At 70.4% G+C, this 57,671-nt stretch carries 43 protein-coding genes (1 of these 43 only partly in view); 20 read left to right on the top strand and 23 right to left on the bottom strand.

Annotated elements, in window-relative coordinates; translation table 11 throughout:
* The 8 genes from G5T42_RS09730 to G5T42_RS09695 form a co-directional block, all read right to left on the bottom strand.
* On the bottom strand, window positions 1–15,697 hold the 5' portion of the coding sequence (locus G5T42_RS09730) for a Calx-beta domain-containing protein (RefSeq protein WP_165128080.1). 13,070 nt of this gene lie to the left of the window's left edge; only the first 15,697 of its 28,767 coding nucleotides appear in the window; the start codon lies at window positions 15,695–15,697; its stop codon lies beyond the left edge, outside the window.
* A gap of 275 nt (window positions 15,698–15,972) precedes the next feature.
* Window positions 15,973–17,055: a c-type cytochrome biogenesis protein CcsB gene (gene ccsB, locus G5T42_RS09725; RefSeq protein WP_206535614.1), complete on the bottom strand. Its 1,083-nt coding sequence runs from the start codon at window positions 17,053–17,055 to the stop codon at window positions 15,973–15,975.
* Window positions 17,056–17,101: 46 nt separating this feature from the next.
* On the bottom strand, window positions 17,102–18,823 hold the full coding sequence (locus G5T42_RS09720) for a cytochrome c biogenesis protein ResB (protein ID WP_165128078.1): 1,722 nt from the start codon (window positions 18,821–18,823) through the stop codon (window positions 17,102–17,104).
* Window positions 18,804–19,658, bottom strand: a complete 855-nt coding sequence (locus G5T42_RS09715; RefSeq protein WP_277601746.1) for a cytochrome c biogenesis protein CcdA — start codon at window positions 19,656–19,658, stop codon at window positions 18,804–18,806. Before G5T42_RS09715 ends, G5T42_RS09720 begins: the two co-directional genes overlap by 20 nt.
* On the bottom strand, window positions 19,655–20,269 hold the full coding sequence (locus tag G5T42_RS09710; RefSeq protein WP_165128076.1) for a TlpA disulfide reductase family protein: 615 nt from the start codon (window positions 20,267–20,269) through the stop codon (window positions 19,655–19,657). Before G5T42_RS09710 ends, G5T42_RS09715 begins: the two co-directional genes overlap by 4 nt.
* The gene (locus G5T42_RS09705; RefSeq protein ID WP_165128074.1) at window positions 20,269–20,898 is read right to left on the bottom strand and encodes a histidine phosphatase family protein; all 630 of its coding nucleotides are present in this window, start codon (window positions 20,896–20,898) and stop codon (window positions 20,269–20,271) included. The genes G5T42_RS09710 and G5T42_RS09705 overlap by 1 nt, the downstream gene beginning before the upstream one ends.
* Window positions 20,899–20,947: 49 nt before the next feature.
* Entirely contained in the window at window positions 20,948–21,448 is a 501-nt protein-coding gene (locus G5T42_RS09700; RefSeq protein WP_165123771.1) for a DUF6264 family protein, read from the bottom strand.
* Between the two features lie 33 nt (window positions 21,449–21,481).
* Window positions 21,482–22,165, bottom strand: coding sequence for a DedA family protein (locus G5T42_RS09695; protein ID WP_165128072.1), 684 nt, complete (start codon window positions 22,163–22,165; stop codon window positions 21,482–21,484).
* 98 nt (window positions 22,166–22,263) lie between these two features.
* Here G5T42_RS09695 and aspS point away from each other — a divergent pair, with 98 nt between their 5' ends.
* A complete protein-coding gene (gene aspS / locus G5T42_RS09690; RefSeq protein ID WP_165128070.1) occupies window positions 22,264–23,622 on the top strand; it encodes an aspartate--tRNA(Asn) ligase in 1,359 nt (452 codons plus the stop codon).
* Between the two features lie 74 nt (window positions 23,623–23,696).
* Window positions 23,697–24,488: a tyrosine-protein phosphatase gene (locus G5T42_RS09685; RefSeq protein WP_165128068.1), complete on the top strand. Its 792-nt coding sequence runs from the start codon at window positions 23,697–23,699 to the stop codon at window positions 24,486–24,488.
* A 35-nt stretch (window positions 24,489–24,523) separates the two neighbouring features.
* Here G5T42_RS09685 and G5T42_RS09680 read toward each other — a convergent pair whose 3' ends face one another.
* From G5T42_RS09680 to G5T42_RS09665, 4 genes are all read right to left on the bottom strand, one after another.
* A complete protein-coding gene (locus G5T42_RS09680) occupies window positions 24,524–24,778 on the bottom strand; it encodes a glutaredoxin family protein (RefSeq protein ID WP_165128066.1) in 255 nt (84 codons plus the stop codon).
* A 34-nt stretch (window positions 24,779–24,812) separates the two neighbouring features.
* A complete protein-coding gene (locus G5T42_RS09675) occupies window positions 24,813–25,106 on the bottom strand; it encodes a rhodanese-like domain-containing protein (RefSeq protein ID WP_165128064.1) in 294 nt (97 codons plus the stop codon).
* Between the two features lie 80 nt (window positions 25,107–25,186).
* On the bottom strand, window positions 25,187–25,285 hold the full coding sequence (locus G5T42_RS09670) for an AURKAIP1/COX24 domain-containing protein (RefSeq protein ID WP_003792170.1): 99 nt from the start codon (window positions 25,283–25,285) through the stop codon (window positions 25,187–25,189).
* A gap of 82 nt (window positions 25,286–25,367) precedes the next feature.
* Window positions 25,368–25,559 (bottom strand): helix-turn-helix domain-containing protein, encoded by a 192-nt coding sequence (locus G5T42_RS09665; RefSeq protein ID WP_165128062.1) that lies wholly within the window; start codon window positions 25,557–25,559, stop codon window positions 25,368–25,370.
* A 209-nt stretch (window positions 25,560–25,768) separates the two neighbouring features.
* Between G5T42_RS09665 and G5T42_RS09660 the strand changes: the two genes are divergently transcribed.
* Complete coding sequence (locus tag G5T42_RS09660) at window positions 25,769–26,287, top strand: hypothetical protein (RefSeq protein WP_165128060.1); 519 nt, start codon at window positions 25,769–25,771, stop codon at window positions 26,285–26,287.
* 23 nt (window positions 26,288–26,310) lie between these two features.
* Here G5T42_RS09660 and G5T42_RS09655 read toward each other — a convergent pair whose 3' ends face one another.
* Window positions 26,311–26,724, bottom strand: a complete 414-nt coding sequence (locus G5T42_RS09655) for a metalloregulator ArsR/SmtB family transcription factor (RefSeq protein WP_165128058.1) — start codon at window positions 26,722–26,724, stop codon at window positions 26,311–26,313.
* Between the two features lie 69 nt (window positions 26,725–26,793).
* Here G5T42_RS09655 and G5T42_RS09650 point away from each other — a divergent pair, with 69 nt between their 5' ends.
* Complete coding sequence (locus G5T42_RS09650; RefSeq protein WP_165128056.1) at window positions 26,794–28,236, top strand: potassium transporter TrkG; 1,443 nt, start codon at window positions 26,794–26,796, stop codon at window positions 28,234–28,236.
* Complete coding sequence (locus G5T42_RS09645) at window positions 28,229–28,900, top strand: TrkA family potassium uptake protein (protein ID WP_165128054.1); 672 nt, start codon at window positions 28,229–28,231, stop codon at window positions 28,898–28,900. The genes G5T42_RS09650 and G5T42_RS09645 overlap by 8 nt, the downstream gene beginning before the upstream one ends.
* 136 nt (window positions 28,901–29,036) lie before the next feature.
* Here G5T42_RS09645 and G5T42_RS09640 read toward each other — a convergent pair whose 3' ends face one another.
* Window positions 29,037–29,732, bottom strand: coding sequence for a TrkA family potassium uptake protein (locus G5T42_RS09640; protein ID WP_206535613.1), 696 nt, complete (start codon window positions 29,730–29,732; stop codon window positions 29,037–29,039).
* A complete protein-coding gene (locus G5T42_RS09635; RefSeq protein WP_165128052.1) occupies window positions 29,725–31,086 on the bottom strand; it encodes a TrkH family potassium uptake protein in 1,362 nt (453 codons plus the stop codon). The genes G5T42_RS09640 and G5T42_RS09635 overlap by 8 nt, the downstream gene beginning before the upstream one ends.
* A 252-nt stretch (window positions 31,087–31,338) precedes the next feature.
* Between G5T42_RS09635 and G5T42_RS09630 the strand changes: the two genes are divergently transcribed.
* Genes G5T42_RS09630 through G5T42_RS09615 form a run of 4 tightly spaced genes read left to right on the top strand, consistent with a single transcriptional unit; the run spans window position 31,339 to window position 33,664 of the window.
* Window positions 31,339–31,716 (top strand): PadR family transcriptional regulator, encoded by a 378-nt coding sequence (locus G5T42_RS09630; RefSeq protein ID WP_165128050.1) that lies wholly within the window; start codon window positions 31,339–31,341, stop codon window positions 31,714–31,716.
* 2 nt (window positions 31,717–31,718) lie between these two features.
* Window positions 31,719–32,087 carry a DUF1048 domain-containing protein gene (locus G5T42_RS09625; protein WP_165128048.1) on the top strand — a complete coding sequence of 123 codons (369 nt, stop codon included), beginning with the start codon at window positions 31,719–31,721 and terminating at the stop codon, window positions 32,085–32,087.
* Complete coding sequence (locus G5T42_RS09620; RefSeq protein WP_165128046.1) at window positions 32,084–32,893, top strand: ATP-binding cassette domain-containing protein; 810 nt, start codon at window positions 32,084–32,086, stop codon at window positions 32,891–32,893. The genes G5T42_RS09625 and G5T42_RS09620 overlap by 4 nt, the downstream gene beginning before the upstream one ends.
* A gap of 9 nt (window positions 32,894–32,902) precedes the next feature.
* Complete coding sequence (locus G5T42_RS09615) at window positions 32,903–33,664, top strand: ABC transporter permease (RefSeq protein ID WP_165128044.1); 762 nt, start codon at window positions 32,903–32,905, stop codon at window positions 33,662–33,664.
* 65 nt (window positions 33,665–33,729) lie between these two features.
* Here the strand turns inward: G5T42_RS09615 and proC are convergent, their stop codons facing one another.
* The gene (gene proC, locus G5T42_RS09610) at window positions 33,730–34,566 is read right to left on the bottom strand and encodes a pyrroline-5-carboxylate reductase (RefSeq protein ID WP_165128042.1); all 837 of its coding nucleotides are present in this window, start codon (window positions 34,564–34,566) and stop codon (window positions 33,730–33,732) included.
* 102 nt (window positions 34,567–34,668) lie between these two features.
* Between proC and G5T42_RS09605 the strand changes: the two genes are divergently transcribed.
* From G5T42_RS09605 to G5T42_RS09585, 5 genes are all read left to right on the top strand, one after another.
* Window positions 34,669–35,088 carry a metalloregulator ArsR/SmtB family transcription factor gene (locus tag G5T42_RS09605; RefSeq protein ID WP_165128040.1) on the top strand — a complete coding sequence of 140 codons (420 nt, stop codon included), beginning with the start codon at window positions 34,669–34,671 and terminating at the stop codon, window positions 35,086–35,088.
* Window positions 35,089–35,129: 41 nt separating this feature from the next.
* Entirely contained in the window at window positions 35,130–35,822 is a 693-nt protein-coding gene (locus G5T42_RS09600) for an SRPBCC domain-containing protein (RefSeq protein WP_165128038.1), read from the top strand.
* 132 nt (window positions 35,823–35,954) lie between these two features.
* The gene (locus G5T42_RS09595) at window positions 35,955–37,067 is read left to right on the top strand and encodes an alpha/beta hydrolase (protein WP_165128036.1); all 1,113 of its coding nucleotides are present in this window, start codon (window positions 35,955–35,957) and stop codon (window positions 37,065–37,067) included.
* 66 nt (window positions 37,068–37,133) lie between these two features.
* Window positions 37,134–38,096 (top strand): cation diffusion facilitator family transporter, encoded by a 963-nt coding sequence (locus tag G5T42_RS09590; RefSeq protein WP_165128034.1) that lies wholly within the window; start codon window positions 37,134–37,136, stop codon window positions 38,094–38,096.
* 11 nt (window positions 38,097–38,107) lie between these two features.
* Window positions 38,108–39,037, top strand: coding sequence for an LLM class F420-dependent oxidoreductase (locus G5T42_RS09585; RefSeq protein ID WP_165128032.1), 930 nt, complete (start codon window positions 38,108–38,110; stop codon window positions 39,035–39,037).
* A gap of 26 nt (window positions 39,038–39,063) precedes the next feature.
* Here the strand turns inward: G5T42_RS09585 and G5T42_RS09580 are convergent, their stop codons facing one another.
* Window positions 39,064–39,495, bottom strand: a complete 432-nt coding sequence (locus G5T42_RS09580) for a nucleoside deaminase (protein WP_165130176.1) — start codon at window positions 39,493–39,495, stop codon at window positions 39,064–39,066.
* A 62-nt stretch (window positions 39,496–39,557) separates the two neighbouring features.
* Here G5T42_RS09580 and upp point away from each other — a divergent pair, with 62 nt between their 5' ends.
* A complete protein-coding gene (gene upp, locus G5T42_RS09575) occupies window positions 39,558–40,190 on the top strand; it encodes a uracil phosphoribosyltransferase (protein WP_165128030.1) in 633 nt (210 codons plus the stop codon).
* A 170-nt stretch (window positions 40,191–40,360) separates the two neighbouring features.
* Here the strand turns inward: upp and G5T42_RS09570 are convergent, their stop codons facing one another.
* Complete coding sequence (locus tag G5T42_RS09570) at window positions 40,361–44,041, bottom strand: bifunctional RecB family nuclease/DEAD/DEAH box helicase (RefSeq protein ID WP_165128028.1); 3,681 nt, start codon at window positions 44,039–44,041, stop codon at window positions 40,361–40,363.
* Between the two features lie 92 nt (window positions 44,042–44,133).
* Between G5T42_RS09570 and G5T42_RS09565 the strand changes: the two genes are divergently transcribed.
* Window positions 44,134–46,209, top strand: a complete 2,076-nt coding sequence (locus tag G5T42_RS09565) for an NAD(+) synthase (RefSeq protein ID WP_165128026.1) — start codon at window positions 44,134–44,136, stop codon at window positions 46,207–46,209.
* Window positions 46,210–46,300: 91 nt separating this feature from the next.
* Here G5T42_RS09565 and G5T42_RS09560 read toward each other — a convergent pair whose 3' ends face one another.
* Window positions 46,301–46,876, bottom strand: coding sequence for a hypothetical protein (locus G5T42_RS09560; protein WP_206535612.1), 576 nt, complete (start codon window positions 46,874–46,876; stop codon window positions 46,301–46,303).
* 204 nt (window positions 46,877–47,080) lie between these two features.
* Between G5T42_RS09560 and G5T42_RS09555 the strand changes: the two genes are divergently transcribed.
* Entirely contained in the window at window positions 47,081–48,565 is a 1,485-nt protein-coding gene (locus tag G5T42_RS09555; RefSeq protein WP_165128022.1) for a lipase maturation factor family protein, read from the top strand.
* A gap of 50 nt (window positions 48,566–48,615) precedes the next feature.
* On the opposite strand, the gene G5T42_RS09550 is transcribed toward G5T42_RS09555, so the two are convergent.
* The 3 genes from G5T42_RS09550 to G5T42_RS09540 form a co-directional block, all read right to left on the bottom strand.
* On the bottom strand, window positions 48,616–49,449 hold the full coding sequence (locus G5T42_RS09550; RefSeq protein ID WP_206535611.1) for a GDSL-type esterase/lipase family protein: 834 nt from the start codon (window positions 49,447–49,449) through the stop codon (window positions 48,616–48,618).
* A 394-nt stretch (window positions 49,450–49,843) separates the two neighbouring features.
* On the bottom strand, window positions 49,844–52,876 hold the full coding sequence (locus G5T42_RS09545; RefSeq protein WP_165128018.1) for an SMC family ATPase: 3,033 nt from the start codon (window positions 52,874–52,876) through the stop codon (window positions 49,844–49,846).
* Window positions 52,873–54,030, bottom strand: a complete 1,158-nt coding sequence (locus G5T42_RS09540) for an exonuclease SbcCD subunit D (RefSeq protein WP_165128016.1) — start codon at window positions 54,028–54,030, stop codon at window positions 52,873–52,875. Before G5T42_RS09540 ends, G5T42_RS09545 begins: the two co-directional genes overlap by 4 nt.
* Before the next feature lie 152 nt (window positions 54,031–54,182).
* Between G5T42_RS09540 and G5T42_RS09535 the strand changes: the two genes are divergently transcribed.
* The 3 genes from G5T42_RS09535 to G5T42_RS09525 all read left to right on the top strand — a co-directional run bounded on the left by G5T42_RS09535 (window position 54,183) and on the right by G5T42_RS09525 (window position 56,623).
* On the top strand, window positions 54,183–54,743 hold the full coding sequence (locus tag G5T42_RS09535; protein ID WP_165128014.1) for a hypothetical protein: 561 nt from the start codon (window positions 54,183–54,185) through the stop codon (window positions 54,741–54,743).
* Between the two features lie 129 nt (window positions 54,744–54,872).
* Window positions 54,873–56,186 carry an MFS transporter gene (locus G5T42_RS09530; RefSeq protein ID WP_165128012.1) on the top strand — a complete coding sequence of 438 codons (1,314 nt, stop codon included), beginning with the start codon at window positions 54,873–54,875 and terminating at the stop codon, window positions 56,184–56,186.
* Between the two features lie 59 nt (window positions 56,187–56,245).
* The gene (locus tag G5T42_RS09525) at window positions 56,246–56,623 is read left to right on the top strand and encodes a (deoxy)nucleoside triphosphate pyrophosphohydrolase (RefSeq protein WP_165128010.1); all 378 of its coding nucleotides are present in this window, start codon (window positions 56,246–56,248) and stop codon (window positions 56,621–56,623) included.
* Window positions 56,624–56,673: 50 nt separating this feature from the next.
* Here the strand turns inward: G5T42_RS09525 and G5T42_RS09520 are convergent, their stop codons facing one another.
* Window positions 56,674–57,633 (bottom strand): SMP-30/gluconolactonase/LRE family protein, encoded by a 960-nt coding sequence (locus G5T42_RS09520; protein WP_165128008.1) that lies wholly within the window; start codon window positions 57,631–57,633, stop codon window positions 56,674–56,676.
* Window positions 57,634–57,671: the final 38 nt, after the last annotated feature.

Genomic DNA, 57,671 nt, shown 5'->3' with positions numbered 1-57,671 from the left:
CTTCCGGCTTCTCGTCGTAGAGGATCGGGTCGATCCAGATCGTGCCGGAGCCGATGACGTCGCCGACGTTGAGCGCCGGTCCGAACATCGACTCGCGCACCGTGACGTTGTCGGTCTTGGCGACGATGCGCCCGCTCGCGTCGACGATCAGGACGGGGTTGGGCTCGCCGAGCAGGTAGACCGTCGACTCCCACAGGATGTCGCGGCCGGGCTCGTAGACCAGGTCGGCGTCGGCGCTGCCGAAGTCGAAGAGGCCCCCCGAGCGGTGCGCGTGCACGTAGAGCTTCGTGTAGTACTGCAGAGCGGCGACGTGGAGGTCGGCGGTGCGGACGACCGACTCGTCGGCGCCGACGACCGAGGAGCTCGACTGCACCGTGACCTTCGCGCGGGCGTCGGTGTCGCCGCCGCCGCAGCCGCAGTTCGAGTTCGCGTCGGCCTGCAGGTTGAGGCTCTCGTTCGCCGCGCGGAGGAAGACTCCGGCGCCCTCGACGGTCGAGCCGGTCTGGATCTCGACCTTGCTCTGCCCTGCGAAGCGGACGTACGCGCCGGCGTCGGAGTCGGCACCGAGGGCGTAGGCGTCGGAGTCGGAGCGGGCGATGCCCCGCACGTCGACGGCCGTGTCGACGATCTGGCCGTTGAGGTCGTTGACGGCGTATGACCGTCCGAAGGCCGCGGAAAGCTGGATGCGGCCGCCGGTCACGATGCTGCCCGTGCCGAGGAGTGTCGTGGTGACCTTGGCGCTGTGGTCGTGCCCGATCTGCACGCCCTGGTTCTCGTCGTCGTTGGCGTCGGCGTTGGTTCCCAGGCCACCGGAGCCCGACGAGGCGCGGGCCGTCGCGTCGGCGCCCGCCGCGGCATCCACCAGCACCGTGCGGTTCGCCGACAGGTCGCCGCCGATCTCGGTCGAGACGTCGAAGCCGATCTCGAGGTCGACGTCCGTGTCGGCGCCCGAGATGAGACCGCCGGTGCGGTTCACGGCCTCGCCGTTGGCGGTTGCGAACCCGAAGGCCGTCACCGCGATGTCGCTCGACGAGAAGATGCTCGCGCCGTCGTCGACCTTCGTGTGGACCGTGTCGACGACGTCGGCGTTCGCGTTCGAGGCCCCGAACCCGAGGAACCCGCCGCCCTTGCCCACCGAGCTCACAGCAGCGTTGGCGTAGTTGGTGCCGCCGATCTTGACCGAGCCGCCGCGGATGGTGCCCGAGAACACCTCGGTCGTGACGGTCGGCCGGACGTCCACCTCGGAGTAGACGTCGCTGAAGCGGAAGAGGCCGCCGCCGATGCCGGTCGAAGTCGCGCTCACCACGCCGTTGGCGCCGCCGGCGAGGTCCGCGAGCAGGGCTCCGGGTCCGCCGACGCCGATGAGGACGTGCGGCGTGCCGGTGAGCGAGCCGGTGAGGTCGACGTACAGCTGCTGCGTTCCCGTGCCGTTCGAGATCGTCGCGATGCCCTCGTTCACAAGGCGGTGGGGGCCGGACTTGCTCACGAGGCCCGTCTGCGTCACGCCGTTCGCGTCGCGCAGCTCGAACTGCGTGCCGTTGAGGACGTGGATGAAGTACATGTTGCCTTCGACGAGCCCGATCGACTCGTAGCCGACGCGGCGCAGGCTGTGGTCGGCCTTGAGGCCCGCCGCCGTCGTGTCGGGTGCGAGGCCGATGATCTGCACGTTCGTGCTGCAGGGCGTGTTGTCGTCGGTGTGGTTCGAGCTGCCGGGGGTGGGGTCGTAGGTGCCGTAGCCCGCGTGGCAGGCGGAGTCGGCGAGGCGGATCGTGTGCGCGCCCGACGGGAACCCGGCCACGTTGATCGACGGGTCGACGATCCAGACGTGCTGGCCGTTGAAGAGACCGGCGATCGCCGAGCCGTTGGCGACGCTGTAGATCCACTCGGTGCCGCCGATCGAGCCGTGGCTCGGTGCGTAGATCGTGTTCCACGAGGCGTTGTGGGTGATCGCGCCGTTCGTCTGGTCGAGCACGCCGGCGCCGTCGGTGTGCACGTCGACGAGGCTCGACTTGAAGTCGATGGTGGCCGGTGCGTGGTAGACGACCGCGGCGCCGTCGAGGCCGGCGGTGCTGCCGACGGTGAAGACGCTGCCGCCTGTGATCGTGGGGTTCGGGAGCGAGACGACGGTGGTGCCGGCCTGCGTGAGCTGCGTCGTCGAGAGGCGCAGGTCGAACTCGTCCACGGCGTAGACGTAGTAGGCGTTCCCGCAAGTGAGGCCCGCGATCGGCAGCGTCCCGAGTGCCGTGCCGCCGTTGCAGTTGTAGACGACGCGGTCGCCGGTGCGCAGGTTGTGGCCGCCGGGGAAGTGGAGGGTGGCGGTGGATGCCTGGACGATTCCCGCAGCGTTGAACTCCACGCCGAGCCGCAGGGTGTTGCTGTCGACCCGGATGACTCCGTAGGTGCGTCCGTCGCCGAGGCCGCCGATCGAGTTCGGGTTCGGGATCGTGCCGTTCTGCACGTCCTCGTCGTCCGAGGCGGGAGCGCTGTAGGTGACCGTGGCTCCCGTGTTGAGGCCGTGCGGGAGGGCGAAGCAGATCGTGTCCGCGCCGTTGCAGTTGATGGACTGGACGGTGCCGTCGGAGAGCGGCGTGAGCGCGGCGCCGTGCTGCGCCGTGAGCGAGAAGAGCCCGCCGGCCTGGGCGAACCCGCCGGTCATGGTCGCCGACACGGTGGGCTTGGCGACGGCCTTGGCGGTGAAGCCCGCCTGGATGTCGATGACCCCGCCGGACGTCGCGTTCGCGTAGGAGTCGGCATCCGTCAGCGACTGCGCGAGGACGGTCAGGTTGCCGCCGGCGGTGACGTGGCCGCCGCCGAGCGACGCCGCGACCTCCGGCTGCGTGTTCGCCTCGGCGGTCGAGGTCGACACCGCGACGAGACCGACGCTGAGGCTCGAGACGCTCGAGTTCGTCGCGTCGTCCCCGATCGCCTTCAGGAGGATGCTGCCCGCACCCGGGTCGCCGACGGTGCCGTTCACGGCGGGGTCGAAGTGCGTCGAGCCGACATTTCCGTCGATGGATGCCTTGGTCTTCGCGTTGTCGATGGCGTTCGGGTAGATGACGCTGATGCTGATGCCGCCGAAGCCCTTGCCGCCGGCTACCGCGGTCGAGCGGTTGACGGCGTGTGCGTAGACCTGCAGCTGCTGGGTCACCCCGTTGACCGATGCGCCGCTGCCCAGGACCGCCGAGGTCAGCGTGCTCGTCGTGATCTTGGCATCGGCCGAGCCGCCCGTGACCGAGCCGAGGCCGGTCGCCAGCACCTTGAGCGTCGAGGTCGCCGCGTTCGTGGCATCCGCTTCGACGTTGACGTTCCGTGCCGCCGTGACCGACCCGTCCCAGCGGGCGGTCGTCGGCGCCGAGATATCGGCCGTCGGCGCGCTCACCGCGACGCCGAGGAGGATGCCGCCGGTCATGACGTTCGACTTCGCGTCGGCCGAGTTGTGGCTGATCGCGCGGATGTCGACATCCGCTCCCGCGAGCGAGAGCGAGCCGCCGCCGGACGCCTTCGTCTCGCCGGTGACCTTGGCGTCGCTCGACCCGATCGCGAGGGACGCGAGGGCGACCGAGCCGGTCTGGATGTCGGAGATCGCCGTGTTGTGCGCGTCGGCGCGGACGATGAGCGCGCCGGCCGCCGTGATGGCGCCGTCGAGGGTCGCCGTCGTGGCGTTCATGACATTGGCGATGGCGACGAACGCCTTGAGGTCTGCGAGACCGGCCACCGAGGCGGAGTCGATGATGCCCTGCGCCTTGTTGCCGTCGTTCTGCGTCTGCGCCTTGATCGTGATCGTGCCGGTCGATCCGAGGCTCGACCCCGTCTCGGCGATCGCCTTGATGTAGGCGCCGGTCGTGATCCTGGCGCTCGCCCATGCGCCGGACAGACCGACGAGCGAGCCGGCGTAGAGCTCGGTGCGGGTGTCCGCCGTGTTCGCGGCCGTGGCGATGACATCGATGGACGATGCCCCGGTGACGGTGCCCGTCGCCTTCGCGAGCGTGTGCCCGGAGAGCTCCGAGAAGACGACGGTGATCCCGATCGTGACGCCGCCGACGGCCACGCCGGGTGCGCGCACGTTCGCCGTGTTCGTCGCGGTCGCCGCGGACTCGACCGCGCCGCTCGTCGTCACGCTGCCGCCGACGGCCGACTCGAGATGGCGGGCCGAGTTGGCGCGGGCGACCGTGAGTCCGATCGCGACGCCGCCGACCGTCACGTTGAGGGTCTTCGCGTCGACCGTGCGAGTGCCGGTGGCCGTGACGTGGACGCCGCCCGACCCGACGGTGCCGGAGGGCGAGGCGCCTGCGGCCGCTGTGCCCTCGAGGCTCACGAAGGTCAGCACGCCGCCGATCGCGCCGATTCCGCCCGAGACGCTGACTCCGCGGCCCGTCACGTGGATGTCGTCGACGGTGGAGGCGTTGAAGCTCTGGACGTTGCCGGTGGCTCCCACGGCGACGGTGCCGGTGTCCGCCCGGTTGTCGCCGCTGACGTTCACGACCGAGACCGAGACGCCCGCGGCGATCGCGCCGACCGCGAGGCCGATCGACCAGCTCTCGAGCGTGCGGTCGGCCTTGGAGGAGACCGTGACCCCGCCGCCGGCCCGCTTGACCTGCGCGCCGCCGTCGATGTGCGCGTGCTGCGTGCCGCTGTCGTTGATGACGACCACCTGGCCGCCGATGCCGACGAGTCCGACGGCGCCCGAGAACCCGAAGCCGAACGAGTCCTCGATCATCTCGGCCTTGACGGCGACGCTGCCGGCACCGCCGGCACCCGCCGTGATCTGCGCGGTCGAGGTGACCCCGGCATCCGTGACGCTCTTGATGTTGAGCACGAGCACCGAGATGCCGACGCCGACCGCGCCGACCGCGCCTGCGCCCGCGACGCCGAGGATCGTGAGCCGGTCGATCGCGAACACGTGCACGTGGCCGCCGGCGAAGATGATCGCGCCGACCGTGGCGGTGGTTCCGCCGGTGGGCGGGGTGCCGAGCGCGTCGGTTCCGGGGTTGGTCGTCGGCGCCGCGCCGGCGATCGCGCTGTTGACGCCGCCGAGCTGACCGTTGAGACGGTCGTTGGTCTTGGACTCCGAGCCCGAGTTGAGCTTCCACTGACCGGGCGCGGTGTCGGGCGTCGCGTTGGCGGCGTTTCCGGTGATGGCGACCTTGGCCGAGTAGTTCGAGCCGTTGTACGAGACGAGCGCGCCTTCGCCGTAGTCGGTCAGGGCGTTCCACGCGGCGACCGATCCGACCGTCGTTCCGTTGAGCGCGTCCTTGTAGCCGCCGTCGCCCTTGGCGACCTCGCCGCCCTGCTGCACCGAGTTCAGCGCACCGCCCGGACGCCAGTTCGCGCTGACGTAGTCGTCGCTGTTGTCGGAGTGGAACGTGTCGTGGTCGGAGACCGGGTCGATGCCCGTCAGGCCGTCCTTCTTGGCGGTGTAGTACTTGCCGTCGGATCCCCTGACCTCGTCGCCCTTGTTGTAGACCTGGCCGGCCGAGTAGTCGCCGCGGCCGAGGGCGCTCGTGGCTCCCAGCCACTTCGCCGGGTTGTTCTTCGGCGATGCGCCCCCGACGACGTTGTCCTCCTTGGCGGAGTACTTCTTCCCGTCGTTGGGGTCGGTCACGACGTCGCCCTTGCGGTACGTCGTGCCGGCATTCCACGTTCCGCGGTCCTCGCCGCCGCCGGCCGCGTTGTACTCACCCGTCGGCGTCGTGCCGATCGTCCAGACAGAGACGGCTGCCGCGACGCCGACGAAGCCGCCGGCGAAGCTCACCGCGAAGGTCGAGACGTCTTTCTTCGAGAGGGCGTAGACCTCGACGTCGCCGCCGGCGGTGACCGTGAGGCCGGAGCCGAGGGATGCCTGGACCGACGAGTTCGCCACGCCGATGTCGACGCCGCCGGCCACGCCGACGAAGCCGCCGGCGATGCCGCCCGCGATCGTGAGCGAGGTGAAGCGGTCGGTGGCTGAGACGTTGACGCCGCCGGACGACGTGACGCTGCCGCCCGCGCCGATCGCCGCCTTTACCGAGATCGTGAGGAGCGTGACCGCGACGCCGCCCGCGACGCCGACGAAGCCGCCCGCGACGGCCGGCACGAGGCCGAAGATGTTCTCCGACGAGTCGGCGCGCACGATGACGCCCGAGAAGTTCTTGCGCCCGAAGCCGCCCGCGCTGACGGTGCCGTCGGCTACCTGTCCGATCGCGGCGCCTCCGGCCGATGCGGAGACCGTGCCGTTGGGGCCGAGGTACGCCGCGACCTTCTTGTTCATGACCGCGACGCCTACGGCCGCGCCGACTCCGACGTACCCGCCCGCGATCGCGACGGTGATGAGGAGCATCCGCGAGTCGTCGTTCGCCGAGACGAGCACGTTGTCGCCCGCCCGCAGCGTCGGCCCGTTGCCGAGGCACTCGAACGCGCTCGCGCCGGTCGGCGTGCCGGTGCACGCGAAGGTGTTGACGTTGAGCACAGTCACCGCGACAGTGCCCGCGATGCCGACCGTCCCGCCGCCGGCACCCACGGCCACCGACACGACGGTGTCCTTGCCGTTCGCCGTGACGGTGATGTCGTCGCGGGCGTTGACGGTGGCTCCGGTGCCGATCCAGGCCGAGGTGTCGAGGTTGACGACGCGGACGGCCACGGGAACGGCGATGCCGGCGGTTCCGCCGATGGCGAGGGATGCTGCGATCCCGAGCTCGTAGTACTGGTTCGCGGCCGCGACCCGCACGCCCTGGGCCGTGCCGGCGCCCGTGATGTTCGAGGCGCACGTCGCACCGCAGTTGACCTGCGCGTCGTGGCCGATGTGGGCGGACGTGCGGACGTTGTTGACGGCCACCGAGCCGGCGATCGCGACGCCCGCCGTGCCGCCGATGGCGACGCCGACACCGAACGCTCCGACGTCGTCGCTGTTGGTGGCAGTCACCGCGACGCCCGAGAAGGGCGCCTCGGGCGACGTGATGGTGCGCGGGCCCATGGCGCTCGGGTCGCCCGCGGGGGCCGTGCCCGACTTGGTGATGCTGTGGCCGCGGCCCGTCGTGCCCGTGAGCGACAGGGCGATCGGCGTGCCGCCGTCGGTGCTCTTGCGGTCGAGCAGCTGGAAGGTGTTGCCGCCGAGGCTCTTGTAGAAGTAGGTCTGACCGTCGACGAGGCCGCCGATCGCCACTCCGCCGCCCGCCGAGTACACGACGGCGTCGTCGTTCGCCGCACCGACCGAGTAGGGCGTCGTGATCTGGTTGCCCGAGACCGACGTCTGCGGGTTGAACCGCGGGGTGTTGTCGACGGGCACGTTCGCCTGGTCGATGCGGAAGAAGCGCTGGTTCTCGGTCGAGCCCTGGTCTGTGATGTCGACCGGCGCTCCGCCCTGCGTGAGCGAGACCTGGTACGTGTCGGCCGTCGCGTTGACGATCCAGTAGATGCCGCGGTGGATGAGCCCGCCGGCGCCGCAGTTCGGGTCGGACGAGACGTCGCAGCCGGCGTCGTACTGCACCTGCTGGCCGTTCTGGAACCCGTGGCCGGGAACGGTGATCGTGTCGGACGAGGTGTTGACGTTCGAGGGCGCGAACCGCAGGTCGACGGTCGACACGGTGTAGCTGCCGGTCTTGACCGTGACGGGCGTGAGGCCCTTCGCGTTGACCCGCGCGAAGTCGCCGATCCAGGCGTGCGTGTCCTTGGAGGTCACCGGGATGGCGACGGATGCTCCGACCCCCGCCGTGCCGCCGACCGAGATGTTGCCGCCGATGACGTTGAGCACGAGGCTCTCGTCGGCAGCGACCCGCACGCTGCCGTCGACGTTGACCACGGCCGCCGTGCCCGCCCCCGTCGCGTTGGCGATGTAGGCCTTCGTCACGATCGTCAGCGACGAGACGGCGGCGTTGACGTTGACGGCGGCGGTGCCCCCGAAGCCGCCGCCGACGGAGATGCTCGTGACGGTCTCGTGGGACTTCGCGTCGACCATGAGGTTGCCCGAGCCGCTGATCGACGTGCTGGTGCCGATCCAGGCCTGCGTGTCCTTGCCGATGACCTCGACGTCCACGCCTGCGCCGACGCCGGCGGTGCCGCCGACCGTGAGGGTGCCGGCGAGCGAGAGGACAGTCGTGGTGTCCTGCGCGAGGACCGCGATGTTCGTCGTCGGCATCGAGACGGTCGCGCCGTTGTCGATGTGCGCCCACGTCGTGTCGCTCAGAACGTCGACCACGACCGCGCCGGCGACGCCGGCCGTGTTGCCGCCCGCCCCCGCGACCGCGACGTACTTCCAGTCGCCGGACTGGATCGCGCTGACCGTGAGACCGGCGCCGCCCGCCTGGATGTCGGAGCCCCCACCGACCCAGGCGTCGACGTCGGAATCGCGGACGATCACGACGGCGGCCGCCCCCACGCCGGCCGATCCGCCGCCGATCGCCAGGTTGCCCGACGCGAGTGCGCCGCTGGCCGTGCGAGAGGCGAGCACCTGCACCGCGCCCTGCGCGTGCACGGCGCTCGAGCCGATGTGGGCCGCCACCTTGGGCGCCGATCCGCCCTGGTTGAAGACGAGGACGACGACCGAGCCGGTGACCGCTGCCGAGTTGAGGCTGAGCCCGCCGGCGACGGCGAGGACGAACCAGTCCTCGGCGGCGGCCGCCTGGACTGTGACGGAGCCGCCCGCGCGCACCGCGCCGGAGTCTCCGATCCAGGCGCGCACGTTGGAGTTGGCCACGACCACGACGATCGTGATGCCGACGCTCGCCGAGCTCTGGCTCAGCGAGAGCGTGCCGCCGATGTCGATGAGCTGCAGCGAGTCCTCGGCCCGGACCGTGACCGTCTGGCCGGCTCCGCCGATCGAGCCTTCCTGGTTGACCTGGGCGCCGTCGCCGATCCAGGCCTGCGTGTCGAGGTTGATGATCTCGATGATGAATGCGCCGGTGACGGCAGCGCCGCCCGTGCTCGCGGCTCCCGCGATCGCGACGGACGAGAGGCTGAGCCACTCGAGCTTGTCGGCGAGCACCTTCGGCAGCTCGGGCTTGAGGGCGACGAGGGTCGTCTTCGCCGTCACGGCGATCGCGCCCGAGGCATCCGCATGCGAGACGGAGCCCGCGCCCGTGCCGGACTGGATCGACGCCTTCGTCGTGATCTCGAAGTAGTCGACCGCGAACGAGCCGCCGATCGCCGCGTTGCTACTCTGCGAGAGCGCACCCGAGATGGCGAGGTTCTGCGTGCCGTACTTCTGGAGGGCGTTGACCGTGATGCCGCCCGCCGGGGCCGAGAGGTCGGCGCCGGCGCCGACGCGCGCCTCGGTCGTGAGGAGCAGGATCTGCACGGCGGCGCTTCCGGCGAACGACGTGCTCTTGCCGCCGCTGGCGGAGAAGCCCCACACGACGAACTCGTTGGTCTTCGGCGTCCCGCTCACGACGGGCACTGTCGCCTCGACGGTGGTGCCGGTCTGGCCGGTGACCACGGCATCCGTCCCGATCTCGGCGATGTTGTCGAGGTCTGCGACGTTCAGGCCGATCGCGGCGCTGATGCGATCGCCGCCGGTCGAGAAGTCGAGCGCCGAGCCGGTGCCCAGGGCCTTCGCCCCCGCCGCGAACGTGCTCCGGACGGTCACCGCGCCCGTCGTCGAGGTCACCGTGACGTTCGCCGCGATGCGTGCCGTGCTCGATGCGACCACCCAGTTGACCGAGACGGCCGCCGCGACCGCCGTCGTGCCGCTGCCCGTGCCGGACTGGCTGCTCGACTGCGAGTTCGCCCCGGTGGCCCCGTTGCTGCCGTTGGTGCCGCCGTTGGACGTCGGCATCGACGACGTCGAGCCGTTCGTGCCCTGGGTGTTCGGGTTCTTGTTGTCCGCGCCGGTGACCTGGTCCTTGCCTTCCTTGTCACCGGACTTGCCGTCTTCCTTCGCTCCGCTCGCACTGGCGACGGCCTTGGCCACGCTGCGGATCTCGGAGTCGGCGATGACGTCGACCGACGTGCCCTGCAGGCTGCGTGCGATCTCGGCGAGCGTCGCCCATCCGACGACGGCGTTAACCGAGACGTCGGCGCCGACGGCGGTGCTCTTGCCCGCGGCATCCGCGTTGCCCTCGGTCATGATCCACGTCAGGTGCGTCGCCTTCACGGTGACGGCCCCGGTGGCGACCAGGGCGGATGCCGCGGTCCCGATGCGTGCGGTCGCCGTGTCGTCGACGCTCACGACGAGCGCGACCACGGGAGTGACGGCCGTGCCGCCCGTCGTGCCGCCCTCGGCCTTGGTGAAGAGGTCCCGTGTGGCGGTCGACTGGACGGTGAGGGCACCCGGACCGGTGAAGGCGGCGCCGTTCTCGATCTCGGCGCGGACGCTGCTGCCGTCGATCACCTGCAGTGCGAACGACGCGCCGACGCCCGTCGCGCTGCCGACCTCGGCCTTGCCCGACGACTGTGCGAAGTCGCGCTCGTTGCTGAGCGCCGAGACGGTGGCCGTGCCGCCGGTCAGGACGACGTCGGCACCGGTGGAGACGAGGGCTTCGACGGTGGTGTCGAGGATGTTGATGGCGAGTGCACCCGCGACACCGACCGACGAGGCCTTGCTCGCACCCGCTCGGGCGATCGAGGTGATCTCGTGCGACCAGAGCCGGAAGAACGTGTCCGTCGCGGGGCTCGCCGGAAGCGTGTCGCCCTGCGTGAAGCTCACCGACTGGACGACCCAGGCGTGGCTGTCGTTGCGCTTGTAGAAGCCGGGTGCGTTGGCGCCGTCGGTGTCGGTCAGCCGGAACCAGGTGTCCTTCTCGATGATGTCCTTGGGCAGGTCGTCCTTCTTGGCGTAGACGTCGGCGGTCACGAAGACCCACGTCGTGCCGTTGAACTGCCACACGCTGTTCGCCGGCTTGCCGTCCTTCTTGACGGTCAGGAGGAAGCGGTCTCCGTTGCTCGGCGAGCCGGGAAGAGTGGCCCCCGAGGCGATCGTGACGTCGGTGGAGAGGTTCCACGACGAGCCGTCGAAGGTGTACAGGCCGTCGTCGGCCGCGTCCTTGACATAGGCGACGTCGCCGTTCGACGGGCCGGGCAGCTCCTTGCCCTCCTGGACGACCTCCCACGTCGTGCCCGTCCAGCGCCGGACCACGTCGTCGGTGTCGCCCGACAGCATCCCGGCCGTCACGACGAGGCCCGCCGCGTGGATCGTCACATCGCCGGTGATCGCGCGGATGTCGATGCCGACCGCCTGCACGACCACGCCGGCGCCGACGCCCACCGAGGCGTCTGCCGCGGAGTCGCCCTTCGCCTCGGCCTTCGCATCGGTGTCGCCGAGGGCCTTGAGGGTGACGATCCCGCCGGCGTTGACCGTGATGCCGTTGAGGAACCGCGCGAGCGCCGACGCCGAGACGACGTTGATCGCGATGGCCCCGGCGACGGAGAGCGATGCGCCGTTGTCGTCGTTGGTCGCGGCCTTCGGCGTCGACGACGTCGAGTTGGCTCCTCCGGCGTTCTGCTGCTTGCTCTCGTTCGCCTTCGCGAGGTTGTCGTCGGCCTTCTTGTTGACGTTCTTGCCGTCCCCGCCGTCGGAGGCGGCCGGGGCGCCCTTCGAGGCGGCCTCTGCGACGGTCGAGACGTCGACGCGCTGGTTGGCCTGGAACGAGACGTCGCCGGTGACCGCGAGGCTTCGAGCACTGGATGCCTCGGACAGGATGTCATCGAGGATCGCGAGTGCGAGCGAGACGCCGATTCCGGCTGTGCTGCCGACGACGGTCGAGCCCTTGGCCGAGGTCGTGGCGCTGACGTTCTGGGTGGCGGAGGCGGTGATGCTCGAGGCGGTGAGCGTCGTGCTGCTGCCGCCGAGCGAGGCGTTGGTGTGGATGATGGCGAGGACGATGGCGACCGCCGGCACGATCGTGACGCTGCCCGACTTGCCTCCGGCCTCCGCCGTGGTCGTGAGCGCGACGTCGTGCGTCGCCGTGAGCGTGAGTGCTCCGGCTCCCGTGAGCGGAGGTCCGCGCGTCGGATCGGCGACCTGCGATATGCCCGCATACACGCGGTGCGTCGGCAGGTTGAGCGCGAGCGAGGCGCCCAGGCCAACGGTCGAGCCGCCGGACTGCGTCGCCTTGGCCGAAGCCTTGTCGGCCGTCTTTGATCCCGCGGTCATGCTCACGGCGTTGTTCCCCACGATCGCCACGCCGGGTCCGGGGGCGCCGGGTCCGGGAGCCGGCTTCGCCTCGACTGCTGCGCGCGTGTCCTCTTCGACGAGGTTCAGCGCGAAGGCGCCCGCGACACCGAGCGTGCCGCTCGTGTTGCCGGCGCCGGCTTCGGCCGTCGCCTGGAACGTGTGGGTGTCGTCGGCCGCGACCGGCTTGACGGTCGCGCTGAGCGTGAGTCCCGCCGCCTGCAGCGATGCGCCGACGCCGATGCCGGCCTGGTTGATGAGCCGCACCTTGTTGACGGCGAGCGCCGCACCGATGCCGACGGAGCTCGAGTTGGTCGCCGTGCCCTTGGCGGTGGCCGAGGCATCCGTGTTGTTCCGGGTGATGAAGGATGCCGCGCCCGTCGTCTGTAGCGACGCACCGTCGCTCAGCATGGCGATCGTCGCGGAGCGGACGAGGTTGAAGGCGATCGCGGCGGCGACGCTGATGCTCGTGCCGTCCTCGTTCTGCGCCTTCGGCGTGGTCGAGCCGCCGCCGGCGCCGCCGGTCGTGCGTCCCGACGCGTTGCCGAGCTTGTCGTTGGACTTCTGGTTGACGTCCTTGCCGGTCGAGTCCTTGCCGCCGCCCGACTCGCCGGGCGCACCCTGTGCGCTCGCCTCGGCCGACGTCGCCGTGGTCGAGACGCCCTCGGCGGTCATCGTGACCGCGCCCTGCGCCGTGACCGCCCGGTCGATGGTCGAGCGGGCCTCGTGGTCAGCCGACGTGAGGGCGAAGGCGATGGCGGCGCCGAGCGTCGCGCCGGCGCCCGCGCCGGTCGAGCCGGTCGCCGACGTCGTGGCCTTGGCCGTCTGCGAGGCGGTCGCGGTGATCGCGCCGCCGACCGCGAGAAGGGCACCCGTGCCGATGCTCGCGATCGTCTTGACGTTGTGGATCGCGATGCTCGCTACACCCGTGAGCGAAGCGGTCGTGCCGCCGTCGGCCCCGCCGATCGTCTCGGTGGTCGCGTCGTCCGCGCCGTTGGCCGTCGCGGTGAGGGAAGAGATCCCCGCTGGGGACGCGTCGTCCGCGACGCCGGCTTCCACGGTCGTGCGGACGAGGGTCAGGGCGACCGATGCGCCGGCGCCGACGGCACTGCCGTTGCTGCCGGCCGCCGCCTGCTTGGCCGTGGCCTTCGCGGTGCTCTTGTGGCTGCCGCGAGCGCTGAGCGTCACGGCGCTGTCACCGAACGAGCCGGTGCCCCGCAGCTGCGCGGAGGTGCGGGCATCCTTCTTGACGACCGCGAGCGAGCCGGCGATCGAGACGCTGCCCGAGCTCTTCTTGCCCGAGATGCCGGTGGCCATGTACGTCGAGTCGGCCGTGGCGGGCTCGGAGGCCGAGACGGTGATTCCGCCGGTGGCGTCGAGGAGGGCGTTGAGCAGGAACGCCTGCGTCAGCAGGTCGGCGATGATGATGCCGACGCCGATCGCGAGCCCGAATCCGCTCGAGCCGCCCGAGCCGTCGGTCGTGCCGCCGTCGCCGTCCGCGACGACCGTGTTCTTCGCCGTCGCCGTGATCGACTGGGCGCCGCTCGTCGTGACCTTCGCGCCGGTGATGTGGGCGCGGGTGTCGTTGTCGAGCACGGCGACCGAGATGGCTCCGGCTACGTCGATCGCGCCGTCGCTCGTCGACGACTGGCCGTTGCCGCGCCCCGAGCTGTTCGCGTTCTTGTTGTTCTGCGTCGCGCCGCCCTTGCCCGCCTTGGACTGCGCCGTGATGGTCGACTGCTGGTTGGCGAGGATCGCGACGGATGCCGCGGACGAGCCCGTCGCGTCGGTCGAGTCGATCGCCGCCTCGGTGTTCTGCTGCAGATACACGACCGCGACGCCGGCGCCGCTCGCGGCGTCCTTCGCGTCGCCGACGCCCGTGAGGGTTGCGACGTTCGAGGCGCCGATGCCGAGGGCACCGCCGATGACCGCACGGGCCGTGTCGGTGACCTTGCCGACGACCGTCGACCACACCGTGAGGATCGCGACCGCCGCGTCGTAGCTGCCGGGCGCCTCCTGCTTCGACGCGTCGGCCTGCGGGGTCGCGCTGGCCGTCACGGTGGACGTCGCGCTGATCGTCGCGGCGCCGTCGACGTCGAGGACGGACGAGCCGCCGATCTTCGCGGTGGCGTTGGACGTGACGAAGGCGGCGTCGCCGTATTGCTTGTTGAGCGTGAAGGGCCCGACAGTGGACGCAGCTGTCGCCGTGAAGTCACCCGTCGCGTTGATGTGCGAAGCGCCGCGCACGTCGACCGTCGCGTTCGAGTTGACGATGACGGCGTAGGCCGTGGCGGCCGAGGCATCCGGGATCACTGACGATGTCGCCGTCATGGTCACATTGCCCGCGTTGATCGTGCCGCCGTCCACGATGACCTCTGCGGTCGCGTCGTGGTCGAGGCATCCCAGGATGCTGAAGTCGTCGAAGTTCGTGCAGCTCGCAACGTTCAGCGGGATGCCGTCGGTGTTCGAGTCCGCGGCGTTCAGCGTGACCGAGCCGGCGTTGATCGTCGCGCCGTCGACCAGGATCCGCTCGAAGGCGGCGAGGAATGCCGCGATGCCGAGGTTGATCGTGCCCTGGATCGTGAGCTTGTCGTGCCCGCCGCCGCCCGAGATGCTCAGCGTCTGCCCCGCCGCGGTCGGGGCGGAGAAGCTCGTCGTCTCGAACTTCGAGTTGAGGCTGCGGATGCGAAGCAGCAGCGCGTTGGTCGGGTCGACGTCGAGGACGGCGTCGTCGTCGTCCGAGTCGCCGAGGTTGAAGGTGACGCTGCCGCCGCCGCCCGTGTTGGTGATCGGCTCGATGTTCGCGTACACGACGGTCGTGCCGCCGAAGAACATCGTTCCCGACGACGAGCTGACCGGATTCGACACGAAGCCCGCCGCGTTCCGAGTGACGAGCGTGTCGAATCCGGCAGCTCCGTCGAACCCGATCGTGATGCCGGGGTCGGCGCCGTTGAAGTCGGTGGTGAACGTGTCGTCGCCCGATGTGCCCGTCACGCGGATCTCGGAGATCTCGGCGAGGGAGCGGGTCTCGCCCGCGAAGGTCACGGTGCCGTCGCCGTTGAACACGAGCGAACCGCTCGTGCCGGTCATCGTGATGAACCATGCGGCGGGAGCGACGACCGCGGCCTGCGGCGCGGGCGCCTCGGCGGGCGCTGCCGCCGGCGTGGCCTGGTCGGCGGGTGCCGGACCCGGGTCTGCGGGCGCGGGCGCGGGAGCGACCTCGACAGGAGCCGGGTCGGGCGCGGGCGCCGGGTCCGGCACGGGCGCCGGCTCGGCCGGCGCGGGTGCGGGCTCCTCGACCGGTGCGGCGACCTCTTCCGCCGGGGCCGGGTCGGCGGCCGGATCGGCCGCGGCGTCGAACGGCCGGACGTCGAGGACGGCGGGCTGCCCGACCACTTCGGCGTCGTCCGTGGAGGTGGCCGCGCCCTCGACCGAGACCGGAAGATCCGCGGGTCCTCCGGGAGCTGCAGCGGCGACGGACGGGGCAGACGTGACGAACGACACCGTCCGCGTCGCCCCCGGTGCCGAAAGGCTGATCCCGAGCGCGAGCGACGTCGTGAAGGCCAGCGCGCGGAAAATCGCGCGCGCCGAGCGCCCCTTAGCGTCGTCCCCAGTCATCCCTGCGCCTGTCCTCGAATCGGACTCAGCGCCAGTGTCCACACCAAAACTACGGTGGCTCCCCCGAACCCCGGCGTTTCCCCATCAGTGCCTGACCCGCTTCCGTCAGACGGAAATGGATCATCCCGGGGGAAAGCTAGACCCGCACCAGCCGGTCGTCAACCTTTTTTTCCGCGCGGTCCCGACGCAGGGGACCTCCGCAGTCGCATGCCGTCTCCGGCATGCGGCGTGTCGGCAAGCGCATACCGCCAGTCAGGGAGCGGGATCGACCGGGGTCAGTTCAGGCCGCTGTAGACGTGCAGGCCCTTGAAGAACATGTTCACGATCGTGAAGTTGAACATGACCGCCGAGAACCCGATGATCGACAGCCAGGCCGATCGGCTGCCGCGCCAGCCGCGCGTCGCACGAGCGTGGATGTAGCCCGCGTAGAGCACCCAGATCACGAAGGTCCACACTTCCTTCGTGTCGAAGCCCCAATACCGGCCCCACGCGTCGTTCGCCCAGATCGAGCCGGCGATGAGGGTGAAGGTCCAGAAGATGAACCCGAGGATCGCGAAGCGGTAGGCGAGCGACTCGAGGGCGTCCGATCCGGGCAGCGTGCGGAGGAATCGGGGTCCCTGTCCGACGTCCGTGCCGGTCTCGGCAGCGAGCGCTTTGCGCTCCCGCCGCGCCTGCATGAGCTGCAGCACCGAAAGGCCGAAGGCGAGGGAGAAGAGCGCGGTCGCGAGCGATGCCACGAAGACGTGGATGACGAGCCAGATCGACTTCAGCGGGTCGGCCAGCGGTACGATCTCGACGTAGAACGACAGGGTCGCACCGCCGAGCAGGAGCACGACCATGCCGGTGATGAGCGCTCCGAGGAATCGCAGGTCGTAGCGGAGAAGCACGACGAGGTACACCGCCACGATGAGGAGCGTCCCGGTCAGCGCGAACTCGTACATGTTCGACCACGGCACGCGGCCGGCCGCGATCCCGCGCGTGACCGCTCCGCCGAGGTGGAAGAGGAAGCCGAGGACGGTGAGCGACGTCCCGATGCGCGCCCAGACGAGCCGCTGACGGTGGCCGGGACGGGCGTCGAGCGCCCTCTCGGCACCGTCCTGCTGTGCCTTCAGGCGGGCTGCGGCGGTGCCCGTCGATGAGCTGGATGCCGCGTCCCCCGCGGCCGCCGAACCGGCCGTCGCGCCGCCCGCCACGACGAGCTCGCGCTCGCTCGCGCCCACCGCGTCCTTGGCGTCCGCGGCTTGCGCCCCGCGGCGCGCCAGGTCGACGGCGTAGGCGATGAACGCGAGGGCGTAGACCGCGATCGCGGTCCAGACGAGCAGCACGGACACGGAGTCCAGCGTCATCGTGTCGGGCATGGCTTCCAGTCTACGCGGGGGTTCTCAGGGCCGGTCCGGCCCCGTTTCAGCGGGTGCGCAGCGACGACTCGAGGGCATCGCCGTGCTTCTGCACGACCTGGTCGACGGCGGCCGGGAGGGTCGGGTCCTCGCCGCGTGCGAGGCCGGCGTACTCGATCCGCAGCGTGTGGCCCTCCGGCGTCGCCTTGACCCACATGCGACGGCGCGGCACGAACAGTGCGGCCAGCAGGCCGAGCAGCGCGAGCACCGCGAACGCGAGCACCCACGGTGCCGCGACATCCCGGTGGATCGAGAGCGACACGTATCGCTTCACCGACCGGTCATAGCCCTCGGCGCCGGCGGGAGCCTCGTTCTGCAGCGTGATGGTGCCGAGGCCGTCGGGCAGGTCCTGCGTCTCGCCGGGAGCGAGCTCGATCGAGTCGACGCCGGTGTCGCCGCCGGTGAGCTGGGTCATCTCGGTCGGGTCGAGGGTGTAGACCGACCGCGGTGTGCCGTCGTCGATGCCCAGGTCGCCCTCGTAGACGTTGAGCGTGAGGACGGGGTTGATGAGCGCCGGGTAGGCGGAGGTGAAGGCACCCGACGAGAGGGGGGCCTGCGTCGGATAGAAGAACCCGATCATGCCGAGCTGCTCAGGCAGGCCGTCGGTCACCTTGACCACGCCGAGCGAGGTCATGTTGGCGTCCTGCGGGAGGAACGGCACCGACTCGTCGAAGACGACCTCGCCGGCCGCGTTCTTGACGGTGATGGTCGGCGCGTAGCCGTTGCCCATGAGGTAGACGCGGTCGCCCGCGATCTCGAGCGGGTGGTTGACCCGCACGACGCCGTCCTCGCTGCCGCTGCCGAGCTGCGTCGTGACGTGCGCCGCGAAGTCGCCCGCCTGCCCGGCTCCCGCCTCACCTGCCGGCGTATACGTGACGCCGAAGCTGTCGAGCGTCACGGAGTAGGGGGTCAGCCGCTCCTCGTCGACGAAGCGGCCGGGGTTGAACGACGAGTAGTCGAGCATCGTGTTGACGAAGGTGCGGCCCTCGATGATGACCGTCTGTCCGGTGTAGGTCAGCCCCCCGCCGATCCCGACGGCGAGCAGAACGCCGATGAGTGCGGTGTGGAAGACGAGGTTGCCCGTCTCACGGGCGTAGCCGCGCTCGGCCGAGACCGAGAACGACCGAGCGGTGTCGTACCTCTCGACGCGGTAGCCCGCACGCCTGAGCTGCTCGGCCGCCAGGTCGATGGCGACGGATGCCTCGGCCGAGGCATCCCGATTCGAATCCGGGGACAGCTCGACGATCGACTCGCGGTGATCGTCGAGGCGGCTGAGCCGGGCCGGCGTGCGCGGCGGCCGCGACCGCCGGGCCTTCCAGTGGTGCTTCGTACGCGGGATGACGCAGCCGATGAGGGACACGAAGAGCAGGATGTAGATCGCCGAGAACCACGCCGACGTGTACACGTCGAACAGCTGCAGGTTGTCGAGGATCGGCGCGAGGCCCGGATTGTCGCTGAAGTACTGCGTTACCCCGTTCGGGTCGGCGCTGCGCTGCGGAACGATGGACCCCGGAACAGCCGCGATCGCGAGCAGCAGCAGCAGCACGAGGGCCGTGCGCATGCTCGTGAGCTGACGCCATCCCCACCGCAGCCAGCCGATCGGTCCGAGCCGGGGCTGGGTCACGTCGTCTAGATCCGCTCCGTCCGCGTGGTCTGAGGGCCGCAGCGGCCCGTCGACAGGCTCGGGAACCGTCACGTCGTCCGGGGCATCAGAGCGGGAGGGGGACACTCGTGAACACCCCCTGCAGCTGCGTCATCATCGCACTCCAGACGCCCGAGACCATGAGCACGCCGAGCACGATGAGCAGCAGGCCGCCGATGATGTTCACGGCGCGGATGTGGCGGCGGAGGAACGCGACCGAGCGGGTGGCCCAGCCGAACCCGAGGGTCAGCAGGATGAACGGGATGCCGAGGCCGAGCGAGTACGCGAGCCCGAGGAGGGCGGCACGACCCGGATCGCCGAGGTTCCACGACACCGACAGGATCGCGGCGAGCGTCGGGCCGATGCACGGGGTCCAGCCGATGCCGAGCGCGATGCCCAGGAGCGGTGCCCCGATGAGGCCGAGATTGCTCTGCACCTGGGGGTGGACCGTGCGCTGCGCGAAGCCGAAGACCCCGATGAAGACCAGGCCCAGCAGGATCACCACCACGCCGAGCACGCGCGTGATGACCTCGTTGTAGGCGAGGAAGAACTGGCCGAGCGTGCCGCCGAGGATCGTGACGGCCATGAAGACGACCGTGAAGCCCGCGATGAAGAGGAGCACCCCGAGGAGCAGGCGCGCGCGCCCTGGCTCGACGCCGTCCGCGGGCTCGGCGCGTTTCGTCTCGTCGCCCCGCTCCTCGCTCGACGACCGAGGATGACCGTTCGTCGAGCGAGCGGAGCGAGATGAAACGCCCTGGACCTCCGGCACACGCTTCGGCGCGACCGCGCCCCCGATGAATCCGAGGTAGCCCGGCACGAGCGGGAGCACGCACGGCGAGAGGAAGGAGAGGAGTCCCGCGAGCAGCGCGATCGGCAGGGCGACCCAGAGAGCTCCGGCCGCCATGACGGCGTCGATGCTCACGACTCCTCCAGCGTCTCGCGCACGAGGGTCTCGAGGATCGAGGCATCCAGCAGCTGTCCGATGATCCGCGCCGCGACGCGGCCCTGCTTGTCGAGCACGAGCGTCGTGGGCGTCGCGTTGATGGGCGTGCGCTCCGCGAAGGCGAGCTTGATGGCGCCGTCCTCGGCCGCGATGAGACTCGGGTAGGTGACGTCGTAGTTCTGCGCGAAGGCGGCGGCGGCTTCGGCCGAGTCGCTCGTGTTGACGCCGAGGAAGGCGACATCCTGGCCCTGGAACGACGCAGCGGCCTCTTCGAGCAGCGGCGCTTCGGCCCGGCACGGACCGCACGCGGCGTACCAGAAGTTCACGACGAGCACGCCGCCCTCGTAGTCTGCGCTGGTCACGGTTTCGCCCGCCTCGGTCGAGCCGCTGAAGTCGACAGGCTCGCCCCGGTCCGCGGGCTCGATCTCGACGACCCGCGAGTCCCCGGCGATGAACCCCTTGTTGTCGCCCGCGCGGTACTGCTCCGCCAGAGGGTCGGCGCTGCATGCGGCGAGCCCTGCGACGAGGGCTCCCGCGGCGATGACGGATGCCGCGGCCCGCAGCATCCGGTTCTTCCCGGCGATCCGCATCAGACGGCGCCCACATCCACGGCGCCCGCGGTCGACGCGGGCGCGGCGTACCCCACCTCGACCCAGCGGTCGTCGCGCAGCTCGAAGCTCGTGACGCTCGAGAGCGCGCACCGCCGACGGCGCGGGTCGTGCCGCGCCGGCAGACCGGCCACAGCGAGGTGCGTGACCCAGATCGGCAGCTGGTGGGACACGATGACGATGTCGCCCTCTTCGACCGAGGACCAGGCATCCCTCATCGCGGAGTCCATGCGCGCGATGACCTTGACGTACGGCTCGCCCCAGCTGGGGATCGCCGGCTGCGAGAGGTGGCGCCAGTTCCAGGGGTTGAGGAGCGCCCGGTCCATGCGGCGCCCCTCGAAGATGTTGGTCGGCTCGATGACGCGGTCGTCGATCGCCGGCTCGAGCTCGAACTTCGCCTGGAACGGCTCGGCCGATTCCCGGGTGCGCTGCAGCGGCGACGAGACGAGGCCGGTCACCGGGCGCGAGAGACGGCCGACGTAGTCGGCGGCCTGCTGCGCCATGCGGCGCCCGTCCGCGCTCAGACCGTAGCCGGGAAGGCGGCCGTAGAGCACACGGCGGGGGTTGTCGACCTCCCCGTGACGCACGAGATGGAGGCGATCGGCGGGCACCCGTCCAGTCTACGGTGGCCCGTTCTGTGGGCGACCTGAGCGCGGCGGCTCAGTTCGTGGGCACGCCCGCCGCCGTGACGAAGAAGGCCAGGACGAGCACGAGGGTGACGCCGACCGCGCCGAGGAGCGGGATGTAGAAGGCGAGCTTCCGCTTGACCATGAAGACGATGGCCCAGATGGCCGCGCCGAGAAGCACGGCCCACGGCACGAGCGTGCCGATGAGCCAGCCGGTCGTGATGAGCTCGGTGCTGCAGTCGCGCACGCCGCAGGGATCGGACGCCATCACGAGGAAGAGCCCGGCGAAGGACGCGAGCGCCGTGTACACGACGAGGGCCACCAGCAGCACGATCGTCAGCACGACGTCCCACACCTGCACCGGCTGGCGGGGCTTGCGGCCGGGAGCGGGCGCACCGTAGGCGGGGTAGGCCGGTGGGCGGCCGGTGTACGCCGGCGGCTGCGCGAAGCCGGGGTAGCCGGTCTGTCCGGGCGCGGGCTGTCCCGGCGCGGGCTGACCGTACGGGGGCGGGGCGGACGGCGGAGGTGTGGTCACGCGGTCATCCTAGGGACGGCGGATGCCTCGGCGTCAGCCCTGATCACCCGTGGCGGTCGAGGCATCCCCCCGCCCCTCGCGCCGGTGGCGGACGAGCGCCCGTGTGCGCACCCAGACGAACCACCCGACAGCGATGCCGACAGCCGCGATCACGACGTACTGCAGGATGTCCGCGTACATCTCCACGACGTGCCACTGCTCGCCGAGGAAGAAGCCCGCGAAGACGAAGATGCTGTTCCAGATCAAGCTGCCCGAGGCGGTCAGCAGACCGAACTTCCACAGCGGCATGCGCGTCACGCCCGCCGGGATCGAGATCAGGCTGCGGAAGATCGGGATCATTCGGCCGAAGAAGACGGCCTTGCCGCCGTGGCGATCGAACCAACCGATCGTGCGGTCGATGTCCTCCGCGTGCATGAGAGGAATGTGCGCCGCCGCGCGGCGCAGGCGATCCGCGCCGAGCCACCGCCCCAGCCCGTAGAGGGCGAAGGCGCCGACGATCGAGCCGAGGGTCGTCCAGAAGAGCGCCTCGAAGAGGGTGAAGCTTCCCCGGCTCGCGGTGAGCCCGGCCATGGGGAGGATGACCTCGCTCGGCAGCGGCGGGAAGACGTTCTCGAGGGCGATCGCGAGGCCCGCACCTGCCGGGCCGACGACCTCCATGAGCGAGACAGACCAGTCCACGAGCGCGGTGAGCCAGGAGCCATCGGTTGCCGTCGCCATGCCCTCGACGCTAGGGAGTCAACATGACCAGGTCCTGTGCGTCGGTTACGCCGGCGTGAAGAAAGGCGGTGAATGTCCTCCACGTAGGATGGTTGCTCGTGAGTGAACGCGTCCTGGTGGAACAGCTGCAGTCCCTGGCCGACGGTCCCGTCGTCGTCTCCGGGTGGGTCGAGACGGTCCGCGACCAGAAGAAGGTGCAGTTCGTCATCCTTCGGGACGAGACGGGCGCCGTCCAGCTCGTGAACCCCGCGACGCGTCCGGTCGACCCTTCGACCGGCTCAGCGACCGACGCTCCGCAGGATGCCGCGGCCCTCGCGCTCACCGACACCATCTCGAACCTCTCCACCGGCACGTTCCTGACGGTGCGCGGCGACCTCAAGCACGACGAGCGCGTCAAGCTCGGCGGCGTCGAGATCAAGATCGGCACGCTCGACATCGCGGCCGCCGCGCTTCCCGAGACCCCGATCGCGGCCGACTCGGGTCTCGACAAGCGCATGGACTGGCGCTTCCTCGACCTGCGCCAGCGGCGCAACAACCTCATCTTCCGCGTGCAGACGACGCTCGAGCACGCGTTCCGCTCGTACTGGATCGAGCGCGACTACATCGAGGTGCACTCCCCCAAGCTCATGGCGTCGGCGTCCGAATCGAACGCGGAGCTCTTCGAGGTGCCCTACTTCGAGGAGAAGACCGCGTATCTCGCGCAGTCGCCGCAGTTCTTCAAGCAGATGGCGCAGGTCGCCGGCTTCGGCAAGATCTTCGAGATCGCGCCGGCCTTCCGCGCCGACCCCTCGTTCACGAGCCGCCACGCGACGGAGTTCACGAGCGTCGACGCCGAGATCAGCTGGATCGACTCGCACGAGGACGTCGCGACGATGCAGGAGGAGCTCCTGCAGTCGGCCTTCCAGGCGGTCAAGGACAAGCACGGCGCCGAGATCGAAGAGCTCTTCGGTGTCGAGGTGCAGGTTCCCGCGATCCCGTTCCCGCGCATCCCGCTCGCCGAGGCCCGCGAGATCGTCAAGAGCCGCGGCTACGACATCCCGCGCACCGACGGCGACCTCGACCCGGAGGGCGAGCGCCAGATCTCGGCGCACGTCGAAGAGACGTACGGGCACCAGTTCGTGTTCATCACCGACTACCACCCCGAGATCCGCGCGTTCTACCACATGCGCGACGAGGAGACGGGGCTCACCAAGAGCTACGACCTCCTCTTCAAGGGCGTCGAGATCACGACGGGCGCCCAGCGCGAGCACCGCGTCGACGTGCTCATCGAGCAGGCCAAGGAGAAGGGGCTCGGAGCCGAGCACCTCGACTTCTACTTCGACTTCTTCCGGTACGGCGCCCCGCCCCACGGCGGGTTCGGCATGGGGCTCGCGCGCGTGCTCATGCTGCTGCTCGGGCAGGACTCGATCCGCGAGGTCACCTATCTGTTCCGAGGGCCCACCCGCCTCGCCCCCTGAGCCGCGGTCGAAAGGGCTGCTCCGCTTCGGCGACCCGATCCGGGCCGTTCAGTCCGCAGCTCTAGGGTGGGGCTGTGACGACGATCGACGGCCTGCACAACTTCCGCGACACGGGCGGTATTGCGCTGCGCCGCGGCGGCGAGACCCGACCTGGCGTCCTCTACCGCTCCGACGCGCTCGGCGCCCTGACGCCGGACGGCGTGACCGCGCTTGCAGAGACGCCGATCGGGGTCGTCGTCGACTTCCGCACGCCGGAGGAGCGACAGCTGGCGCCCGACCGTCTTCCCGCGGACCGTCCCGTGCAGCTCATCGAGCTGCCCCTCCTCGAGGGCGCCCTCGGCCGGCTGGCGGGCGACGCCGTTCAGGCGGCGGCCGGGACGACGGATGCCTCGGCCCTCACAGCCGCGATGGAGAATCTCCCGACCCTCGGCGACCTGTACCTCGGGATGCTGCAGCACGGCGCCTCGACCTTCGCCGCAGCCGCCCGGCTCGTCGCGGCAAGCCGCGATGACGAGCCGACCGCCGTGCTCGTGCACTGCACGGCGGGGAAGGACCGCACCGGGGTCGCGACCGCAGTGGTCCTGCTCGCCGCGGGGGCCGCGTGCTCGGCCGTCGTCGCGGACTACGCCTCTTCGGCAGACAACCTCGCCGGCGCGTGGGCGGAGGGGATGTTCGCGATGCTGACGCAGTTCGGCATCCCGCTCACGCCGCCCCTGCAGACCCTCGTCGCCGGGTCACCGGCCCCCGAGCTGGAGCGCGCACTCGACTGGCTCGACGCCGAGCGCGGCGGCGCCGCGGCCTACCTGCGGTCGGGGGGACTCAGCGAGGACGAGCTCGCGGCGCTCGAGCGCCGGATCGCGGGCTGAGCCGAGGCATCCGTCGCCCCTCGCCGAGGAAAGGCTCAGGCCGTGGCGGCCCCGAGCGCGGCCCGAAGCCGGTCGGGAGAGACACGCCAGTGGGCGTGCACCGTGCCGTCGATGAGGACGACGGGGATCTTCTCCCACCACAGCTCGTAGAGCGCGGGATCGTCCAGGATCGACTTCTCGTCGACCTCGACGCGGCCCTCCGGAAGGTCCGAGATGACGGACTCGACGATCTCGCGCGCGACGTCGCACAAGTGGCAGTCGGGCTTCGAGATGAGGGTGAGAGTCGTCACTTCTCCATCGTAGGAGCGCCCCGAGCCCACAGGGTCAGCGCTCGATCGGATAGCCGGCCGCAGCCCACTCCCCCGTGCCGCCCTCGACATTGGTGGCGTCGTAGCCGCGTGCCTCAAGAGCCTCGACGACCCGCGCCGAGCGGCCGCCGACCTGGCAGATGACGTCGAAGGCGCCCTCGGGGAGCTCATCGAGGTGAGCGCCGAGCGTCGACATGGGGAGGTTCACGGCGCCCGGGACGTGCCCCGTCTCGAACTCGTACGGCTCGCGGACGTCGATGAGCGGCACGTCGGTGCGCTGACGCAGTTCGTGGACCGTGATGGACTGCATGGTGCCTCCGAGGTCGGGACGCGGGTCGTCGCGAGAACACGAAGCGCCCGTCCGGAGACAGGCGCTTGGTGTTCGGCCGCTTACTTCTTGTTGCGGCGCTGGTGGCGAGTCTTGCGAAGCAGCTTGCGGTGCTTCTTCTTCGCCATGCGCTTGCGGCGCTTCTTGATGACAGAACCCACGGAAAACCTCACTATGTCGGGGTCTGGGCGCGGTGCGTGGCGCGCCCGGGATCGGGCAGAACGAAAAATGCCTCGGATCAGTCTAGCCGACGTCGGCGACCGGCCGTTGCAGGGCCTCGGTGACCGCCGATTCGGGCACGCGATAGCTGCGGCCGAACCGCACCGCCGGGAGCTCGCCGGCGTGCACGAGCCGATACACCGTCATCTTCGAGACGCGCATGAGTTCGGCGACCTCGGCGACGGTGAGAAAGCGGACGTCGGGCAGCTCGGCCATGTCCCTCGCCTCCCCTCGGCGTATGCATTGTGCACCGCCACTTTAGAGCCTGCGCGCGACGCGTGTAAACCGGTGTTGCCGGTGTGAATCCTGAGACGAGGCCCGCGAGCCCCTTCGGAACCTCGACTCCCGTGCCCGAGCTCGAAACTCTCAGCCGATTCATATCCTGCCCTCTTCCGAAACATCGGGTGTGGGGCTCCACTTTTCCCATGGAAGAGAAGACTCCTCCGGCGGCATCGGAGCCGGCCGGTCCGCAGCATCCCTCGTCCGGGCCTTCCGCCTCGGATCAGCCCACCCTCGCGTACCCCACCGCGCCTTCGCCGGCGGCCCACGCGACCGCTCCCCCGCATCCGCAGGCCTACCCGACGACCCCTTACGCAGCTGCCCCGCCTCCCCCGGGCTATGCCGCAAGGGATGCCGCGTACCCGCCCCCGCCCCCCGACGGCCGGCGGTCGCACGTCGGCGTGATCGTCGGCTCGATCGTGGGCGGTCTGCTGCTGCTCGGACTCACGTTCGCGGGGGGCGCCGCGGTCGGATGGTGGGCGGGGTCCCACCTCGGCGGTCCGGTCATGTACGGGCCGGCCATGCACAACGGCCAGCAGCCTCCCGGCTGGGGCGACCGTCAGCCCGGAGACAACGGCCGGCACAACGGCCACGGCCAGCAGAACGGGCACAACGGCCAGGACGACGAAGACGACGACACCGGCCAGGACGACAGCGGTTCCTGAGCCCGCACGGCGAGCCCGGGGGCTCAGCGGCCAGGCAGCTTCTTCAGCGCGTTCTCGAAGGCGTGCTTGGCAGACGCTGCGGCGCGCCCGACGACCTCGGCCGCATGCGCCGCCGACTCCGTGAGCACCGGAGCGCCGGCGTCGTACTCCTCTTCTTCCTCATCGTCGATGAGGAACGGGACGAGCCAGTCGTCGACCTCGTCGAGCGGGGCCGGCGACAGGCTGTAGTACCGGTGCTGTCCTTCTTCGCGAACCGAGACGAGGGATGCCTCGCGCAGCACCTTGAGGTGCTTCGACACCGTGGGCTGGCTGACGCCGAGCTCGTGCACGATGTGGGAGACGCTCGTGCCCCGCTCCCCATCGGCGGACCGGGACAGCAGGAGCTGCAGGATCTCGCGCCGTGTGCCGTCTGCGATCACGTCGAAGATGTCCGCCATGTCGACAGACTAGCCGCGCGCCCGGCGGAGTACCATGACTGGGGTTTCCGCAAATAAAGGGGGCGAGACATGACGGCCGATCCCGTCAGTCCGTTCTCGCGCACCGGACTCCGCCGGTTCCTGAGCCGCTTCTGGGACGACCTGCGATCGCTCACGACATCGTCCCCCGCACGCTTCGCGGTCCTGGTCTTCGCGATCCTCATCCTGGCCTTCACGGCACTGCTCTCAGTGCCTGCGGCGACGGCCACAGGTCAGCGCGCGCCTCTCGCCGACGCCCTCTTCACGGCGGTCTCGACCATCTGCGTCACGGGCCTCTCGACCGTCGACATGGGCACCTACTGGTCGCCGTTCGGACAGGTCGTCATCTTCATCGGCGTCAACGTCGGCGCCCTGGGCGTCCTGACCCTGGCGTCGATCCTGGGCCTCATCATCTCCAAGAGGCTGGGGCTGCGCGCCAAGCTCATCGCGGCGGGCGACACGAACCCCATGCGGGCGCACGGCGGACCCGTGAACGAGGGGCAGACCGTACGGCTCGGCGAAGTCGGTGTGCTGCTGCGCACCGTCGCACTCTCGACGCTCGTGATCGAGGCGGGGCTCGCCGTCCTCCTCTACCCGTCGATCCTGCTTGCCGGCGTGCACCCGCTCGTGGCGCTGTGGGAGGCGCCGTACTACGCGGCGATGGCCTTCACGAACACGGGCTTCACGCCGAACCCGGGCGGCCTCGAACCCTTCGCGACCGACTACTTCTTCCTCACCGTGATGATGGCCGGCGTCTTCCTCGGGTCGATCGGCTTCCCCGTCATCTACACGCTGTGGCGCAACCAGTGGCACGTACGCCAATGGACCCTGCACGCCAAGCTCACGCTCATCACGACGGTGCTGCTCTTCTTCGTCGGGGCCGGCGCCTTCCTGGCGCTCGAGTTCGACAACCCCGCCACCTTCGGCCGCATGGATGCCTGGGACACGGTCTTCCAGTCCTTCTTCCTCTCGGCGATGACTCGTTCCGGCGGCTTCTCGGTCGTCGACATCGGCAACCTCAACGGGTCGTCGCTCATCGTCGGGTCGATGCTCATGTTCGTCGGCGGCGGCTCGGCGTCCACGGCGGGCGGCATCAAGGTCACGACGCTCGCCGTCCTCGCTCTCGCCGTGTGGTCGGAGGCGAAGGGCCGGCAGTCGGTGCAGGCCTTCGGCCGCCGCATCCCGAGCGATGTCCAGCGCGTCGCCCTCTCGGTCGTTGCGTGGGGCGCGACCATCGTCGCCCTCTCGACGATCGTGATCTCGCACATCACGAAGGCCCACGTCGAGGACGTGCTCTTCGACGTGATCTCGGGGTTCGCGACGGTCGGCCTGTCGACCGGGCTCACGGCGTCGCTCCCCGACCCCGGCATCTACGTCATGGCGCTGACGATGTTCATGGGACGCGTTGGTACAGTGACTCTCGCCGCGGCCGTGGCCGCGACATCCCGTTCGCAGCTGTACTCGCTGCCGGTGGAAAGGCCGATCGTTGGTTGAGCAGATCCGCGGCGACGCACCCGTCCTGGTCATCGGACTCGGGCGCTTCGGCGCCGCGTGCGCGGGCGAGCTCGACCGGCTGGACCGCGAGGTGCTCGCGATCGACGAGAGCCTCGAGCTCGTGCAGAAGTGGTCGGAGCGCGTCACCCACACCGTGCAGGCAGACGCGAAGAACATCGACGCGCTGAAGCAGATCGGCGCGCAGGACTTCCAGGTCGCCGTCGTCGCCGTCGGGTCGTCGATCGAGGCATCCGTCCTCATCACCGCCAACCTCGTCGACCTCAAGGTGCCGCAGATCTGGGCGAAGGCCGTCTCGCAGTCGCACGGCAAGATCCTCGCGCGCGTCGGCGCGAACCACGTCATCTATCCCGAGCGTGAGGCCGGCGAGCGCGTCGCGCACCTCGTCAGCGGACGGATGCTCGACTTCATCCGCTTCGACGACGACTTCGTGCTCGCCAAGATGTACCCGCCGAAGTTCATCCGCGGCGTCGGCCTCAACGAGTCGGGCGTGCGCACGAAGTACCACGTGACCGTCGTCGGCGTGAAGAGCCCCGGCAAGCCGTTCCGGTACGCGGAGGCGAACACGGTCGTGACGAACCACGACCTCATCATCGTGTCCGGCACCAACAGCGACATCGAGCGCTTCGCGGCCCTCGACCGCTAGCCTCCGCCCGGGGCCGGGGCTCTTCACGCCGACCACCGCGCTACGCCCCTGCCGTGCACACCGGCGGGAGGTCCCGGCGACGCGCCTGCGCGCGGCATCCATCACCGGCGTTTCCCGAAGAATTCCCGCAGTCGACCTACCGCAGCTGCGCGAAGCCTTCCACGCGGTCGGTCGGGCCGACGATGATGACGGTGGATCCCTCGCCCAGCACCGTCTCGTTGTCGGCGTTCTGCCACTCCCCCTCCGCCGGGCGGAACGCCGTGACGGTGATGCCGTGCTTCTGCCGGAGGGTCGTCCGTCCGAGGGGGATCCCGAGGATCTCGGCGGGCGGGGCGATCTTGGCCAGTGAATACCCGGGCTCGATCTCGAGATAGTCGATCGCGGCACCCCGCACGAGGTGGGCGACCCGCCGGCCCATGTCCTTCTCGGGATAGATGACGTGGGTGACACCGAGCTGCTCGAGGATCTTGCCGTGCTGCTCGGTGACGGCCTTGGCCCAGATCACCGGGATCTTCATGCCGAGGAGGATCGACGCGGTCAGGATCGATGCCTGCACGTCGGCGCCGATCGCCACCACCACGCGGTCGAACTCGTCGACGGCCAGCTGGCGCAGCGCCTCCTCCTTCGTGGAGTCGGCACGCACGACCTGCGTGAGCTGGCCGTTGTGCGCCTGGACGAGCTCGTCGTCACGGTCGATGCCGAGCACCTCGGTGCCCGAGGCCATGAGTTCGAGGGCGAGAGCGCTGCCGAAGCGCCCCAAGCCGATGACGGCCACCGAATCGGCCTCGGCGATGCGGCGGGACGTGTCGCCGAAGAGTGCGAATCTAGCCAATGGCGGGCCTTTCCTCGGGGTATTCGTAGAGCACGCGGCGATCGCGGAGCGCGAAGGCCGAGCCGATCGTGAGCGGTCCGAGCCGCCCGATGAACATGAGGATCACCAGGATGACCTCGGCCCCGGGGGGCAGGCCGTAGGTGATGCCGGTCGTGAGTCCGACGGTGCCGAACGCGGAGACCGCCTCGAAGAGCACCTTGTCGAACGGATGCCCCGTGATCAGCATGAGCGCGATGACCGCCGCCATGACGACGGCGATCGCGAGCAGCACGACCGAGATCGCCTGCCGGTGTACGGCGCGCGAGAGCCGCTTGCCGAAGATGTGGACGGATGCCTCGCCGCGGAGCTCGGTCAGGAGGATGAAGTAGAGCACGGCGAAGGTCGTGACCTTGATGCCGCCCGCCGTGCCGGCGGGGCCGCCCCCGATGAACATTAGGACGTCCATGCCGACCCAGGTCTCGTCGCGCATCTGGCCGATGTCGACCGAGTTGAAGCCGGCGGTGCGCGTCTGGACGGAGTGGAAGAAGCCGATGAGGATGCGGGCAGCCGGGTCGTAGCCGCCGAGCGTGCGCGGGTTCGACCACTCGAGGATCGTGATGTAGAGCGTGCCGGCGATCAGGAGCACGATCGACATCGACAGCACCAGGCGCGTGTTCATGGTCCATCGGAGGGGGTGGCGGAACTCGCGCCTCAGCTGCATGAGAACCGGGAAGCCCAGCCCGCCGAGGATGATCGCGGCGCAGATGGGAAGGCAGATGAACGGGTCGGAGGCGAAGCCGATGAGGTTGTCGCTGAAGAGGGCGAAGCCGGCGTTGTTGAACGATGAGACGGAGTGGAAGAGGGCGTACCAGGCGGCCTCGCCGGGTGGGTAGCCGTAAGCCCCGGCGAAGCGCAGGAAGAGCACGAAGGCCGTGCAGGCCTCGATGAGGAATGAGATCAGCACGATGTTGCGGACGAGCCCGCGCACGTCGTCGAAGCTGACCGCGTTCGCCTCGGCGGCCGCGGTGAGCCGGCCGGCGACTGTGAGCCGCCGCGCGAGGACGAGCCCGATGGTCGATGCCGACACCATGATCCCGAGGCCGCCGATCTGGATCAGCAGCAGGATGACGGCCTGACCGAAGGGCGACCAGAAGGTCGCGGTGTCGACGACGGTCAGGCCCGTGACGCAGACCGCGGAGGTGGCTGTGAAGAGCGCGTCGAAGAAATCGGCGACCTCGCCCGTGCGACTCGAGATCGGCAGCATGAGCAGGCCCGTGCCGGCGAGGACGGCGATGCCGAAGGCCGCGACGACGGTGCGGGCGGGTCGCAGGCGCCGGCCCGCCCGCTGCGCGGGCCGACGCGGTCGAGTCGCCATGGCGTGACTCTAACGCTCCGAGAGCCGCGCTCCCCCGCGACCGGCGGTCGGTAGGCCGTGCACAACGGCGGGCGGTTTCCGCGGCGCGCCGGGGCGCGGCATCCGTCGCCGGCGTGTCACCCACATGCCCCGCCGTTGTGCTCGCTCGCCCAACCGAAGATCCGTCGGTATTCGCTCTTGCTAAGTACCGGTACTCGGCGTTACTATCTAGTGGTAGTCAGCAATACCGAGTAGTGGAAAGGAGGGATCACCATGGGCAAGCAGGAGACCGAGATGCTCAAGGGAATCCTCGAGGGCGTCGTCCTCGCCGTCCTGTCCACGCGCGATGCCTACGGGTACGAGATCACGGCGTGGCTGCGCGAGCAGGGATTCGCCGACATCGCGGAAGGAACGATCTACGCGCTCCTCGTCCGCGTCGAGCAGCGCGGGCTGGTCGACGTCGAGAAGGTGCCCTCCGAGAAGGGCCCGCCGCGCAAGGTCTACTCCCTCAACGCGCAGGGACGGGACTACCTCAACGAGTTCTGGAGGACGTGGAGCTTCCTCACGGACCGGCTGAACAAGCTCCGCACCGACGACACCCCATCCCCTAGCAAGACCGACGCCGACGAGATCGGCGAGAAGGAGAAGTGACCATGGCCGCGAAGTGGATCGAAGCGCTCACCGGATCGCTCGAGCAGAAGAAGCAGTACAAGCAGACCAAGGCGCGCCTCGACGCGCTGCCGGAGCCCTACGGGGCCTCCGCGAAGGCGATGCACCGGTACTTCATGTACTACGGCGGCATCACCGACGGCGACGACCTCATCAGGATGTTCGAGGACCTCGTCGACCTGTGGGAGCGCGCCGCCCTTGACGGCACCCCTGTCCGCGACATCGTCGGCTCCGACCCGGTCGAGTTCGCCGAGACGTTCGCGCAGTCGTACGGCGGCGCGCAGTGGATCGACAAGGAGCGCGCCCGCCTCACGAAGGCGATCGAAGACGCGGAAGGAGCGCAGGAGAAATGACCACGGCATCCCTCGCCTCACCCGCCGTGCGCGTGCGCGGCATCGAGAAGTCGTACAAGGACCTCCACGTCCTGCGCGGCGTCGACTTCGACGTCGAGCGCGGCTCGATCTTCGCTCTGCTGGGCTCGAACGGCGCCGGAAAGACGACGCTGGTCAAGATCCTGTCCACCCTCCTCACGGCCGACGCCGGCGTCGCGAGCGTCAACGACCTCGACGTCGCGACGCAGGGCGACGACGTCCGCGAGGCGATCAGCCTCACGGGCCAGTTCGCCGCCGTCGACGAGGTGCTGAGCGGCCGCGAGAACCTCGTGCTCGTCGCCAAGCTGCGGCATCTCAAGAACCCGGCGGCGATCGCCGACGGTCTGCTGGCACGGTTCTCGCTGACGGATGCCGCGTCCCGCAAGGTCGCGACCTACTCCGGCGGCATGCGCCGGCGCCTCGACATCGCGATGAGCCTCATCGGGAGCCCCGCCGTCATCTTCCTCGACGAGCCGACGACGGGCCTCGATCCGCAGGCGCGCATCGAGGTGTGGGACGCCGTCAGGGAGCTCGCCGCGAGCGGCACGACGGTGCTCCTCACGACGCAGTACCTCGACGAGGCGGAGCAGCTGGCCGACCGCATCGCGATCCTGCACGAGGGGCGCATCATCGTCGACGGAACGCTCGCCGAGCTGAAGCGGCTCCTGCCGCCCGCTCAGGTGGAGTACGTCGAGAAGCAGCCGACGCTCGAAGAGGTCTTCCTCTCGATCGTCGGAGACGACCGCAAGAGCGACACCGCCGCCGGCGGCGGCGCGACCGAGAAGTAAGGAACGACCATGACCACGCACGTCATCGGCGACACGGCCGTCCTCACGGGCCGGTCCCTGCGCCACATCACCCGCAGCCTCGACACGATCATCACGACGGCGATCACCCCGGTCGCGATCATGCTGCTCTTCGTGTTCGTCTTCGGCGGCGCCATCGACACGGGTTCAGTGGCCTACGTCGACTACCTCCTGCCCGGCATCCTCCTCATCACGGTGGCTTCCGGCGTCGCGTACACCTCGGCGCGCCTGTTCACCGACCTGCAGAGCGGGATCTTCGAGCGGTTCCAGTCCATGCCGATCGCCCGGTCGTCGGTGCTGTGGTCGCACGTCCTCACCTCGGTCGTGGCGAACCTCACCTCGGTGGTGGTCGTGATCGCCGTGGCGCTGCTCATGGGCTTCCGGTCGGGCGCCGACGTGCTGCAGTGGCTCGCGGTCGGAGGCATCCTGGCGCTCTTCACCCTCGCGCTGACCTGGCTCGCGGTCATCGCGGGCCTCTCGGCCAAGACGATGGACGGCGCCGGCGCCTTCGCCTACCCGCTCATCTTCCTGCCGTTCATCAGCTCGGCCTTCGTGCCCACCGAGACGATGCCCGGTCCGGTGCGGTTCTTCGCCGAGTACCAGCCGACCACGTCGATCGTGAACGCCCTGCGCGACCTTCTCGCCGGCAGGCCGGTCAGCGGAGACATCTGGATCGCTCTCGCGTGGTGCGTCGGCATCCTCGTCATCGGATATGTCATCTCGATGGTGATCTACCGCCGCAAGTTCCGCTGACCGGGCGACCGAAACGGCGGGCCGCACCCTCAGGGGTGCGGGCCCGCCGTTGCGTCGTGCGAGGCCTATGCGCCGGCGGCGAGCTCTCGGGCGCGGGCGAGCGCGGCATCCGTCGCCTCGGCGAAGAGCCCCGCGAGGTGCGCCCCCTGCAGCACCGCGACCGCCCGCTCGGTCGTGCCCTTGGGGCTCGTGACCTGGCGGCGGAGCTCGGCGGGCTCCTCGCCGGATGCCTCGAGCAGCGCGGCCGCGCCGATGAAGGTCTGCTCGGCCATGAGCCTCGCCTGCTCCTCCGTGAAGCCCTTGCCGACGGCGGCTTCGGTGAGCTCCTCGATGAGGAGATAGACGTAGGCGGGCCCTGAGCCGGAGATGGTCGAAAGGGCGTCGATCTTGTCCTCAGGGACCTCGACGACCGTCCCGACCGTCTCGAAGAGGCGGCGCGCGACGGCGAAGTGCTCGGGCGTCGCCTCGGTCCCGGCGGCGAGGCCTGTGACCGCCCTGCCGACGAGCGCGGGCGTGTTGGGCATCGAGCGCAGGACGGGGATGCCGGCACCGAGGATCGACTCGAACGTCGCGATCTTGACGCCGGCCGCGAGGCTCACGACGATCGTGCCGGGGCGGAGCCGAGGGGCGATCTCGCGCAGCAGGTCGGGGACCATGGCGGGTTTGACGCCGATGAGCACGATCTCGGCGGTGGACGCGGCATCCGCGTTCCCCGTCGGCTGCTCCTCGAGAGCGATCGACGAGACACCGTCGAGGTCGGCGAGTGCGCCGGCCTTTTCGGAACTGCGGTTCGTGGCGGTCAGACCGGAGGTCGCGAGACCCGAGCGCACGAGCCCGCGAAGGACGGCGCCGCCCATCGAGCCGGCGCCGAGGATCGCGATGGAGGGGAGGGAGTCGGGCATGCCCGCCATCCTATGAGCCGCGGGTGAACGACCTGCGGCGCGGTGTTGTCGAACCACAGAATCAGTGTTGACTTATATAAGTATCGGCGCAATCATTTAGTCATGCACGCGCTCGATGTCCTCGGTGATCCGGTCCGCCGCCGGATCATCGAGCTGCTCGCCGACGGCGAGCTCAGCGCGGGCGACATCGGAAGCGTGATCCAGCGCGAATTCGGGATCTCGCAACCCGCCGTGTCGCAGCACCTGCGGGTCCTGCGCGACGCCGGCTTCGCCACGGTGCGGGCGGAGGGTACCCGTCGGCTGTACGCCGTCGACCCGCGGCCCCTCGAGGCCGCCGACGCGTGGTTCGACCCCTTCCGCCGGTTCTGGCAGCCACGGCTCGACGCCCTCGGCACAGAGCTCGCCCGTGGCCGTCGAGCACGTCGGCTCGACGGCGAGAAGGCGGACGAGGAGACGGATGCCGCGGCATCCCCTCTCCCCGAAGAACCGCCCGCAGACCCCGAAGACCCGGAAGACGGCTGAGACGCCGACACCTGAGACCACACCGACAAGGAGAAGAACCCATGGTTGATGTCAACGCACAGATCGCGGCCGTCGAGCGCGGCGTCGAGACGACGCAGCAAGACGGTGAGGACGTCCGCGTGCAGCGGCTCGCGCAGGAGTATCCGTCGAGCCTCGAGGACGTGTGGGAGGCCGTCACGACGGCGGACCGCATCCGCCGGTGGTTCCTGCCGGTGTCGGGCGACCTGCGCCTGGGCGGGCGGTACCAGCTCGAGGGGAACGCCGGCGGCGAGGTGCTCGCCTGCGAACCGCCGTCGGGCGGCACGGCGTCGTACCGCGCGACGTGGGAGTACGCGGGCGGCGTGACGTGGATCACCGTCCGCGTCACCGAAGCCGGCGCCGACCGGACGCGCTTCGAGCTCGAGCACGTTGCAGCCGTGTCGGAGGTGCCCGACGAGATGTGGGAGCAGTTCGGTCCCGGCGCCACGGGCATCGGCTGGGACTCCGGCCTGCTCGGACTCGCCCTTCACCTCGGCTCGGCCGTGGACGGGCCGTCGCCGGAGGAGGGCCAGGCGTGGATGCTCACCGACGAGGGCAAGCAGTTCACCCGCGCGTCGGCCGACGCGTGGCGAGAGGCCCACATCGGCGACGGCGCGGACCCGGAGGTCGCGTCCCGAGCCGCCGACGCCACGGCCGCGGCATACATGGGCGAGATGCCGACCGACATGGGAGACGCCGGAAGCACCGAGGCGTGACGGGTGCCCGCGACCCTCGCCATGCGCGTGCGGGGGTTAACCTGAAAGCTCGTTCACCTCGATCGAGGGGGGTTTATAGTCGAGGCAGACGGGAGCGCCGACGCTCCCCTGGGGACATCCGAAGGACGCGTCATGACTCTCTTCGACGGCATCACCGCCCGGCTTATCGACACTCCTCGACTCACCGTCAACATCCTCGAGAGGGACGGCGACGACCCGGCGACACCGCCGGAGCGCACGGTCGTGCTGATCCACGGCAACGGCTCCTCCTCGCTGTTCTGGCAGGAGATCATGCAGGATCTCCCGCACGACCTGAGGGTCATCGCCGTCGACCTGCGCGGGTACGGCGGCACCGAGCACTCCCCCATCGATGCGACGCGCGGGGTCCGGGACTTCAGCGACGATGTGTTCGCGACCCTCGAGGCCCTCGGCATCCCGACCGCGCACTTCGTGGGCTGGTCGATGGGTGGCGGCATGATCATGCAGTACGCCCTCGAGCACCCCGCTCTGAGCCTCACCCTGCAGTCGCCCGTGTCGCCGTACGGCTTCGGCGGCACGCGTCGCGACGGCAGCCGTCTCACCGACGACGACGCGGGCTGCGGCGGCGGGGCGGCCAACCCCGACTTCGTCGAGCGCCTCATCGCCCACGACACGTCCGACGAAGCGCCCACGTCGCCGCGTAACGTCTTCCGCTCCGGCTACGTCGCGCCCGGCTACACGACCGAGCACGAGGATGTCTGGGTCGAGTCGATCCTCTCGACCTCGACGGCGACCGGCAACTACCCCGGGGACTCGGTGCACAGCGACAACTGGCCTGGTTTCGGCGCCGGCACGGTCGGAGTGCTCAACACGATGGCCCCGCAGTACTTCGACGTGTCGGCCGTCGTCGACCTCGAACCCAAGCCCCCCGTGCTCTGGATCCACGGCACCGCCGACGCCATCGTCTCCGACGCCTCCTTCTACGACTACAACCACCTCGGCGCCCTCGGGATCATCCCAGGGTGGCCGGGGGCTGACATCGCCCCGGCACAGCAGATGGTCTCGCAGACCCGCGACGTGCTCGACGCGTACTCGGCGAAAGGGGGCGACGTGACCGAGATCGCGCTCGACGGCGTCGGGCATTCGGCTCACCTCGAGCGCCCGGCCGAATTCCGTCACGCTCTCCTGCAGGTGATCGGCTACGTGGGGCGCCCCGCGGAGCCCTCACCGCCGACCGAGACCATCATCCTCCGCTCGGCGGATTGACGCCGCGCCGCTGGCCGGTGCGTCAAGGGCGCTGATGGATGCCGCGGCATCCGTAGACTTCTCCGCATGAGTGCTTCCGGCGGCGGCAAGGCGATTCTGGCGGCGTTCCTCGCGAACATGGGCATCGCCCTGGCGAAGTTCGTGGCGTGGCTCATCTCGGGGTCGTCCTCGATGCTCGCCGAGGCGATCCACTCCGTGGCGGACTCCGGCAACCAGCTCCTGCTCATGCTCGGCGGCCGCAAGGCGCGGCGTGAGGCCGATGCGGAGCATCCGTTCGGCTACGGACGCGAGCGGTACGTCTACGCGTTCGTCGTCTCGATCATCCTCTTCTCGGTCGGCGGCCTGTTCTCGATCTACGAGGGCGTCGAGAAGCTCACGCATCCGCACGAGCTCGAGAACGTGTGGGTGCCCCTCGCGGTGCTCGGCATCGCGATCGTGCTGGAGTCGATCTCGCTGCGCACCGCGGTCGGCGAGAGCAATCACCTCCGCACGAAGGGACAGTCCTGGGTGTCGTTCGTGCGGCACGCGAAGGCTCCCGAGCTGCCCGTCGTGCTGCTCGAGGACGTCGCGGCGCTCACCGGTCTCGTGTTCGCCCTGTTCGGCGTCGGGCTGACGGCCATCACGGGCAACTCGGTCTTCGACGCGATCGGCACGCTCATGATCGGCACGCTCCTCGTGCTCGTCGCGATCGTCCTCGGCATCGAGACGAAGAGCCTCCTCGTCGGCGAAGGCGCGACGCGGGGCGACTACGACAAGATCGTGTCGGCCATCCACGGCGGCTCCGAGATCGAGAAGCTCATCCACATCAAGACGCTCTACCTCGGACCCGATGAGCTGCTCGTCGCGGCGAAGCTGAGCTTCGCTGCCGATCGTGCCCTCGGCGAGGTCGCGGCCGACATCGACGCGATCGAGGAACGGATCCGCAAGGCCGTTCCGGCCGCGCGCGTGATCTATCTCGAGCCCGACATCCTGCGGACGCCGGGTGGGCCGACGCCCACCGAGCAGATCGTCCTCAAGTCCGAGAACTGACCCCGCGAGACATGGAGTACTGCGTCTTCGTCGAGCCGCAGCTCGGGGCCTCCTACGCCGACCAGCTGGCGTTCGCCCAGACCGCCGAGCGCCTCGGGTTCGACGGCTTCTTCCGCTCCGACCACTACATGCGCTCGGGCCGGTCGCAGCAGCTTCCGGGGCCGACCGACGCCTGGACGACGCTCGCCGGACTCGCCCGCGAGACATCCCGCATCCGCCTCGGCACCCTCGTCTCATCGGTGACCTTCCGCCACCCCGGCATCCTCGCCGTGCAGGTGGCCCAGGTCGACGACATGTCGGGCGGCCGCGTCGAGCTCGGCCTGGGCGCAGGCTGGATGGAGCAGGAGCACCGGGCCTACGGCATCCCGTTCCCCGCGAAGCGGTTCGACCTGCTCGAGGAGCAGCTCGTCGTCGTCACGGGCCTGTGGGCGACACCTGTCGACGAGACGTTCTCGTTCGACGGCCGCCACTACCGCCTGGAGGATTCGCCGGCCCTCCCCAAGCCGGCTCAGCCGCGCGTACCGCTGATCGTGGGAGGCAGGGGGCCCCGACGCACGCCGGAGCTCGCGGCACGCTTCGCGACGGAGTTCAACCTCGGCTTCCCTGCGCTCGAGGAGATCCCGGAGCGCCTCGCGAACCTCCGCGCCGCGTGCGAGCGCGTGGGACGGGACCCGCAGACGCTGAAGTTCTCGCTCGCGATGTCGACTTTCGCCGGCGCCGACGACGCCGCCGTCGCCCGCCGCGCGGCCAAGCTGGGCCGCTCACTCGAAGAGGTGCGCGACGGCGTCAACATCGTCGGCGACGCGGATGAGATCGGCGAGCGGATCGCCCGCTACGCCGAGCTCGGCATACACCGCGTGTACTTCCAGCTGCTCGATCTGCAGGACGTCGACCACGTGGAGTATCTGGGCGCCGAGGTGCTCCCCGGGCTCCCGCGCTGATCCGGAGCGCGTCTCAGCGGAGCGGGTCAGCGCAGCGGGTCGAAGAACCGCCGCAGGAGAGTGGATGCCTCGGCCTCGCGGACCCCCGCGACGACCTCCGCACGGTAGGGCAGCCGCCGATCGCGCACCACGTCGTACACCGACCCCGCCGCCCCGGCCTTCTCGTCCCAGGCGCCGAAGACGAGCCGCGAGACGCGCGCCTGAAGCAGAGCGCCTGCGCACATGAGGCACGGCTCGAGCGTCACGGCGAGCGTGCAGCCCGAGAGGTTCCAGCTGCCGAGCGCCGCAGCCGCCGCGCGCAGCGCCACCACCTCGGCATGGGCCGTCGGATCGCCCGTGACCTCGCGGAGGTTGCGCCCCTCGGCGATGATCGTGCCCGCGGCATCCGTCACCACCGCTCCCACCGGCACGTCGCCCTGCTCTCCCGCGTCGGCGGCGAGTGCGAGCGCACGGTCCATCGCGGCGAGATCGGCGGGATCGGGGATCACAGTCCGAGACTACGGCCCAGTAGCCTGGGCGTATGCGCCTGCACGTCGCCGACCACCCCCTCATCACCCACAAGCTCACGGTGCTGCGCGATGCGCGCACGACGTCGCCGGTGTTCCGGCAGCTCACCGAAGAGCTCGTGACCCTTCTCGCCTACGAGGCGACCCGGAACGTGCGGGTGTCGCCGATCGAGATCCAGACTCCGGTCACCACGACGACCGGTGTCAAGATCGGCGAGCCCCGTCCGCTCGTCGTGCCGATCCTGCGCGCCGGCCTCGGCATGCTGGAGGGCATGGTGAAGCTGCTCCCCACGGCCGAGGTGGGGTTCCTCGGCATGGTGCGCAATGAGGAGACGCTCGCTCCGTCGACGTATGCCGAGCGCCTCCCCGAGAACCTGAGCGACCGCCAGTGCTTCGTCCTCGACCCCATGCTCGCGACGGGCGGCTCACTCGGCGCGGCGATCGAGTTCCTCTTCAAGCGCGGAGCGCAGGACGTGACGGCGATCTGCCTGCTCGGCGCCCCCGAAGGAGTGGCTGCGATCGAGCGGCAGGTCGACGGCCGCGACGTGACCCTCGTGCTGGGTGCGCTCGACGAACGCCTCAACGACAAGGGCTACATCGTGCCGGGGCTCGGAGACGCCGGGGACCGGCTGTACGGCACCGTCTGACGATGATTGCGCGCTTCTCGCAAGGGCCTTCAGAACGGCCCGCAAAAGAGAAGTGGTGCGGCACCCGCCCCTCGCCGAACGGGTACCGCACCTGCGTCGTGATGACGCCCTATAAGGCTATGTGCCGCTCGAAAATGTCCCTAAGGGGTTGACATCCGAGAAGCGGCCAGTTAATCGATCGCGTCCAGAACGAGGCGCGCGAAGCCGCTCAGCCGGGCCACCCCCTCGGGAGTGCGGGGCAGGTCGTCGAGCAGCCCCGGCGCGTACACGACGTAGGCCGTGTGCTTCGCCCGCGAGATGGCGACGTTGAGGCGATTGCGCAGGAGGAGGAACTCCAGACCCCGCGGCGCGTCGCGCCCCGACGACGCGGCGAGCGACACGATGGCCACCACCGCCTCCTGACCCTGGAACCGGTCGACGGTGCCGACGGGGATGCTCGGGAAGCCTGCCTCGGCGAGCGCGCGCTCCACCTCGACCTGCTGCGCGTTGTAGGGCGTGACGACGATGATGTCGGTCTCGGTCAGCGGGCGTGGGGGTGCGGCCTCTTCAGCGGTGGTCGCCGCCGACGGGTCGGTCCACTCCCGGCCGAGCAGATCGCGGACGAGCTGCACGACCGTCGCGGACTCCTCGACCGACTGCGTCGAGTTGCCGTGGTGCCGCACCGGCACGGCGTGCAGCCCCGGTGCCACACCGGCGAGCGTGCGCAGGGCGGCGGAGGGATGCGACGCGAGCTCACCCTGGTACGAGAGCGTCGAGACCGGGTCGGCGACGGCCGGGTGCATGCGCCACGTGAGCGCGAGGAAGTAGCCGTACTCGGGCGGCACGACATCGGCGCCGTCCATGACCCAGCCGAGCGCCGACGTGTCGACGGGCTCAGGGTGCGTGCCCTGGCTCACCTGCGGCAGCTGCTGCGGATCGCCCAGGAGCAGCAGACGCGGCGCGGCGAGCGACACCGCGATCGTCGAGGCCAGCGAGAACTGGCCGGCCTCGTCGATCACGAGGAGGTCGAGGCTGCTCCGCGGCACGCGCCCCTCGTGGCTGAAGTCCCACGCGGTGCCGCCGAGGACGTAGCCGCCGGACTGCTCGGCGACCCAGGCCGCGACGCCGTTCTTCGGGATCGGCGTGAAAGAGGTGCCTGTGGCGGACGCGTCCTTCGGCGCTTTCGCGACCTGCTGCGGCGCGACTCCCGCCTCGACGATGCGGTCGAGCATGTTCTCGACGACGGCATGGGACTGCGCGACGACGCCGATCTTGAAGCCGTGGTCGCGCACGAGCCGGGCGATGACGTGCGAGCCGACGTAGGTCTTGCCCGTGCCCGGAGGGCCCTGCACCGCAAGGTAGCTGCGATCGAGATCCAGGATCGAGCGGGTGATGGCGTCGATGTTGTCACCGTCGGACGGCACGAGCCCGCCGGATCGCGTCCTCGGCGGACGGCGACGGAGGATGTCGGTCGCCGGGTCGTGCGGCAGATCGGGCGATGTCGCGATGACGGTGTCGGCCCAGGCGTCGATCGCGGCCTGCTGGTTGCCGGCGCGCGGCGGCGCCTGCGGGGTCAGGGCGAGCGGGAGTTCGGACCACGTGAGCCCCTCGATCGCGAACTCCTCGACGATCGCCCCGTCGTCGAGGACGTCGATGACGTTGACGCGGTGGTCGGCGTGGATCCAGCGCGGCGACGGCTCGAAGGGGAACGGCGCCGGGAGATCGTAGAGCGCGAAGGGGCTGGACCCCTCGCTGAGGCGCGTGCCGGGCGCGACCTCGCCGCGGAGCTCGAGCACCCGGCGATCGGTGCGCTGACCCTCTTCGCGATGCCAGTCGGCGATGATGCGGCACCGCGCGGCGTCGAGCACGACGACATCGCGGGCGTCCTCCCACACGGAGACGGGCTCGCGGAGGCGCAGGAAGTGGGTGGCCCAGAAGGTCTTCGCCTCGCGCGGGTAGTAGTCGATCGCGGCGGCGCCGAGCCGGAGCGAACGAGCCTCGGCCGAGTCGTCGGGAAGGCGCTGGGCGAGCGCGGCGAGCGTCAAGGCGCGCACCGAGGGCTCGTACGTCGTCTCACCGGGCTCGGGATTCGGCGAGGGCCGGAGGCCGGCCTCGCGGGCTCGATCGACCAGCCAGTCGCGCAGGCGCCTCGTCGACACGCAGTCGTAGCGGTTGTAGTCGGCGAGGTCGTCGAAGATCTCGCGCGCCGCGAGCTCCTGACCGTCGTCGTCGAGAGCGCGAGCCTGCACGTACTTGACGATCGAGTCGTCGCCCTTCTGCACGTCGCTCGTGCGCACCTCGGCGCCCATGTACAGCGGCTCGAGCTTCTTGATCGAGTACGAGCGCGAGCCGACGCGCAGCGCGCGCCGCACGACCGGATAGAGGTCGACGAAGACGCCGTCGCGCAGCAGCCGGTCGACATCGGCCTCGCGCGTGCCGTGCCGTGCCGCCATCGAGAGCAGATGCGTCGGCTCGTACGGCGCGTAGTGATAGATGTGCATGCCGGGATGCTGCATCCGACGCAGATTCACGAGGTCGATGAACCGCTCGAGCGCCTCGCACTCCTGCGCGAACGAATGCGCCCAGATGGCGGAGTACTGCTCGTCGAGATCGACGAAGCCGAAGAGGTAGTCGATCCCCCACTGCACGGGCTCGCCGGGTGCCGGCGTCTCGGTATAGAGCGGGTCGCCCTCGAAGTCGAAGAAGAGGTCGCCCCGATCCGGCCGCGGCAGAGCACCGAGCGCCTTGGGGTGCACGACCTCGTAGGTCGGGATCGGCGCCGGCGGCTCCGCGAGCAGCATTGCCGTCGCGGTGGGGGCTTCGGCGAGTTCCGCCACGGTCTGCAAGCCCGGGATGGGCTCGATGACGGGTACCGGCTGCACCTCGACGAGGGGTGCGACGAGAGGCGGGATGCCGAGTCCTGCCGGGCTCGCGAGCTGCAGCCGCGCCTGCGTGCGCAGCATCGCGAAGGTGTCGGGGCTCATGTGGTCGGGCGACCCGGGCGCCTCGGCGAGCGCATCGATCGTCTGGATGCCGGCCGCCCGCAGACGATCCCGCTGGACGGGCCGCATGCCCGCGACGAGCAGCAGATCGCGGTGTGCGATCACCTCGGCATCGCAGGTGGCGCACCGCCCGCACGCGATCACCCCGAGCTCGCCCCGATCGTCGCCCCAGGCGATCGCTGGTCCGTCTGCGCCGAGGTCGAGCCGCCGGTCGGCGACGAGCGCCCTCAGGCGGTCGCGCCGCAGCGCGAAGACGGGAAGCAGATCCGATGCCTCGTGGACGCTGACGCTGCCGTCGCCGAGCAGCAGCTCCACCCGCTCCGACCGGGGCACTCCGAGGCGGTCGAGCTGCACGACGTAGGCGGCGAGCTGCATGAGCGCCGTGACGCGGGCGTGCCGCGCGAGCTTGGTGTCCTGCACGATCCACGGCCCGGTGCGCTCACCGTGCTCGCCGTCAGCCGAAACGTCGGTCGCGGTTACCGTCGAGGGCTCGCGCAGGAGGAAGTCGGCGAAGCCGACGAATTCGTCGGTCGCGAATGCGGCCTGGTAGACCACGACGGCGCCGGACGCGAGCGCGGCGTTCGTCAGCTCGACGGCGCGCGCGAGGCCCTCGGCATCCGTCGACCGCGTCTCAGGGATCTCGACGACCCGGTCGCCGTACCGCGCCTTGTACTCGGCCAGCACCCGGCGTTCGTGCTCGCCGCCGAGCAGTCCCGCGCGCACGAGGGTCGCGTCTTCGGGCTCTTCGACCGCGGCGACCCGCCCGAGCTTCGCGTCGATCGCGCGGAGCCACGCGAACTCGCACTCCGCGGCGGCCTTGAGGTCGCTCGCACTCCAGACGATCCGGCCTTCGTCCTCGATGTATCGCATGGTCCCCTTCCGCCCTCGACATTAGCCGCGGCCCCCGACACCTTCGTCGTCAACCCCGGCGCCCGCCCCGCCTCTCCTGCCAGACTGGACGCATGAGCCTCCCCTTCGAGAGCGCATACCGGCACGGCTTCGCCCGCATCGCGGCGTGCACGATCCCCCTGGTGATCGCCGACCCGGCGGCCAACGCCGACACCGTCCTGGCGAGCGCGCGCGAGCTGAGCGACGAGGGGGTCGCGGTCGCGGTCTTCCCCGAGCTCTGCCTCACCGGCTACTCGATCGAAGACCTCCTGATGCAGGACGCCGTGCTCGACGGAGTCGTCGCGGCCATCGAGCGGCTGGTCGAGGCATCCATCGATCTCCTTCCCGTGATCGTCGTCGGCGCGCCGCTTCGCCACCGGAACCGCCTCTTCAACTGCGCCGTCGTGATCCACCGCGGCGAGCTGCTCGGCGTCGCGCCGAAGTCGTACCTGCCGAACTATCGCGAGTTCTACGAGCGCCGCTGGTTCGCGCCCGGCGACGACCAGCTCGGCGAGGACATCCGCGTCGGAGGGCTCGAGGCCCCGTTCGGTCCCGACCTGCTGTTCGAGTCCCTCGACGTCCCGGGGCTCGTCGTGCACGCAGAGGTGTGCGAAGACGTGTGGGTGCCCATCCCGCCGTCGTCCTCCGCCGCGCTCGCGGGCGCGACCGTGCTGCTCAACCTGTCGGGCAGCCCCATCACGATCGCCCGGGCCGAGGACCGCAAGAACCTCTGCCAGTCGCAATCGCTGCGGTGCCTCGCCGCCTACGCCTACGCGGCGGCCGGGATGGGCGAGTCGACGAACGACGTGTCGTGGGACGGCCAGACCATGATCTACGAGGGCGGCCTGCTGCTCGACGAGACCGAGCGGTTCCCCGACGGTCCGCGGCACAGCATCGCCGATGTCGATCTCGACCGTCTGCGACAGGACCGGATCCGGCAGGGGACCTTCGACGACAACCGCCGCACGCGCGAGCCGTATTTCCGCACCGTGCACTTCGAGCTCGACCCACCCGCGACCGAGACCGGCCTGCGGCGCCCGCTCGACCGCTTCCCGTTCGTGCCCGACGACCCCGAGCGCCTCGCGCTGGACTGCTACGAGGCCTTCAACATCCAGGTGTCGGGGCTCATGCAGCGCATGCAGGCGATCGGCGACCCGAAGCCCGTGATCGGCGTGAGCGGCGGCCTCGACTCGACGCACGCACTGCTGGTCATCGCGCGCGCGATGGACCGGATGGGCCGGCCGCGCAGCGACATCCTCGCCTACACGATGCCCGGGTTCGCGACGAGCGAGCACACGAAGTCCAACGCGATCGCCCTCGCCGAGACGATCGGCGCCTCGATCGAGACGATCGACATCCGCCCGGCGGCGACCGAGATGCTCGAGCAGATCGGGCATCCCTTCGCCGAGGGCGAGCCCGTGCACGACATCACGTTCGAGAACGTGCAGGCCGGCCTGCGCACCGACTACCTCTTCCGCCTCGCGAACCAGAACGGGGGCATGGTCATCGGCACGTCCGATCTGTCCGAGCTCGCGCTCGGCTGGGCGACCTACGGCGTCGGCGACCACATGAGTCACTACGCCGTCAACGCGGGGGTGCCGAAGACCCTCATCCAGCACGTCATCCGGTGGGTCATCGCGCAGGAGGGGCACGAGGGCGGATCCACCGATCTCAGCGCCCGCGCGCGCGAAGTGCTCCAGTCGGTACTCGACACCGAGATCAGCCCCGAGCTCGTCCCGGCCGGGCAGGACGGCAAGATGCAGTCCACCGAGGATCGCATCGGACCGTACGCGCTGCACGACTTCGCGCTCTACTGGATCCTCCGCTTCGGCATCCGGCCCTCCAAGATCGCGTTCCTCGCGGAGCAGTCCTGGAAGGATCAGGATGCCGGGGCATGGCCGCCGGGCTTCCCCGACGAAGACCGCTACGCGTACGACCTGCCGACGATCGTCAAGTGGCTGAAGGTCTTCCTGCAGCGCTACTTCGCGTTCGCGCAGTTCAAGCGGTCGGCCATTCCGAACGGCCCCAAGGTCTCACCCGCCGGATCGCTGTCGCCGCGCGGTGACTGGCGCGCCCCGTCCGACGGCAACGCGAGCGCGTGGCTCGCCGAGCTGGACGCGGCCCTGCCGGAGTACGCCTCGAAGCGCTGAGGCGGTTTGGGGCGGCATCCGTCGTCGACGCGCCGGCGGCCGCGGCGTGCCACCGCCGATTCCCGCCCCGAAACCGGCGGGAAAAGGGGGGTCAGTGCTCGTTCTCGTACGCCAGCGTGATGATCCAGCCGTCGCGCGAAAGGTCGAGCAGGGAGTAGTGCACGGGGCGGTCGGGGACCCAGCCCTTGTTCCGCGAGAGGTCGAGCCGCACGTAGTCCGGCTTCATGCGCACGCCCCGGCCGTCCGCCTCGCACACGGCCTTCACCCGGGTCCAGTGCGCGAGCAGGGAGTCGAGGTTGTCCTCGTCGAAGAGGTGCGAGTGACGCTTCATCTCGGCGATCGTCGGCTCATCGGGGTGTGCGTCGCGCAGGTCGATGCCGAGCTTCACTCCTCGCTCGGCGATCGCGGCGACGGTGGCGGCGCGGAAGCTCGCCGTGCGGATCTCGAGCGGCACCTCCTCGGAGTCGATCTCGGCGAAGAGCTGCGTGTGGAATCCGAACTGCGCCGGCGCTTCGCGCTCGATGCGGACGGCATCCTCGGAGACGCCCATCCGCGAAGCGATGAGCTGTCGCGCGAGGATGCGCTTGCGATCGTGCTCGGTGAGCTTGGGGTCCCAGCCGAGGCGGGCGCCGATCCCGGACGGGGTGTCGAGCAGCACGGATTCCATCGAGAGACCTCTTCCTTCGGGGGCGAGACGCACCTTCATCCTGTCGCATCGAGTGGCGCGTCGCACGGGGGAATCGCCGCCCTCGGCGGTCCCGCCAGGCGGCGGGTGGGCGTCGCGTCAACCCCTGGCGCGGCATCCGTCCCCTGGTGCGAGACTGCCGCCATGGCCAGACGCGAGAGGCCCGGCGACACCGCCGCGTGAGTCATGGACGGCTTCGCGGCGGTCGACTTCGAGTTCGCCCGGCAGGTGCTGCAACGGGGCATCGCCGCGCTGTACGTCATCGCGTTCGTCTCGTCGCTCAATCAGTTCCGCGCGCTGCTGGGTGAGAACGGACTGCTCCCCGCCCCGGAGCTGCTCGGCTGGGCTCGCACCTCGAGGGCGAGGGGACGGATGCTGCGTCCCACCCTCTTCCTGCGCTTCGGCTACACCGACCGGCGACTCGCCGCGCTCTGCTGGTCGGGAATCGTCCTCGGCGCGCTTCTCGTCGCCGGACTCCCGCAGCTCGCGTGGCCGTGGGTGCCGATGCTGTGCTTCCTCGCCCTCTGGATCGGCTACATGTCGATCGCCTCGATCGGCCAGACGTTCTACGGCTTCGGGTGGGAGATGCTGCTCCTCGAGGCCGGGTTCCTGGCCGCCTTCCTCGGGTCGGACGATCAGCCGCCGCCGACCGTCGTCATCGTGCTGTTCTGGTGGCTCGTGTTCCGGCTGGAGTTCGGCGCCGGCATGATCAAGATCCGCGGCGGCCGCGAGTGGCGGGACCTCACGGCGCTCACGTACCACCACGAGACGCAGCCGATGCCGGGACCGCTGAGCCGGCAGGCACACCTCCTGCCCCGCTGGTTCCACAAGGGCGAGGTCGTCGGCAACCACTTCGCGCAGCTGATCGTGCCCTGGTTCCTCTTCGCGCCGATCCTCGGGCTCATGATCCCGGGACCCGTCCCGGCGATCGTCGGGGCGGTCGCGGCATCCATCGTCATCGCCACGCAGGCTTGGCTCGTCCTGACGGGCAACTTCGCGTGGCTCAACTGGGCGACGATCGTCATCGCGTTCTCGGGCTTCGGCATCCCCGGAATCGGCGCCGCGCCACGGGTCCCGCCGAGCGATCTCCCGTGGCTCGTGAACGGGATGCCTCTCTCCTGGATCGTCGTCACGTCGGCCGTCTTCGTCCTCTACCTCGTGATCAGCTGGCCGGCCGCGCAGAACCTCGCCGCCCGGCGACAGCTCATGAACGCGAGCTTCAACCGCTGGCAGCTCGCCAATGCGTACGGCGCCTTCGGCACCGTGACGAAGCGGCGGATCGAGTACGTCGTGGAGGGGACGGCCGAGGACGACCCGGACGACGACGACTGGCTGGAGTACGGCTTCAAAGGCAAACCGGGCGATGTGCGCAGCATCCCCCGCCAGTGGGCGCCGTACCACCTGCGCCTCGACTGGCTCATGTGGTTCCTGCCGCTCGGGCGCTCGCTCGAGGACTGGTTCATGGTCTTCCTGATCAAGCTGCTCGAAGCGGATGCCGCGACCCTCCGGCTCCTCGCGCACGATCCGTTCCAGGGCAGGCGTCCGGGCGCCGTCCGCGTCGTCTCGTACCACTACCGCTTCTCGACCCACGCGGAGTTCCGCGCCACGGGCGCCCGCTGGGTGCGCGACGAGCCCCGTCTGCTGGTGCGGCCCCTCCGCCTCCGCGCCTGATCAGCCGACGGAGACGGCGGGGACGGATGCCGCGGCTTGCCCCGGCTGCGCTAGGACGCCCACTGCGTGGTCGGCCATGTGATGGCGGCCAGCGTCGCCTGTCCCGTGAGCGAAGGGTGGAAGTAGTCGCGCGTCGAGATGTCGGCCTTCGTGAAGGCGTAGTTCGCGACGGCGTAGTTGTCGAAGCGGCACTTGACGGTCGCAGCGCACGCCTGCGCGAGGGCCGCGTTGTACTCGTTGACGCGCTGCTGGACGCTGTTGCGCCGGTCGACGTCGGCCTGCTTCGTGCTCGACGGGTTCGCGAGCATCGACTGGCAGATGCCCAGGGTCGACCAGGTCAGACGTGCCGAGAAGCTCGCCTTGTTGAGGTCGTACATCCGCTGGATGTTGGGGATCGACGCGACGAAGATCTCGGGCTGGTTCGCGCTCGATGCGAGGATGGCCAGGCCCGCCTGCACGTTCGCGGCGAACATCACGGTCGGCGTCATGCCGGCGACCGTCTTGGTGCACGCGTCGTTCGCGCCGATCTCGATCGTGACGTACTGCGCGCCCTGCGAGACCGCTCGCTGGGCCTGTGACGCGAGGGCCGACGAGGCCGTGGAGCTGACGGCGTCGTTGTACGCGACGAGCTCCGTGGCTCCCAAGGCGCGAAGGCGCGCAGCCTGGGACATCACCGACGTCGTGGTTCCCGTCGACCAGCTGTTGGCCGGACACGAGAGCAGCGCGGAGCACGTCATCGCGGCTTGCGTGATGGAATCACCGAGCGCCGCCATGCGGGCGGGCAGCGGCGGCGCCGCCGAGGCGGCCGACGATCCGAACAGCGATCCGGCGACGACGGCGCCGGCGATCAGTGCGGCGAGGGCGCGACGCCCGGCCTTGGTCATGCGCATTGAGTCCCCCAGGACAACTCCAGGTCGGCTGGGCAGGGACTCCCCCTCGAGTCTCCGTCGGCGCCGGCGGTTCGGGCGCAACCGATCCGGCGGACCGATCTGGCGCACACGGTATACCCGCCGCATCCGGCCCGCAACGGGTGCCGGCGTCAACGTCGGGGCGCGTGGAAACGGCGCTTCGGTGCGGAACCCCCGAAGCGCCGTTCTCCCCCAGCGCCATTGCGCTTCCTGACACTGCTGTGTGGACAGGAAACCGGTGGTGCGTGCACGGCGTCGCCGTGCGCGAAGTCGGACTCGTGCCTGGACCGGTCGGGTCGGCCGGTCTCCGCGGAAACGATATACCGATCACGCGGACGAGAGCAATGACTGAATTTCCGGCGCGGACCGCCTACGAGAACGGCAGCCCGACCGGCTCGCCGCTCACCCGTACGACGCTCGGTCCGCGTGGAGTCGCTTCGACGACGAGCTGCGCGGGGAGCTGCTCCTTCATCGCCTCGACGTGACTGATGACGCCGACCGTCCGCCCGCCCTGGCGCAGCTCGTCGAGCGTGCGCATCGCGAGTTCGAGAGTGTCGGCATCCAGAGACCCGAAGCCCTCGTCGATGAAGAGCGTGTCGAGCCGCACTCCGCCCGCGCGGGCGGTGACCACCTCGGCGAGTCCCAGCGCGAGCGCGAGCGAGGCGAGGAAGGTCTCGCCCCCCGACAGCGATTGCGCCGGACGTGCCTGGCCGGTGTGGGCGTCCATGATCTCGAGGCCCAGACCCGACGCGGCATTGCGGGCGGCCCGCGCGTCGGTGTGCTGAAGCACGTAGCGGCCCGCTGACATGTCGCTCAGCCGGAGGTTGGCGGCGCCGACGATCTCTTCGAGCTCCGCGGCGAGCACGAACGACTCGAGGGTCATCCGATGGGTGTTCGGAGCGCGGCCCGCGACCGTGTCGGCAAGACGCGTCACGACGGCGGCCTCGTCGGCAAGACCGGCGAGCGATTCTTGACGCGTGCGCGCGCGTTCGACGAGGCCCGCCAGATTCGAGGCGACCTGCTCCGCCAGGGCGGCGGCGTCGACGGCGGCGCTCCAGCGGTCGCGGGCCAAAGCGAGCGCCGTCGCGGTGGCGTCGAGATCGACGAGCTCATCGGGAACCCCTGCGAGCTCCAGCTCGAGCTCGCGCAGCCGGTCCTTCTCGGAGCGGAGCGCGCTCTCGTGCTCGCGGATGCGCGTGTCGAGGAGGGCTCGGGTCGCCGGGTCGCGCAGCGCTTGCGCTGCCGCAGCCGCATCGGGGAAGTCGGATGCCGCAACCCGGGCATCACAGTCGGCCTCCGCCTCACCGAGAGCAGCGACGTCGACCGCTGTGCTCGCGAGGGCGTCGGCGAGCCGTCGAGCGGCGTCGCGCCGGATCGTCAGCGCCGAGATGCGCTCGGCGACGCTCGCGTGGTCGCCCCGCGCCTTGGCGACGGCGCGGCGGGCTGTCCGCACGTCGGCCTCGGCGCCGGCGATGGCGATCCTGACGGCCTCGAGCTCGGCGGCCAGCCGCGTACGCTCCTCGGCCACCGCTGCGTCGGCATCGAGCAGGTCCTGACGCTGGATCGTGAGCCGATCCCGGCGATCGACGGCCTCGCGGGCCGAGGCGTGCGCAGCCTTCGCCGTGATGTGCGCGTCCTGCAGGACTTCCACCGAATCGCCGCCCGCGCGGGCGGCGGCCCCGGCGTGCGCCTCCCGGGCGACCCGAGCCGCCTCGGCGGCCTCGGACTCCGCCGCAGCGGCGACGTCGCGCGTGCGCTCGGCGTGGCCGATCTCGTCGTCGGTGGCGACGTCGTCGCTCGACGCCGCCGGATGCGGGTGCTCGAGTGAGCCGCAGACGACGCAGGGCTCGCCATCGACGAGCTCGGCCGCGAGCTCGCCGGCGCGCCCCGCCACCCGCCGCTGCAGGAGCGCCGTGACGTGTGCGCGTGCGCGATCGAGCCGGGCCGACGCGGAGAGGTAGGCCTCTTCGGCGTCGGCGAGCACCGTGGCCAGGCGCGCGGCATCCCGTGCCGCGGCCAGCCGTGTCTCGACCGAGTCCAGCTGCGCCTTCGTGGCCTCCAGCGCTCCTGCGCTCTCACGGGCATCGGCGAGCTGCGCTTCGAGGCGTTCGATCGCTGCGGGGATCGCGGCGCGACCCGCGTCGAGCGCGGCGAGGTCGGTCGTGAACTCCTCCGCGCGCGCACGGTCGGCTTCGAGCCGCTGCTCGGCCGCCTCGAGCTCCCGCTCCTGCTCGGCCACCGCCTGGAGCCGCGCCAGCTCGCCCGTCAGGTCGTCGATGAGGCGGAGCAGGCCGCTCGCATCCGGCGCGGCGTCTGCACCACCGGGAGCCGCATGATCCGCGAAGCCGATGGCCTCCCACGCCCGGCGCGCGTGCGCGAGCAGCCCTTCGGCGGCGACCACGCGGTCTCGCGCCCGCTCCACGGCCTCGATCGGCGCGCGCAGCGCTTCGGCGGCAACGGCTCGCTCGAGCGTCTCGCGGTCGGCCGCGATCAGCGGAGCCTGCTCCTCGAGTGCGGCGAGCGCGCTGCGCGACCGCTCCCGTCGCTCCTGCGCCGCGCGCCTTTCCTTCGCGGCGGTGTGAGCGATGTCGGCGCTGCGATGCGCCGCGTCGGCGGCATCCCGGTCCCGCATCAGCGTCTCGGCTCGATAAGCCGCCCGCTGCGCACCGAGCGCAGCGAACTCGATGCGGCCGGCGAGGTCGGTCGGCGCCGGCTCCTCGCCGGCCAGTGCCGCCGTGGTCAGCACGCGCTCCGCCTCGCCGAGCAGCAGCGCGACGCCATCGCCGGCGGCCGCGAGCGACTGCTCGGCGGCTTTGCGCCGCTGCTCGAGGGCGCTCTGGTACTCCTCGTACGTGCGCGTGCCGAAGAGCTTGCGCAGGAGCTTCTGCCGCTCGTCGCTCTTGGCCAGCAGGAACTCGGCGAAGCGGTTCTGCGCGAGCAGGATCACCTGCAGGAACTGCTGCTGCGTGAGGCCGAGCACCTGATCGAGCTCGAGGCCGACATTCCGCAGTCCCGCGGCTCGGCCCTCCCACGCCGTTCCGTTCCACTCGAAGAGAGTCGCGTCGGCCGCCACGGTCGTGGTGCCCGTTCCGCGCTTCTTGGCCCGCTCGTACTCCGGCGAGCGGACCACCCGCCACCGCCGCCCCGCGGCGCTGAACTCGACGGCGACTTCCGTCGCGTCCTCGGGGGTGCAGTAGTCGCTGCGGAGGCGTCGCTCGGACCCGTCGTAGCGGGGCACTCCCCCGTACAGCGCGAAGCAGACCCCGTCGAGCACGCTCGACTTGCCTGCCCCGGTGCGGCCGCCGATGAGGAAGATGCCGTCGTCGGCGAACGAGTCGAAGTCGACGACCTGTCGCGCACGGAACGGTCCGAACCCCTCCAGCTCGAGCCGATGCAGCCTCACGCGGATGCCTCCACGAGCGAGCGATCGTCGATGACCTCGCGGATCAGGTCGGACTCGGCGGGGGTCGCGCCCTCGCCCTCGCGGACGTGGGCGAGGAAGGCGTCGAAGAGCTCGGCATCCGTCCGCGCCTGACGCACGCGGTGCGCGTAGGTGAGGCCGTCCGGCTCGCGCACCCCCTGGGGCAGGTGCATGACCGTCGCGCAGTGCGGGAAGCGTGCGAGCAGCCGGCGCATCGGGTCGGGCTGCGGCGTGGCATCGGTGTACTGGGCGCACACCCACGACTGCTCGTGCTCGGCGTGGATCGGGTCGTTGAGCAGCTCGTCGAGACTCGCGCGCAGGGTGACGAGCCGGCGCGGGACCGGGAGATCGAGCCACTCGACGCCCGCGAGCCCCTTCGCGTCGAGGTCGACCCGCCAGGAACCGCGCTTCTTGTCGGCCTCGCCGAAGCTGTAGTGGAGAGGAGCCCCGGCGTATCTCACCCGCTCGGAGAGCTTCTGCTGAGCGTGGATGTGGCCGAGTGCCACATAGTCCGGCCCCTCGAACTCCGACAGCGGCACGAGGTCGAGCCCGCCCTGCTGGATGTCGCGCTCGAGGCCCGGCGTCTGCTCGACTCCCGCGGCGAAGCAGTGCGAGATCGCAACGGACCGCTCCCCCGGACGATCGGCCAGATCGGCGCGCACGAGCGACATCGCGTGCGCGAGGGCCTGGTGCTGCGACCTCAGCTCGACACCCGTCCAGAGGTGCCGCACGAGAGCCGGCTCGAGGAACGGGATGCCGTAGAAGTGGACGGGACCGTCGCCGTCGGCGATCGTGATGGGGGTCCCGATGGAGAGCGGGTCGGTCACCACGTGGATGCCGCCGCGCAGAAGCGAGGACTGGAACCCGAGCCGCGCCGCGGAGTCGTGGTTGCCACTCGTGACGACGACACGGGCCCCCGCGTCGGAGATGCTCCGCAGGGCGTCGCTCAGGACGGAGTAGCAGGCGGCCGCCGGTGCCGACGAGTCGAACACGTCGCCCGCGACGATGACGACATCGACGTCGTGCTCGCGCACCTGGCCCGTGAGCGCATCGAGCACCTGGCGGAGCGCGGCGAGCGTCGAGTGGCCGTGGAACGACCGCCCGATGTGCCAGTCCGAGGTGTGCAGGATGCGCATGCAGCCAAGGTATTCGGCGCTCCCGACATCGCTTCCGAGGCGCTCCCGCGGTTCGCCGAGAGCGATAGGACGGATGCCTCGTCCCCACGCGTTTTTCGCGAAAGTCCCAGCGGCGTCACCCCACCGAAACACCGCCGGGCGTACCGTGGAATATGGCGCCCACAACCGATCACTCCCCTCGATCCACCGTCGTCGCTCTCGTCGGTTCGGAGAGCGACGCCCTCCTCGCCGGACTCCACGGCCTGCCCGCGCTGCTCGCGATGTCGCTGCGCGGCGCCGAGCCCGCCGAGACGACGCGTGCCCTCGCGACCGCGACGACCCCCTACGTCGTGCACGATGCCGACCCGCTCGAGCACGTCGCCGCCGCGTGGGTCGAGCTGTACGGCGAGCAGGCGACCCTCGGCACCCTCGAGGTCGAGGTCGGGACGGTCCTCAACCAGTTCGAGACCGGCCAGGCGGTCATGCCCGACTACTACATCGTGGTCGGGCCCGACGCGATCGACGGCACGTGGCGCCACTGGTGGCTCGGCGCGCTCGCCCACCACGCGCCGTCCCGCGTGCTGCCGGTCGAGGCATCCGCCGCCGCCCTCCGCGCCCGGCTGCGCCGGCTCCCCGCGTCACGCCCATGGCCCGAACCGGCCGAGTGGCTCCCCCGCGTGCACTTCGACATCCCCGACCGCGTCGGCCTGCGCGACGAACCGGGCGCTGCCTGACGGGTCGCCCCGAATTCGCGGGACCGGCCCGCGGCGTTCGCCTCTGCTATCCGCCCCCTGAGCCGCAGCCCGGGTCTAGCCTTCAGTTGTCGCGTCGCGCATATGGCGCCTCGCGCCGATCGGAGGAGCATGACCGCCACGGCCCCGCCGCCCACCGCCCGGCGCATCCAGGGCACGTACTACGTGCTGGTGCTCGGCAACACGCTCGCGGCCTCTTTCATCTGGGGCGTGAACACGCTCTTCCTTCTCGACGCTGGGCTGTCGAACTTCGAGGCCTTCGCGGCGAACGCCCTCTTCACCGCGGGGATGCTGGTCTTCGAGATCCCGACCGGCGTCGTCGCCGACACGCTCGGGCGTCGGGCGTCGTATCTCATCGGCACGGTGACGCTCGCGGTCTCGACGGCGATGTACTGGATGCTGTGGGTCTGGCACTCGCCCTTCTGGGCGTGGGCGATCGTCTCGGTGCTGCTCGGCCTCGGATTCACGTTCTTCTCGGGCGCCGTCGACGCGTGGCTCGTCGACGCCCTGCGGGCGGTCGGATACAAGGGGAGCCTCGAGACGGTGTTCGGCCGCTCGCAGATCTTCAGCGGCGTCGCGATGCTCGCAGGCTCCGTGCTGGGCGGCGTCGTCGCCCAGCTGTCGAATCTCGGCGTGCCGTTCCTCATCAGGGTCGGCCTGCTGCTCGCGATGTTCGTCGTCGCCGCGATGCTGATGCGCGACATCGGGTTCACACCCGACCGCAGCGAGGGACCGCTGACGGCCACCCGCACGGTGTTCCGCGCGTCCGTGCGGTACGGGCTGGGCGAGCCGGCCGTCCGGTGGCTCATGCTGGCGAGTCCCTTCACGGCGGGCGTCGGCATCTACGTCTTCTACGCCCTTCAGCCTCACCTGCTCCAGCTGTGGGGCGATGAGCAGGCGTACACGATCGCCGGCCTCGCGGCAGCGCTCCTCTCCGGGGCATCCATCGTCGGCGGACTCCTGGCGCCCTGGGTGCGCCGGCGCTTCCGCCGCCGCACCTCGACGATCCTTTTCGCCACGGTGACGAGCGCCCTCGTGCTCGTGCTGTTCGGGTTCGTGGAGAACTTCTGGATCGCGATCGTCCTCGTGGCCGTGTGGGGCATCGCGTCGGCGATCGACGACCCCGTGCACCGCGCGTACCTCAACGCGATGATCCCGTCCAAGCAGCGCGCGACGGTGCTCTCGTTCGACTCGCTGATGGGCTCGGCGGGCGGGGTCGTGATCCAGCCCGCGCTGGGCCGCGTCGCCGACATCAGCGGCTACGCGATCTCGCTCCTCTGGGGCGGCGTGATCACCGCCGTCGCGGTTCCGTTCGTCCTCCTCAGCCGCGGAGCGGGCGCTCCCGCCGATCTCGCGACGGCCCTCGATGAGGATGATGCCGCGCCCGAGGCCGCGATCGAAGACGAACGAGCCGCCGACGGCTGATCGGGCGTTCCGGAATCGGCGATGCCCGGCAGCAGCCGGCGCGATGCCACGATGGACCCATGCCCGCGCCGATCGACGTCGTCGCCGCCGTCATCGAGCACGACGGACTCTTCCTCGCGTGCCGCCGCGCGGCGCACAAAGCCGCTGCGGGCAAGTGGGAGTTCCCCGGCGGCAAGGTCGAGCCGGGCGAGTCGCCGGCCGAGGCGCTCGAGCGCGAGATCCGCGAAGAGCTCGGCATCGGCATCCACGTCACCGGTCACCTGACGACCGACATGACCGGACCCATTCGCCTCATCTGCCTGATCGCACGGCTCGACGGCGAGCGCCCCACCGCCAGCACCGATCACGATGAACTGCGCTGGGTGGCCCGCGAGGGCCTCGCCGGCCTCGACTGGGCGGAGGCCGACCTGCCCGCCGTCCGGCGGCTCAGCGCCTGACGCCGTCCGCAGGCATCCCGGCCCCATTCGGAGACGGATGCCTCGCCACGTCAGCGATGCACTCGAACGACGTCGTACTCGGTGTCGGGGCTTGGCGGGGTGCCGAACCGCGCGTTGGGGAGGAAAAGGCTCGAGCCGTAGGCGGCGACAGTCGTCGGAACGTCGAATGCGTCGTTCGCCAGCGTGGTGATGAGCGACCCGGAGGTCCCGTCCGCGTCGAGGCGGATGACGGCGATCCGGTTCAGCTGGTTCTGCACGACATAGAGCGTCCGGCCGATGACGAGCAGCCCGTCGCCGAACTCGAGCGATGTGCCGCCGAGGTCCACCGCGGTGGCTGCGCCCGTATCGGGATCGACGCGGAACAGCGTTCCCGTCGACGACTGGATCACGAGGAGCGCCTTGTGGTCGGTCGTCTCGGCGATGCCGTTCGCGTTGAAGCCGGCTTGCTGCACCCACTCGCCCGTCAGCGGCAGGGTGACGATCTCCGAGGGGTCGGGCAGGGCGCCCGACGGGCCGATCGGCAGGAAGTACAGCTCGGCGGCCGTGCTGTTGGTGAACCAGGCGCCGTCGCGCGTCAGCACGACGTCGTTGATGAACGCCCCCGCCGGAGCCAGCTGGTAGCGCGCAAGCTCCTCACCGGTCGCCGAGTCGATCACCCGCGCGACGCCGCTGGGTCCGCCCGCGACGAAGAGCCGTCCCTGCCGGTCGATCTTGAGACCTGCGGCCGGGATGCCGGGACCCTCGCTGATGACTTCGCCGTCACCCGTACGCAGGTCGGCGGCATAGATGTCGCCGTCGGCGAGGGATCCCAGGTAGGCGGTGCCGCGGGGATCGATCGTGATGCCCTCGGGCTGGAAGCCGTCGGGGAGGGCGATGAGGTCTTCGACCGCTCCGCCTCCCGGCGGCGAGCCGGCGGCGGTGGCGGCGCCGGCGGCGGTCGCCGTCGAGAGCGCCAGCATTCCAGCCAGTGCGGCGGCGGTCAGGGCACGGGCAACGATTCGACCGGACATGGGCTCATGCTATGACCGGGCGGCCGGCGCGGCCGGGG

This window comes from Microbacterium sp. 4R-513 (genome assembly GCF_011046485.1).
Classification (GTDB): domain Bacteria; phylum Actinomycetota; class Actinomycetes; order Actinomycetales; family Microbacteriaceae; genus Microbacterium.
This window is presented reverse-complemented; position numbering and strand designations above follow the sequence as displayed.

What these genes read in the sequence shown, in the direction of transcription:
- ccsB (WP_206535614.1), bottom strand. Translation starts at nt 17,055, where the DNA reads ATGCCCGACACGATGACGCTGGACTCCGTGTCCGTGCTGCTCGTCTGG.
- G5T42_RS09710 (WP_165128076.1), bottom strand. Translation starts at nt 20,269, where the DNA reads ATGCGGATCGCCGGGAAGAACCGGATGCTGCGGGCCGCGGCATCCGTC.
- G5T42_RS09695 (WP_165128072.1), bottom strand. Translation starts at nt 22,165, where the DNA reads ATGGCGACGGCAACCGATGGCTCCTGGCTCACCGCGCTCGTGGACTGG.
- G5T42_RS09675 (WP_165128064.1), bottom strand. Translation starts at nt 25,106, where the DNA reads ATGCAGTCCATCACGGTCCACGAACTGCGTCAGCGCACCGACGTGCCG.
- G5T42_RS09665 (WP_165128062.1), bottom strand. Translation starts at nt 25,559, where the DNA reads ATGGCCGAGCTGCCCGACGTCCGCTTTCTCACCGTCGCCGAGGTCGCC.
- G5T42_RS09660 (WP_165128060.1), top strand. Translation starts at nt 25,769, where the DNA reads ATGGAAGAGAAGACTCCTCCGGCGGCATCGGAGCCGGCCGGTCCGCAG.
- G5T42_RS09655 (WP_165128058.1), bottom strand. Translation starts at nt 26,724, where the DNA reads ATGGCGGACATCTTCGACGTGATCGCAGACGGCACACGGCGCGAGATC.
- G5T42_RS09650 (WP_165128056.1), top strand. Translation starts at nt 26,794, where the DNA reads ATGACGGCCGATCCCGTCAGTCCGTTCTCGCGCACCGGACTCCGCCGG.
- G5T42_RS09635 (WP_165128052.1), bottom strand. Translation starts at nt 31,086, where the DNA reads ATGGCGACTCGACCGCGTCGGCCCGCGCAGCGGGCGGGCCGGCGCCTG.
- G5T42_RS09630 (WP_165128050.1), top strand. Translation starts at nt 31,339, where the DNA reads ATGGGCAAGCAGGAGACCGAGATGCTCAAGGGAATCCTCGAGGGCGTC.
- G5T42_RS09625 (WP_165128048.1), top strand. Translation starts at nt 31,719, where the DNA reads ATGGCCGCGAAGTGGATCGAAGCGCTCACCGGATCGCTCGAGCAGAAG.
- G5T42_RS09620 (WP_165128046.1), top strand. Translation starts at nt 32,084, where the DNA reads ATGACCACGGCATCCCTCGCCTCACCCGCCGTGCGCGTGCGCGGCATC.
- G5T42_RS09615 (WP_165128044.1), top strand. Translation starts at nt 32,903, where the DNA reads ATGACCACGCACGTCATCGGCGACACGGCCGTCCTCACGGGCCGGTCC.
- proC (WP_165128042.1), bottom strand. Translation starts at nt 34,566, where the DNA reads ATGCCCGACTCCCTCCCCTCCATCGCGATCCTCGGCGCCGGCTCGATG.
- G5T42_RS09605 (WP_165128040.1), top strand. Translation starts at nt 34,669, where the DNA reads ATGCACGCGCTCGATGTCCTCGGTGATCCGGTCCGCCGCCGGATCATC.
- G5T42_RS09600 (WP_165128038.1), top strand. Translation starts at nt 35,130, where the DNA reads ATGGTTGATGTCAACGCACAGATCGCGGCCGTCGAGCGCGGCGTCGAG.
- G5T42_RS09595 (WP_165128036.1), top strand. Translation starts at nt 35,955, where the DNA reads ATGACTCTCTTCGACGGCATCACCGCCCGGCTTATCGACACTCCTCGA.
- G5T42_RS09590 (WP_165128034.1), top strand. Translation starts at nt 37,134, where the DNA reads ATGAGTGCTTCCGGCGGCGGCAAGGCGATTCTGGCGGCGTTCCTCGCG.
- G5T42_RS09585 (WP_165128032.1), top strand. Translation starts at nt 38,108, where the DNA reads ATGGAGTACTGCGTCTTCGTCGAGCCGCAGCTCGGGGCCTCCTACGCC.
- G5T42_RS09580 (WP_165130176.1), bottom strand. Translation starts at nt 39,495, where the DNA reads ATGGACCGTGCGCTCGCACTCGCCGCCGACGCGGGAGAGCAGGGCGAC.
- upp (WP_165128030.1), top strand. Translation starts at nt 39,558, where the DNA reads ATGCGCCTGCACGTCGCCGACCACCCCCTCATCACCCACAAGCTCACG.
- G5T42_RS09570 (WP_165128028.1), bottom strand. Translation starts at nt 44,041, where the DNA reads ATGCGATACATCGAGGACGAAGGCCGGATCGTCTGGAGTGCGAGCGAC.
- G5T42_RS09565 (WP_165128026.1), top strand. Translation starts at nt 44,134, where the DNA reads ATGAGCCTCCCCTTCGAGAGCGCATACCGGCACGGCTTCGCCCGCATC.
- G5T42_RS09560 (WP_206535612.1), bottom strand. Translation starts at nt 46,876, where the DNA reads ATGGAATCCGTGCTGCTCGACACCCCGTCCGGGATCGGCGCCCGCCTC.
- G5T42_RS09555 (WP_165128022.1), top strand. Translation starts at nt 47,081, where the DNA reads ATGGACGGCTTCGCGGCGGTCGACTTCGAGTTCGCCCGGCAGGTGCTG.
- G5T42_RS09550 (WP_206535611.1), bottom strand. Translation starts at nt 49,449, where the DNA reads ATGACCAAGGCCGGGCGTCGCGCCCTCGCCGCACTGATCGCCGGCGCC.
- G5T42_RS09540 (WP_165128016.1), bottom strand. Translation starts at nt 54,030, where the DNA reads ATGCGCATCCTGCACACCTCGGACTGGCACATCGGGCGGTCGTTCCAC.
- G5T42_RS09535 (WP_165128014.1), top strand. Translation starts at nt 54,183, where the DNA reads ATGGCGCCCACAACCGATCACTCCCCTCGATCCACCGTCGTCGCTCTC.
- G5T42_RS09530 (WP_165128012.1), top strand. Translation starts at nt 54,873, where the DNA reads ATGACCGCCACGGCCCCGCCGCCCACCGCCCGGCGCATCCAGGGCACG.
- G5T42_RS09525 (WP_165128010.1), top strand. Translation starts at nt 56,246, where the DNA reads ATGCCCGCGCCGATCGACGTCGTCGCCGCCGTCATCGAGCACGACGGA.
- G5T42_RS09520 (WP_165128008.1), bottom strand. Translation starts at nt 57,633, where the DNA reads ATGTCCGGTCGAATCGTTGCCCGTGCCCTGACCGCCGCCGCACTGGCT.